At 48.8% G+C, this 48,631-nt stretch carries 31 protein-coding genes; 11 read left to right on the top strand and 20 right to left on the bottom strand.

The window, feature by feature from the left end; translation table 11 throughout:
* Nucleotides 1-732: FecR family protein (locus ACTHMC_RS02090; protein ID WP_440410401.1), on the bottom strand; the 732-nt coding region annotated here is incomplete at its 3' end.
* A gap of 69 nt (nt 733-801) precedes the next feature.
* Nucleotides 802-1,413: an RNA polymerase sigma factor gene (locus ACTHMC_RS02095; RefSeq protein ID WP_440410403.1), complete on the bottom strand. Its 612-nt coding sequence runs from the start codon at nt 1,411-1,413 to the stop codon at nt 802-804.
* Nucleotides 1,414-1,610: 197 nt separating this feature from the next.
* Here ACTHMC_RS02095 and ACTHMC_RS02100 point away from each other — a divergent pair, with 197 nt between their 5' ends.
* The 4 genes from ACTHMC_RS02100 to ACTHMC_RS02115 all read left to right on the top strand — a co-directional run bounded on the left by ACTHMC_RS02100 (nt 1,611) and on the right by ACTHMC_RS02115 (nt 5,030).
* The gene (locus tag ACTHMC_RS02100) at nt 1,611-2,342 is read left to right on the top strand and encodes a DUF72 domain-containing protein (RefSeq protein WP_440410404.1); all 732 of its coding nucleotides are present in this window, start codon (nt 1,611-1,613) and stop codon (nt 2,340-2,342) included.
* A 150-nt stretch (nt 2,343-2,492) separates the two neighbouring features.
* Entirely contained in the window at nt 2,493-2,711 is a 219-nt protein-coding gene (locus tag ACTHMC_RS02105) for a hypothetical protein (RefSeq protein ID WP_440410406.1), read from the top strand.
* A gap of 90 nt (nt 2,712-2,801) precedes the next feature.
* Nucleotides 2,802-4,028 (top strand): PQQ-dependent sugar dehydrogenase, encoded by a 1,227-nt coding sequence (locus tag ACTHMC_RS02110; protein ID WP_440410407.1) that lies wholly within the window; start codon nt 2,802-2,804, stop codon nt 4,026-4,028.
* A 3-nt stretch (nt 4,029-4,031) separates the two neighbouring features.
* Complete coding sequence (locus ACTHMC_RS02115) at nt 4,032-5,030, top strand: hypothetical protein (protein ID WP_440410409.1); 999 nt, start codon at nt 4,032-4,034, stop codon at nt 5,028-5,030.
* Nucleotides 5,031-5,035: 5 nt separating this feature from the next.
* On the opposite strand, the gene uvrA is transcribed toward ACTHMC_RS02115, so the two are convergent.
* On the bottom strand, nt 5,036-7,564 hold the full coding sequence (gene uvrA / locus ACTHMC_RS02120; RefSeq protein ID WP_440410410.1) for an excinuclease ABC subunit UvrA: 2,529 nt from the start codon (nt 7,562-7,564) through the stop codon (nt 5,036-5,038).
* Between the two features lie 113 nt (nt 7,565-7,677).
* Here uvrA and ACTHMC_RS02125 point away from each other — a divergent pair, with 113 nt between their 5' ends.
* Nucleotides 7,678-8,721 carry a LacI family DNA-binding transcriptional regulator gene (locus tag ACTHMC_RS02125; protein ID WP_440410412.1) on the top strand — a complete coding sequence of 348 codons (1,044 nt, stop codon included), beginning with the start codon at nt 7,678-7,680 and terminating at the stop codon, nt 8,719-8,721.
* A 58-nt stretch (nt 8,722-8,779) separates the two neighbouring features.
* Here ACTHMC_RS02125 and ACTHMC_RS02130 read toward each other — a convergent pair whose 3' ends face one another.
* Both ACTHMC_RS02130 and ACTHMC_RS02135 read right to left on the bottom strand, forming a co-directional pair.
* Nucleotides 8,780-10,759 carry a RagB/SusD family nutrient uptake outer membrane protein gene (locus ACTHMC_RS02130; protein ID WP_440410414.1) on the bottom strand — a complete coding sequence of 660 codons (1,980 nt, stop codon included), beginning with the start codon at nt 10,757-10,759 and terminating at the stop codon, nt 8,780-8,782.
* An 11-nt stretch (nt 10,760-10,770) separates the two neighbouring features.
* Entirely contained in the window at nt 10,771-13,872 is a 3,102-nt protein-coding gene (locus ACTHMC_RS02135) for a SusC/RagA family TonB-linked outer membrane protein (RefSeq protein WP_440410415.1), read from the bottom strand.
* Between the two features lie 91 nt (nt 13,873-13,963).
* Here ACTHMC_RS02135 and ACTHMC_RS02140 point away from each other — a divergent pair, with 91 nt between their 5' ends.
* The 3 genes from ACTHMC_RS02140 (at nt 13,964) to ACTHMC_RS02150 (ending at nt 17,070) form a co-directional block, all read left to right on the top strand.
* Complete coding sequence (locus ACTHMC_RS02140; protein WP_440410416.1) at nt 13,964-14,191, top strand: hypothetical protein; 228 nt, start codon at nt 13,964-13,966, stop codon at nt 14,189-14,191.
* Nucleotides 14,192-14,385: 194 nt separating this feature from the next.
* Complete coding sequence (locus ACTHMC_RS02145) at nt 14,386-15,135, top strand: SDR family NAD(P)-dependent oxidoreductase (protein WP_440410417.1); 750 nt, start codon at nt 14,386-14,388, stop codon at nt 15,133-15,135.
* A gap of 18 nt (nt 15,136-15,153) precedes the next feature.
* A complete protein-coding gene (locus tag ACTHMC_RS02150; protein WP_440410419.1) occupies nt 15,154-17,070 on the top strand; it encodes a sialate O-acetylesterase in 1,917 nt (638 codons plus the stop codon).
* On the opposite strand, the gene ACTHMC_RS02155 is transcribed toward ACTHMC_RS02150, so the two are convergent.
* The 3 genes from ACTHMC_RS02155 to ACTHMC_RS02165 all read right to left on the bottom strand — a co-directional run bounded on the left by ACTHMC_RS02155 (nt 17,054) and on the right by ACTHMC_RS02165 (nt 23,810).
* Nucleotides 17,054-19,636, bottom strand: a complete 2,583-nt coding sequence (locus ACTHMC_RS02155; RefSeq protein WP_440410420.1) for a cation-translocating P-type ATPase — start codon at nt 19,634-19,636, stop codon at nt 17,054-17,056. The genes ACTHMC_RS02150 and ACTHMC_RS02155 overlap by 17 nt on opposite strands.
* Nucleotides 19,637-19,850: 214 nt before the next feature.
* Nucleotides 19,851-20,789 (bottom strand): ring-cleaving dioxygenase, encoded by a 939-nt coding sequence (locus ACTHMC_RS02160; protein ID WP_440410421.1) that lies wholly within the window; start codon nt 20,787-20,789, stop codon nt 19,851-19,853.
* Between the two features lie 447 nt (nt 20,790-21,236).
* The gene (locus ACTHMC_RS02165) at nt 21,237-23,810 is read right to left on the bottom strand and encodes a zinc-dependent metalloprotease (RefSeq protein ID WP_440410422.1); all 2,574 of its coding nucleotides are present in this window, start codon (nt 23,808-23,810) and stop codon (nt 21,237-21,239) included.
* Between the two features lie 301 nt (nt 23,811-24,111).
* Between ACTHMC_RS02165 and ACTHMC_RS02170 the strand changes: the two genes are divergently transcribed.
* The 3 genes from ACTHMC_RS02170 (at nt 24,112) to ACTHMC_RS02180 (ending at nt 30,098) form a co-directional block, all read left to right on the top strand.
* On the top strand, nt 24,112-24,489 hold the full coding sequence (locus tag ACTHMC_RS02170; RefSeq protein ID WP_440410423.1) for a hypothetical protein: 378 nt from the start codon (nt 24,112-24,114) through the stop codon (nt 24,487-24,489).
* Nucleotides 24,490-24,583: 94 nt separating this feature from the next.
* Nucleotides 24,584-28,945 (top strand): CusA/CzcA family heavy metal efflux RND transporter, encoded by a 4,362-nt coding sequence (locus ACTHMC_RS02175; protein ID WP_440410424.1) that lies wholly within the window; start codon nt 24,584-24,586, stop codon nt 28,943-28,945.
* 7 nt (nt 28,946-28,952) lie between these two features.
* Nucleotides 28,953-30,098, top strand: a complete 1,146-nt coding sequence (locus ACTHMC_RS02180) for an efflux RND transporter periplasmic adaptor subunit (protein ID WP_440410426.1) — start codon at nt 28,953-28,955, stop codon at nt 30,096-30,098.
* 144 nt (nt 30,099-30,242) lie between these two features.
* Here the strand turns inward: ACTHMC_RS02180 and ACTHMC_RS02185 are convergent, their stop codons facing one another.
* The 12 genes from ACTHMC_RS02185 to ACTHMC_RS02240 all read right to left on the bottom strand — a co-directional run.
* On the bottom strand, nt 30,243-31,730 hold the full coding sequence (locus ACTHMC_RS02185; protein WP_440410428.1) for an alpha-amylase: 1,488 nt from the start codon (nt 31,728-31,730) through the stop codon (nt 30,243-30,245).
* A gap of 5 nt (nt 31,731-31,735) precedes the next feature.
* Entirely contained in the window at nt 31,736-32,080 is a 345-nt protein-coding gene (locus ACTHMC_RS02190) for a hypothetical protein (protein ID WP_440410430.1), read from the bottom strand.
* Nucleotides 32,081-32,267: 187 nt separating this feature from the next.
* Entirely contained in the window at nt 32,268-32,840 is a 573-nt protein-coding gene (locus ACTHMC_RS02195; protein WP_440410432.1) for an RNA polymerase sigma-70 factor, read from the bottom strand.
* A 34-nt stretch (nt 32,841-32,874) separates the two neighbouring features.
* Complete coding sequence (locus ACTHMC_RS02200) at nt 32,875-33,102, bottom strand: hypothetical protein (RefSeq protein ID WP_440410434.1); 228 nt, start codon at nt 33,100-33,102, stop codon at nt 32,875-32,877.
* A 71-nt stretch (nt 33,103-33,173) separates the two neighbouring features.
* Nucleotides 33,174-34,199: a LacI family DNA-binding transcriptional regulator gene (locus ACTHMC_RS02205; protein ID WP_440410436.1), complete on the bottom strand. Its 1,026-nt coding sequence runs from the start codon at nt 34,197-34,199 to the stop codon at nt 33,174-33,176.
* 33 nt (nt 34,200-34,232) lie between these two features.
* Nucleotides 34,233-35,117, bottom strand: coding sequence for an ROK family protein (locus ACTHMC_RS02210; RefSeq protein WP_440410438.1), 885 nt, complete (start codon nt 35,115-35,117; stop codon nt 34,233-34,235).
* Between the two features lie 58 nt (nt 35,118-35,175).
* Complete coding sequence (locus ACTHMC_RS02215) at nt 35,176-37,485, bottom strand: GH92 family glycosyl hydrolase (RefSeq protein WP_440410439.1); 2,310 nt, start codon at nt 37,483-37,485, stop codon at nt 35,176-35,178.
* A gap of 7 nt (nt 37,486-37,492) precedes the next feature.
* Nucleotides 37,493-39,988 carry a glycoside hydrolase family 38 C-terminal domain-containing protein gene (locus tag ACTHMC_RS02220; protein ID WP_440410441.1) on the bottom strand — a complete coding sequence of 832 codons (2,496 nt, stop codon included), beginning with the start codon at nt 39,986-39,988 and terminating at the stop codon, nt 37,493-37,495.
* 76 nt (nt 39,989-40,064) lie between these two features.
* A complete protein-coding gene (locus ACTHMC_RS02225) occupies nt 40,065-41,456 on the bottom strand; it encodes an SGNH/GDSL hydrolase family protein (protein ID WP_440410443.1) in 1,392 nt (463 codons plus the stop codon).
* Between the two features lie 84 nt (nt 41,457-41,540).
* Complete coding sequence (locus ACTHMC_RS02230; RefSeq protein WP_440410444.1) at nt 41,541-44,576, bottom strand: SusC/RagA family TonB-linked outer membrane protein; 3,036 nt, start codon at nt 44,574-44,576, stop codon at nt 41,541-41,543.
* Between the two features lie 23 nt (nt 44,577-44,599).
* A complete protein-coding gene (locus ACTHMC_RS02235; protein ID WP_440410445.1) occupies nt 44,600-46,303 on the bottom strand; it encodes a RagB/SusD family nutrient uptake outer membrane protein in 1,704 nt (567 codons plus the stop codon).
* Between the two features lie 12 nt (nt 46,304-46,315).
* Nucleotides 46,316-48,631, bottom strand: a 2,316-nt coding sequence (locus ACTHMC_RS02240) for a SusC/RagA family TonB-linked outer membrane protein (RefSeq protein WP_440410447.1), incomplete at its 5' end; no start/stop codon positions are given.

Here is a 48,631-nt window from a genome sequence, read left to right on the forward strand (position 1 = left end):
GAGCACTTCAACCGTATTATTTTTATCGATCTCCACCCTGAATGGCAATGCGGCATTCTTTGCCACTTCAAAATAAGCTTCACCAGTAACAGTTACTTTTCTTTCATTACCTGAAAACGCGGTGGGATAAGTGATGGAAGAAGCGGCATTCAGCCATACATTGGTACCATCCGGCAATACCAGCTGGAACTGCCGGCCCCTGGGCGTGGTCATTGTATTAAAGGCAACGGCCCCGGCCGCTCCTTTTGCATCGTACACCAGCTGGCCATCAGTGATGGTGACCGATGTATTTCCCTGGGTGGCAATCACTCCATTATTCAGGCTGTCCAGTACTACCGTTCTTCCATCAGAAAGAGTAAGAACTGCGCCACTGGTTCCTGGTTCGATGCTTGTATTTTCCACGATCTGCGGGGCAGGCTGCTTGCGTGGCATCAGCCACCATCCTGCAATACAGGCGGTCACAACCGCAGCAGCGGCAGCAACCCATTTCAAGTAATGGATACGTGCAGGTTTCCTGTCTTCCGCGAACATGGCGGTGAGCAATCGCTGCGACATATCCTCCGGCATTGCTGCATCTGGCGTATACTGCTGCCAGGCATCCTGCAATAACGCTTTCAATGGCTCGTCGTTGCCGGACATATTGATCCAGGCGGCCAGTTCCTCCTTTTCTTCAGGAGTACAGGCATCGTCGAAAAATCGTTGTACCAGGTATTGTACCCGTTCTGTTGGCATGTTAGTTGGTTTTCCTGTAAAGACGACTAACGGCAAACAAAACAGGCCTGGTTGAAAACAGGATTTTTTTTATTTTATTTTCTGGAGACTGTCCAGCAGGAAGTATAAGCCGCCTATTAACAAGGCGTTAGCCGTGGTATGGAAATGTTGACGGATGATGCGGAGCGCATCGATCATATGGTTCTTGACCGTTGAAGCAGAGATATTCAGTTCCGCTGCGATCTCTTCATACTTCAATCCTTTTTCGCGGCTCAGCGTGAAAACAAGCTTTTGCTGCGGAGTCAGTTTGGCAACTGCCAGTTGCAGCTGCTCCTGCACCTCTTTTGCAGCCAGCAGATCTTCCGTGGTTGAGCGGGAAGCCGGGGCATCGGATGCCAGCTTAGACAGGATCAGCGTTTCTTTGGCCATCCGCCTGAACTGTGTGATACACTGGTTCTGCGCCATCCTGAACAGATAACTGCTGAAATTATCGATCTCAGTCAGCGAAACCCTGTTCCGCCACAGTTTCATGAAAATATCCTGGATCACATCTTCCGTTGCCTCCGGTGACTGGGTGAGGCGCATCAGGAAACTGAACAGCTTATGCCGATTCTGCATGAAAAGCTCTGCAAATGCGGCTTGTCCGCCACCGGCAGCCAGCTGCAACAATTCAGTTTCATTATGTGATTGAAAGGCCGACAATTAATAGCTATCAGATTAAAATAAAAGAGGAAAGGCAGGAATGGTAATAATTGATCTGCGATCAAAAATATCATAAAGGAAAGGGCTTCCAAAATCTTTTTAACCAGCCCTCTGTTTAAAGGCATAATATTTATGCGTACATCAGACCTGAGGACTGGCTTTCCTGCCATGCTTCCCGGCTAAAAAATCATCACCTGATGGCAAAAGGGAATATATATATCGGTACATCGGGCTGGCATTACAAACACTGGAAAGGGACTTTTTATCCTGATAATATAAAGCCTGATGAGCAATTTGCTTTTTACGCTGAGCATTTCAGTACGGTAGAGATCAACAATTCATTTTACAAATTGCCGGAACCGGGAACATTTACAGCCTGGCGCAGATCAGCTCCCCGGAATTTCCTGTTTGCCGTTAAAGCCAGCCGTTATATCACCCATATGGTCAAACTGAAAGCAAACAGGCAGAGCTTTGATAAATTCTTTTCGCGTGTTGTTAAACTGGAAGAAAAACTAGGCCCCATACTCTTTCAATTGCCTCCCCGATGGAAAGTGAATACGGAACGTCTGGCAACTTTCCTCAGCCAGTTGCCAACCGGCCACCGGTATACATTTGAATTCCGGGACCATACCTGGTATACCCGGGAAGTCCTGGACCTTTTAAAAAAATGGAATTGTGCTTTCTGCATCTATCACCTGGAAAGACATCTTTCCCCTCTTGAAGTAACGGCCGATTTTGTATATATCCGTTTGCATGGCCCCGGGAATAAATATCAGGGAAGCTATAGTAGCAGGGCATTGAGCACCTGGGCTGCACGCTGTAAAAAATGGTTGCAGCAAAAGAAAGATGTTTATATATACTTTGATAACGACCAGGCAGGATATGCAACCAAAGACGCCTTATTACTGGCAAAAAAGATCAACGAATAAATCAGCTGGTACGCATTGAGCGTGGAAGAACCTTCACATGCAGAAATACAGGTATATGGCCAGTAACTTCTACATCAACATTGATTTCGCCTGTACCCCCTGCTGGCCTTTGATTGGTGTGTTATCTATCAATCACTAAAACTTACAACTATGGCAGGTAGAGGAGATAACAACAAGCATGGCAGTGCCGGGCGTGGAGCTGCCAATCAAAGTAATCAGGCCTTCACAGGTCAGAAAAAAACGCCAAAGAGTAATCATGGCAGGCAAACAGGAGGCAAGCCTTCAGAGCCACAGCCAAAGCAGCATGATCCATCTGCTCACCGTGATGCTTTCAGAAAAAAAGCTAATGACAGGCAAGAGATCTGGTAATTCCCGATGTTAATCGTTCAATGGTTTGGCGCACTGCGATCTGACAGACACCACACAGTGCCGCCAAACCATCATTTTAAATACCGTCACATGCAATACCTGTACGTCCTTTCACGGTTAATGGCAATAACCGGATCGCTCATTTTCCTTATTACGCTTCATGCAGCTGCGCAGCGCGGTCTTCCTCCGAAAAAGAAAACAAGGTCAACGCTGGTTACAAAATACCCGCAGCACCTTGACTTCCTTCCCGATATGGTAAAGCTTCTGAAAGTGCCCGATGGTTGGGAAGTGAAAGTGGCAGCCTCCGGACTCGGCCGTCCGCGAATGATGTATACAGGTCCGCAAGGGCAGATATACGTTACCAGACGTGACGCTGGCGATGTACTGATGCTGAAAGACGATAATGGGGACCATGTTTTTGACCAGTTGAAAACTGTGCTTTACCCTTTCAAAGGTGTTCACGGCATCACCATCCGGAACGGATGGATTTACCTCGCCAACAATACTGAATTGAGGCGATACAAAATTCAGCCGGATGGTATGTTTGGTGAACAACAGGTTTTGATAAACGATCTTCCCAGTGGCGGCCAGCATCCTAACCGGACCATCGAATTCGGCCCTGACGGCTATCTCTATATTTCTGTAGGTACATTGTGTAACGACTGCAAGGAAGCAGATAAAGAAACCGCCACCATCCTGCAGGTTGATACCGCAACCTGGAAAAGAAAAATATATGCAAGTGGCCTGAGAAACACAATCGGATTTGATTTTCATCCTGTGACCGGCGCCCTGTGGGGTGTCGACAATGGTGGTGACGGAAAAGGGAACAGGTGGCCACCGGAAGAAGTCAACCATATTGTTGAAGGAGGTAATTACGGTTACCCATTCGCGTATGGGAAAAAAGAAGTGGACCAGTCCCGGGAAGACCCTCCCGGAGACACCAAAGAACAATGGGTAAAGAACACGCAGCCTTCCATACTTGAACTGACTGCACATATGGCTCCTATCGGATTTACCTTTCTTGATTCATCCTCCGGCGCTCCCCGGGATTATTATGGCGATGGACTTGTTTGCTGGCATGGCTCCTGGAACCGAAGCAAGCCTGTGGGCTTTAAAGTACAGCGAATAAAATTCAATAATGGCATAGCCACAGGAGCAGATGACTTCCTTACCGGATTTCTGAAACCAGGCTTCCTTTTCTTCAAAAGAAAGGCCAGGTTTGGAAGACCCGCCGGAGTATTGGCCAGTCCTGATGGAGCGATCTATATCTCTGATGATGCCAATGGTGTTATCTATGCTGTAACCAGAAAAAAATAACCGATGAACAATGTTGTAAAATACATTCTTGCTGTTACCATAGTTTCGACGACAGCCTTTCTTTATAGCTGTATTGCTACCCGGCCAACAGAGCGCATAGAATTCAATGCACCGGATGCCTATCCGGAAGGCATTGCCTATGATTCTCTTCGTCAGCAATATTTTGTTTCTTCTGCCCGCACTGGCAATATCGGCAAGGTATCTCCGGCGGGGATGTATTCACTCGTACACTCAGACACAGGATTGAAATCAACCTATGGCATGAAAGTGCATCCAGGTGGAAAAGAATTATACGTATGCGCAGGCGATGCCAATTACAGCAAATACACTTCTCCCGGTACACGCAAAAAAATGGCAAGGCTGATCATCCTCGATATCGCTTCAGGCAAAAAAATAAAGGATATCGATCTTTCACAATTAGTCCCCGGGCCACATTTCCCCAACGATCTCACGTTTGACAACCAGGGAAATTGTTATATCACCGATAGCTACGCGCACGCTGTTTATAAAGTTACACCTGACGGCAATGCGTCTGTATTTGCCCAAAGCCCGCTGTTTGTCACTGAAGGTATCGGCATCAATGGAATTGCCTTTCACTCTTCAGGCTTTCTGATTGTGGACAATTCAAGTACGGGAGGATTGTATAAAGTGGACCTGGCAGCACCTTCACGGGTTTCAAAAATACAGGTCAACCAGTTCTTTGTAGGCGCCGATGGCCTTGTATTTAAAGATACGGCTACGCTTGTGATGGTGGTGAACATGAATAACGATAAGATCTATCAGCTAACCTCCAATGATAACTGGAACAGCGCAGAGATGAAAGCAACCACATTGATCGCAGACCGGTTTACGTATCCTTCCACCGCCACATTGCAACAAAATAATGTGTGGGTGATGAATGCAAAGTTCAATGAACTGACAGACAGCAATGGCGTACCCAGTAAAACTTTCGCCATTCAGAAAGCAGTTTTCAAGCCCATTCCGAAAGCGTTGAGGAAATAAGAGAACTAATGAGCCAGATACCGCTTCAAATATTCCGCCGTCCTGCTCTTCTTATCCGCCGCCACTTTTTCCGGCGCACCCGTCACTACCACTTTCCCGCCTTCCTCTCCCGCACCTGGCCCGATATCGATCACCCAATCACTTCCGGCAATCACACGCATATCATGCTCCACTGCTATTACCGTATTACCCTGGTCCACCAGCTTGTTTAGCTGCGCCATCAGCTTCTCCACATCGGAAGGATGCAATCCTGTAGTAGGCTCATCCAGCACATACAATGTATTTCCATGTTGTGTGCGCTGCAGCTCTGTAGCAAGTTTGATGCGTTGCGCTTCGCCACCCGATAACTCTGTAGCCGGTTGCCCCAGCCTGATATAACCAAGCCCAACCTGCTGCACTACATCCAGCGCCCGTGAGATAGCCGGTTCACTGCCGAAAAACTCAATGGCTTCATCAACCGTCATGTTCAGCACAGCTGCAATATTCCTTTCTTTATACTTTACTTCAAGCGTCTGCGGATTATATCTTGTACCTGCACAGGTAGGACATGGCGCATACACACTTGGAAGGAACATCAGCTCTACCATTACAAAACCTTCGCCCTCGCAATGAGGGCAACGGCCTTTCGCCACATTGAAGGAAAATCGTCCGGCATCATATTTCCGCTTTTTTGCAAGTGGCGTGGCTGCAAAAAGTTTACGAATATGATCAAACAAACCGGTATAAGTTGCCAGGTTTGAACGGGGTGTACGGCCAATGGGTTTCTGATCCACCTGCACCATTCGTTTGATAAACTGCATACCCTCACTGATCCTGCCTTTGGTAGCGATCAGCTGGGAAGGTTCAGCAGGGCCGGCCTCTTCCTCTGCCACAATATTTAATTCCTGACCAAGTTCTGCAGCCACCAGCTCCACCAATGCCTGACTGATCAGGCTGCTCTTACCCGATCCTGATATTCCGGTTACACTGGTGAACACACCAAGCGGCAAGGATACATCCAATCCCTGAAGATTATTTCTGGTGATGCCTTCCAGCTTCAACCAGGCAGCAGCTGTTCTGTTTGTATTACGCTGCTCCTTTCGTTCTTCAAAAATGTATTCCCTTGTTTTCGAGTCTTTCACTTTCTTCAATCCTTCAGGTGGCCCACTGTATAGAATATTTCCACCATGCTGACCTGCCAGCGGCCCTACGTCCACAATCCAGTCTGCATGCCGGATCACATCGATCTCATGTTCCACTACAAAAAGTGAATTTCCACCTGCCTTCAACCTGTCGAGCGCCCGCAGTAAGGCTTCCGTGTCCGCGGGGTGCAGACCGGCGGATGGCTCGTCCAGCACATATACCACGCCAAACAAATTGGAACGCACCTGCGTGGCCAGCCGGAGGCGTTGTAATTCGCCGGGCGACAGTGTGGGCGTACTTCTTTCCAGTGTGAGATAACCTAATCCGAGATCCAGCATCACACTGAGCCGCGCCACCAGGTCCTGCGCTATGCGGGCTGCCACCATCGCTTTTTCAGGATGCTCATCATGGGCTTTCTGCCTGCCGATGGCAGGATCGCTGAAGATTTTATGGAGCCGTGCAAGAGGCAGCCGCGACATTTCCGTTATATCCATCCCTGCAAACTTCACCGACAATGATTCTTTCCGCAGGCGCCTGCCTCTGCAAACCGGGCATTCACTGCTCAGCATGAACTGCATCACCCGCTTCTTCATCTGTGCACTCTGCGTATTGGCGAAAGTCTGCATTACATGCCGCTTCGCGCTGCTGAATGTACCCATATAACTGGGCTCCATCTTGCTTTTCAGGGCACGTTTCATTTCCTGCGCTGTAAACCCGGAATACACGGGCACTACAGGCTGCTCTTCTGTAAACAGGATCCAGTCGCGGTCCTTTTTGGGAAGTTCCCGCCACGGAATATCCACATCATAACCGAGTGTCATCAGGATCTCGCGGAGATTCTGCCCGCCCCAGGCCGTAGGCCAGGCGGCGATAGCGCGCTCACGGATAGTAAGCGAATCATCGGGAACCATTGACCGCTCCGTTACTTCATATACCTGCCCAAGACCATGACAGTTCGGGCAAGCCCCTTCGGGCGTATTGGGAGAAAAAGCTTCCGCATAAATGATAGACTGTCCTTCCGGGTAATCGCCGGCGCGGGAATATAACATCCTCAAGAGATTGCTCAGGGTAGTCACGCTCCCAACAGACGATCTTACGGAAACAGCGCCACGCTGCTGTTGCAGGGCAATGGCAGGCGGCAGCCCCTCGATATCATCCACCGCTGGATTTCCCATCTGGTGAAACAATCGCCTTGCATATGGCGACACTGATTCAAGGTAACGCCGCTGCGCTTCCGCATAGAGGGTGCCAAAGGCCAGGGAGGATTTGCCGGAACCCGACACACCGGTGAATACCACCAGGGCGTCCCTCGGGATCTCCAGGCTTACGTTTTTGAGATTATGCTCGCGGGCGCCGGTTACACGCACAAAACCATTGATGCCGGTCTGGCTGTTCTGTTTGGATCGATCCATAAAAAGTGGTGACCACAAAGATTATGCCTTTACAACAGTTGACCGCATCCGTATGTTATGGATTTTTTTATTCGGAAAAAGCTTATTTCCTTTGACAACAACTAGCTAACACAATGGCAGAAAACCGGGAAGTCACGATATACGATATTGCCAAACACCTTAAGATCTCTGCCGCCACCGTGAGCAGGGGTTTGAAAAACAGCTCTTCTGTCAGTAAGGCTACCCGGAAAAGGATTGCTGAAGTAGCGGAAGAACTGGGTTACCAGTCCAACACCTTTGCCAGCAGCCTCCGCAGCAAGAGCACCCACACCCTCGGCGTGCTGGTGCCACGTCTCAACAGTTATTTCATGTCCTCCGTGCTGGCAGGAATGGAAAATGCAGCCAACAGACATGGCTACAACCTCATCATCGCACAATCCCTGGAAGATGCGGAAAAAGAAAAACAGAACGCCGCCACCATGTTCAACAAACGGGTTGACGGATTGCTGATCTCTCTTTCTTACGACACGCAGGACATCAATCACCTGGAACCATTTTTCAAACGCAATATCCCGGTGGTGTTCTTCGACCGTGTGCATCCGCACCCGAGCAGCACTTCCGTAGTGATCGATAATTTCGGAGCTGCTTACAACGTTACCAAACACCTGATAGATCAGGGCTGCCAACGCATCATGCACCTTGGCGGTAACGTACTGAGGAATGTTTACAAGGAACGTTTCGAAGGTTACCGGCAAGCGCTGAAAGACAACCATATCCCCTTCAACGACAAACTGCATTTCGTAAGCAACCTTACGGAAAAAGATGGCGCAGTTGCAGCCAGTCATATTCTCAGCCTTCCTCCTGCAAAACGCCCCGACGCTGTATTCTCAGCCAACGACACTGCTGCAGTGTACTGCATGATCGCACTGAAATCAGCCGGACTTCGCATACCCGTAGACGTTGGTTTTGCCGGCTTCAACAATGACCCTGTCAGCAAAGTGATAGAGCCCAATCTCACCACGGTGGATTATGCAGGCGACTCCGTCGGCAACACAGCCGTCACCAATCTCATCAATCACCTCAAAGGTGTAAGCAATCTCTACAGCACCAATACCATCACATTAAGAGCCGATATGATCATCAGGGCTTCTTCTTTAAAAATAAATCCTGAGCAATAAAAAATGGCCGCCGGAAACCGACAGCCATTATTGCCATGCTTATGAGAAGAGTTCCCGCTTACTGGTAGTTGGGATTTTGATACTTTGCCTTTTCTTCTGCCGATAATTCCATACCATCCAACTGCACCTGCGGGATCGGGCGGAGATAGTGGGTTGGCAGGATCGTTCTGGTAATAGTCTGTGGCGTATGACTTCCATAGGTAGCCGGGGCGATCTCGTAAGTACCTGCCAGTTCATTCCATTTCTGTGTACGCACCAGGTCGAACCAGCGGTGTCCCTCTCCGAAATACTCACGTGAGCGCTCCGCCAGAATATAATTGATATCGATAGTTGCCGGAGTGGCAGCCATCAGGGCCGCGCTGTTATCGGCAACAAATGCAGCATTGTTCTTATTGGAAAATTTCCACTTGCCTGCCCTGGCACGTATTACGTTGATCAGTTCCCTCGCACTCTTGCCGGCTACGGTGGTTGCGCCTTTTACCGCTGCTTCCGCTGCGATGAAGTAGAGCTCTGAGAATTTTGCGATTTTAAATGGACGGGTGCTGGTAGCATTTGGCTGCCCCAGACCTGTTCCATTGTCCGTGCGGTATACACCGAGCTTCCAGAGGCCGGGAAAAACGATCCGGCTGATGGCGCGTGGCGTTACCACAAAATCAGCACGGCCCGGTAATACCCCCGCCCCAACATTATTGGAGGTTTTACCAGGGAAGGTGGCGCCCGCAGGATATACGATACCCGGGGCTAAGGTCTCATCTTCCAGGAAGCTCAGGATGGGCTGACCAGGGGTAACAGGCAACTCATTCGCATTGTACAGGACCGTATTGGTTGTTCCGCCTTTGGGCCAGTTGCCACGGTAGACCGTAGAGAATGTGCCATCATAGCGGGAGTCAAGCGTCTTGTCAGCAAATGTATTGGTGAGCGCGCCAATAGTGGGGGCCATACGGGTGTAAGGACGTCCCAGGGCCTGCGATGCCTCACGTTGAACAGAGCTCACGGCTGCACCGGTTCCATCTGCATTCGGAGCGCTTCTGATCACGGTATAATTCCAGTTGACCATCCAGGCGGCGGAGTTGCGGCCATTGCCTGCTTCTCCATCAAAACACGCGAGACATGCACCGTTGTAAAACTCGCTTTCCTGCGTATGGTCAGCATACAGGATCATCTCCTTGTTACGGTCGTTGCCGCCCACATGCAGGTCATAAAAGGTGGTTTCCATGCCAAACGGACCGGGATTGTCTATTGCTTCTGCAGCAACATCATACGCTTTCTGGAAATACCAGGCGGCATCATGACCATCAGGATCCGTTCTGTTAGTGGCAGGATAAGTAGGGATATTGCCCGGGTTCTGCAACCACCAGCCATAAGTCAGGTAAGCCTTTGCCAGGTAAAGGCGGGCCGCCGTTTTAGTAACGCCGCCGGTAACCCTGGGTGTGGCAGGCAATTCATTCACAGCCTGGATAAGATCCGGAAACACCGCTTTGGTATACACTTCCGGCACTGTATTACGGACAGATTTTCTCGATGGCGCTGTATTGAATTTCAGTTCGCCCGCGCCCAGGTCTAACGGCACGCCTCCGAAAGTCTGTACCAGCAGGAAATAATCAAAGGCGCGAAAGAATCTCGCTTCAGCGATCAATGCGGTTGAGATGGTCCCCACCGCCCCGGCATTCTCGATAATACCGCTGGCCGTATTGATATTCGCAAAAGCCGTTCCCCATAGAACATCAGAGCGGCTGCTCGACGCCGTTAGATTTCCCACTCCACTGTAATCTACATCCTTGAAGTTGGCATCGGCACTTTGCGCATAAGTATATTCATCGGTCCCTGTTTCAAGGCTGTTATAATAATAAGGTTGCCCGTACAGGAAGCGGAGATGTGCGTATTGAGAGGTGATACCACCCTGCACGCCCTTCTCTGTTTTAAAGAAATCAGGCACATAAAAGCTGCGGGGTTGCTCTTCCAGGATCTTGCTGCATCCTGTTGACACCAGTGTTGCACTGGCTGATATGATGAGTGATCGAATAATCAGATGTTTCATATGCTAAAGATTTAAAAGGTCAGGTTAACGCCTACAATATAGTTGCGGGTGGCAGGCGTGTTGTAACCTACCGTAAGGATGCGCCTCAGGTTCTGACTGAGGTTCACCGATGCATTTTCGTTTCCGAAAGAGTTGGTCTCAGGATCCATACCGGACTCTTTGTGGAATGGCGAGAACATGACGAACGGATTCTGTGCCGTGAAATACATTCTCAGTTTGAAAGGAGAATTTTTCAGCAGGTACTTGTTGAAATCGTAGCCCAGTGTAATGGTGCGGATCTTCAGGAAAGAACCGTCGAAATAACTGAGCGTACTGCCGTATTTTGGATTGTCATTGGCAATGATACCGCCGGGCTTGGGATACTTTGCATCCGTATTCTCCGGGGTCCAGTAATCCACTTTGATATTGTTACGGCGTCCCGTCAGCAGATTCAGGTAACCGTTGGAACCATGAATGGTACTGAAGAGAATGCCGCCGCTTCTGAAGAAACCAACAACACCCAGGTCAAAGCCCTTGTAAGCAACACGTGTATTGAAGCCACCCTGGAAATCAGGGTCCACATCCATGATCTGCCTGTCTGCAGGTCCGATGGCCCTGTCAGGCGCTCCATCCTGTTTGAACCCGCCGGTATATTTCACTTTGATCATGCCCACATTGCCGCCAGGCTCCAGGGTACTGAGGTAAGGATCGCCCTGCTGCCAGAGGCCGACCTTTTCAAAATCAAAAATGGAATTGATATTGTGACCAACAAAGTACCAGTTGATCTCATCACGGCTTTGACCGGAAGCAAGCGAAACAAGTTTATTCCTGTTCAGGTAAAAGTTACCACCTACACTGAGATCCCAACCATTGGCATTATCAAGCACAATACCGTTCAAAGCCAGTTCGAATCCTTTGTTCTCCGTTGATCCTATATTGGCTGTATAACCTGTTACACCTGAGGTTGGAGGAAGATCAAGACCAAGCAACACATCCTCTGTTCTGGTGATATAATATTCGATGGTACCGGAGATCCTGTTCTTGAGAATGGAAAAGTCCACACCAAAATTCCAGGTCTTGGAGAACTCCCAACCCAGATCAGCATTGGGCAACTGGCTCACGAACAAACCCGTTGAATAACTGCTGGGGCCGAAGTTGTAAGGCCTCGTATCCAGCCTTCCGAGCGTTGCATAAGGAGCGATGGCCTGGTTGGATGTTTGCCCGTACCCGGCACGCAGCTTCAGGCTATTGACCAGCGAAACACCCTGCATGAATGATTCATTGGAAACATTCCAGCCCACTGATACCGCAGGATAGGTATGCCACTGATGCCCTTTTGCCAGCCTCGAAGAAGCATCCGAGCGCACGGTTGCAGAAATCATATACCGGTTGTCATAGCCATACATCACGCGGCCCATACCGGACATCAGTCCCCAGAGCTGGTAATCCTGGAGCGCCGGATCGATGGTGAGCTGACCACCTGCATGCCCCAGGTTGTAGAACTGGAAGGCATCCGCAGGGATATCGCGCGCCGCCATGTTAGACCTGTTGTATTTCTGCTGCTCTACTGAGTAGAGGGCCACTGCATTGATGGAGTGTTTGCCGATATTACGATCGTAAGAAAGAATGTTTTCAACTACATAATGGTAGGTGGTTCTGTTGTCAACGGAAGCGGATGAAGCAGTATTCGGATTAAGTGCATCGCCCACACCTGCACCTGTATAGGCGCCATTGTTGGTCTGTACATAATCCAGCCCCAGGTTCACCCTGTACTTCAGCCCGTTGAGGAAAGGGGCCTTCACTTCGGCATAGAGAGAGTTGTAGGAAGCGAGACCGCGTGTTTCATTCAGCCACTGGTCATTGTCCTTCAGTTTTTTCACAACGTCTTTCGTGTAAATGAACTGGTTATCCGCAGACATCCGGATGCCTCTTCTCAAGGTCCCGTCAGTATTGTAGGGAGATGAAATGGGCGTCATGCTCAATGTATTGTACAGGCCCACCTGGTTACCTTCCGTGATATTGTGGTTATTATAGGTGGTGAACCCTACTTTCAGGTATTTGCCGATCTGCTGATCCAGCGAGCCTCTCAGCGAATAGCGTTTATACAGCTGCGTTGGTACCACGCCTTTGTTGTTGTGATAACCCGCACCGAAATTATAAGTGCCGGTCTCACTGCCACCTGAAATGCTTATATTATGGTCTGTGACGATGCCCGTCTGATAGAAGAGGTCCTGCCAGTCTGTATTCACATCATCAGCCTCATCCTGGCCATTCACGTAAAGTCCTGCCGCTTTGCGGAGTGCCACAAACTCAGGCCCGTTCATCATCGGGTATTTTGCAAAGACCTCCTGCGTGCCAACATACCCGTTGTAGCTGACACGTGCAGGTCTTCTTAATCCTTTATCGGTAGAGATCATCAGCACGCCGTTGGCGCCGCGTGAACCATAGATGGCTGTTGACGATGCATCTTTCAGCACATCTATTCCTTTGATATCATTGGGGTTGATATCCGCCAGGGAACCGATGAACGGAATCCCGTCAAGCACAATGAGCGGATTGTTATCAGCGCTGAGAGAGCGGGTACCGCGGATGCGGATCTGCATCACGGCGCCGGGCCTGGTTGAAGTCTGCGCAATGTCCACACCGGCGATGCGCCCCTGCAATGCCTGAGACACGTTTGGAGACGGCACTTCGCGCATTTTATTGCCGTTGATGGATGCCACCGAGCCGGTCACAGCTTCCCTCCGTTGTGTACCGTACCCTACTACTATCACTTCATTCAGATCACCGGTCAGCGGGGTGAGTTGTACATTTATGATATTACCATCACCTACAGTGATTTCCCTTGTTCTGAAGTTAACGCTGGATACAACCAGTACAGCGCCTTTGGCGGCAACAATGGAGAAGCTGCCATCTTCAGCGGTATTGGAGCCGGCAGAACTTCCTCTTACCATTACGGAAGCGCCTGCCACGGGCTCCCCGGTGCTGCTGGTGACCTTGCCCCGTATGGTATTCTGGGCAAACACCGCTGTTCCCGCGAAACAACTGAGCAGCAACAGCAGCATCCTTGCAGTCAGGTTATCCCGCAACGACCTTGGTAGGATAAGTTTTTTTCGGTTTTCTGTTTTTTTCATATGCATCGTTTTGGTTGTGGACAAGTGTGAATGATGTATTTAATTCTTGAAAAACAGCGAATGAAGATTACCAATGTGGCGATACAGAGCAATGAGAAAAGAGGGAAATGCCATTCCGGCAACTGGGAATACGCCGGTACAACAGGCGGAAAATGGCGCGCATGTAAGGAAAGCAGGTTGTTCCATAAAGCAGTTCTTGGTAGAATTTTCAATCGTTTTGCAGATAATCTGGATTATCCGCAAACCGAATTTAGGTAAAAAATTCAAAAAAGCAACCGATTGCATTTTTTTATTGCAAAAACTTGCTTTTTCGCAGTAGTTTATTTCCAGGCATGACAACCCTTCTCTTTAAAATGCCCATAAAACGCCTCATACAGCGTTAAAAAACAAATTACTCCAGTTTGATTTTTTTTACGATCTTCAGCAACCGATTGCATTTATTTGGCTGTTCAGGTGTAAAAAATGCCTCTGAATGACCGGAAATGAAACCGGTAAGAACTCAACCCATCACCCATGACAGCAGAGAGCAAAAGAACAGCGATTGTAACCGGGGGAGGCTCCGGCCTGGGCCTGGCCATTGCCCGGAAATTTGTACAGAACGGCATCCAGACCATCATTGCAGGAAGGAATAAAGAGAAATTACTCACCGCACAACAACAACTCGGACCACTCTGTAAGATCCTGCCCTGCGATCTCTCCAGCCTGGAGTTGATACCCGCATTCGTGGAGCAGGTCATCGAACAATCCGGACATATAGATATCCTGGTGAACAACGCAGGTATCAATATGAAGAAAGATTTCACAGAGGTGACCGACCAGGATTTCCAGCAGGTGATCCTCACCAATCTTATTTCAGTATTTGCACTCAGCCGCGAAGTAGTAAAACATATGTTGCCCCGGCAATCCGGCTGCATCATCAATATCAGTTCCATGGCTGCCCAGTATGGCATTCCGAAAGTGATCGCCTACTCCGCCAGCAAAACCGCCATCGAAGGCATGACCCGCGCCATGGCCGTAGAGCTCTCTCCAAAAGGAATCCGCGTGAACGCAATTGCTCCCGGTTTCATATATTCGGAGATGACAGCCAAAGCGCTGGACAGTGATCCCGACAGGAAAGCAAAAGTTTTCAGTCGCACACCAATGGGCAGTATGGGACATCCCGGAGATATCGGCGAAGCCGCCTACTTCCTGGCAAGCGATGCCGCCAGGTTCATAACCGGGGTAGTACTGCCGGTGGACGGAGGCAACAGCATTGGTTTCTAGCCGAACGACAAAGCCATTATGAAAAAAATACTCTTCCTGCTTTTCGCATTGCAGACAGGCGCCGTTTTACAGGCACAGGTAAAACTGCCAAGGCTGATCCGTGACAGCATGATCCTGCAACGAGATGATACCGTTCAACTCTGGGGATGGGCATCCACCCACGAAAAAGTAACAGCCCGCTTCAATGGAAAACAATACAGGACAAACGCTGACACCAAAGGCAACTGGTCAATCAAATTGCCACCCACTCCCGCCGGAGGCCCCTATACCATTGACATAACAGGAAAAAACAAAATCAGCATCAGGGAAGTGCTTTTCGGTGATGTCTGGTTTTGCAGCGGTCAATCCAATATGGTGCACCAACTGAATATTCATGATGTCACCTATGCAAAAGATATTGCCGGTGCCAGGTTCCCGCAGATCCGGCAGTTCCTGGTACCAGCACAGTATAACCTGGAAGGGCCGCAAAAAGACCTCTCTAACGGCCACTGGCAACCGGCCATCGGCGATGCAGTCCGCCCGTTTTCTGCCGTTGCTTTTTTCTTCGCAAAGAAATTGTATGAGAAATACAAAGTGCCCATCGGCATCATCAATGCCAGTGTAGGCGGCACACCGGTGGAAGCCTGGACCAGCGAAGCCGGACTTTCCGGGTTTCCATCCATGCTAAATACTATACTGAAAAACAAAGACACAGCTTATATCAACTCCATCCTTCGTCAACAGGCAGACAACAGAACAGCACTTCCCGCAGACGCAGGACTGAACACCTCTCCCAAATGGTTTGACCCATCCTGTATTCCCCGCGGCTGGCGCAATATCAATATTCCCGGCTATTGGGAAGACCAGGGCCTCAAAGACCTTAACGGCGTGGTATGGTACCGCCGCGAAATCGAATTGCCCCCATCCATGGCAAACAACCCTGCCCGTGTATTCCTTGGCAGAATTGTAGACGCCGATGAACTGTATATCAACGGCGTTCGCGTAGGAAACACCACTTATATGTATCCGCAACGCCGGTACACTGTCCCCGCAGGAATCCTGAAAGCCGGTAAGAATATTTTTGTGGTCCGGGTGACCAACAATTACGGCAAAGGAGGCTTCGTGCCGGATAAACCTTATTGCATTTTTGCTGGTAAAGACACTATTGACCTGAAAGGCGACTGGCAATACAAAGTAGGTGTAGCATTTAAACCAAATACAGGAAATATCCCGGGCATCAACTTCCAGAAGCAACCCTCCGCATTATTCAATGCCATGGTAGCTCCCATCATTCCTTACAGGATCAAAGGTTTCTGCTGGTACCAGGGAGAAAGCAATGAAGGTCAACCAGACCTGTATGGAAATCTGATGCATGCTCAGGTCAACGACTGGCGTACACAATGGGCACAGGGCCAACTCCCCTTTCTCTTTGTGCAACTGCCCGGCTTCATGGACTACAATTATTTTCCCACCGAAAGCAACTGGGCATTATTGCGTGAAGCACAGCTTCACAGCTTGCGCATACCCAATACCGGTATGGCGGTAGCCATCGATCTTGGCGAGTGGAACGATATCCATCCTGATAATAAAAAAGATGTGGGAGAACGCCTGGCCTTATCAGCCATGAAAGTAGCGTACAAAGAAGACATCATATATTCCGGCCCCATCTACGATTCATATACGATCAAAGGCAACGCCATCACCATTTACTTCAAACACACCGGCAGCGGGCTGGTCACCAATGACGGGGAACCGCTATCAGATTTTGCAATTGCCGGTGCAGACAAAAAGTTCGTATGGGCCCGCACCCGGATCGAAGGGAATACCGTTATTGTATGGAGTGATGAAATAACGGCTCCGGAATATGTCCGTTATGCGTGGTCCGACAATCCCGTCAACCCTAACCTCTTCAACAAAGAAGGATTACCAGCGTCACCATTCAGGACTGACCACTGATACTGCGTTTCCGCCTTACCAGTTTCTCCAGTTCCACGGCAATGAATACAATGGATGACGCCACCATCACAATCAAAAACTCTTTCAGGCTTAATGCCTCCGTATGAAACACGGGTTGTAAGAAAGGAACATATGTAATTACGAACTGAAGCAACAATCCTATCAGCACAGAAGTGATCAGCGGTTTATTGCTGAACAATCCTATTTCAAACAGAGAGCGGTTCTCCGACCTGATTGCCAGCACATGTCCCATCTGGCAAAGACAGAGCACATTGAAAACGATGGTTTGCCAGTGCAGGTCATGCTCTATCGCCCAGGCCTGCAAACCCAGTGCTATAGCGGCCATCAGCATACCCACCCAGATCATATGCAGGCCACGGCCATTTGAAAAAACACTTTCCTGGGGCGGGCGCGGAGGGCGGTTCATGATATCCTTCTCTGCTTTTTCAAACGATAAGGATATCGCGGGCAAGCCGTCAGACACCAGGTTGATCCATAAGATATGAATGGGAAGCAAAGGGATCGGCATGCCCAGGATGGGCCCGAGCAACAAGGTCCATAACTCCCCGGAATTGGTGGTCATCAGGTATTTGATGAACTTGAGAATATTATCGTAGATCCTCCTTCCTTCGCGGATGGCTTTTACAATGGTAGAGAAATTATCATCCAGCAGGATCATATGTGCGGCTTCCTTCGACACATCGGTTCCGGTAATACCCATGGCAATTCCAATATTGGCGCGCTTGAGTGAAGGTGCATCGTTCACACCATCTCCTGTCATCGCAACATAATGCCCTTTCTCCTGTAATGCTTTTACGATCTGTAATTTCTGCTCAGGCGATACACGTGCATACACTTTTATCTTTTCCACTTTTGAAAGAAATTCATCTTCTTTCATTCCTCCCAGTTCCTGCCCGGTAACCACCAGGTCATCTTCCCTGCCCAGTATACCGATCCGCTCCGCGATGGTCTTAGCGGTCAGTTGGTGATCCCCGGTGATCATCACGGGCACGATCCCCGCCGTTTTACACTGCTGCACGGCCTCGAACACTTCTTCCCTCGGTGGATCGATGATGCCTGCCAGCCCCAGGAACTGCAATCCGGATTCATGGGTTTCTGTATCCGGTTTCTCAGGCAATGTATCCCAGTATTGAAAGGCAAAGCCCAGCACACGATGCCCGTTGGCAGCCATGGTATCCACCTGTTGCTGTAAAAGGTCCATGTGGAGGTTCTCACAGCGCTGCAGCAGGATATCCGGCGCACCTTTCGTGAACGAAATTATTTTGCCTTCATGTTCGTGAAAAGTGGTCATCAGTTTACGGTCAGAATCAAAAGCGATCTCTGCCTTACGCGGCCATTCGTCTGCATTGATCTGTTGCTCAATGGCCACCTCCATCAGGGCCACTTCAGTACTGTCTCCTTTTATATTTTTGTCTGCATCGGTATCCGCATCATTATTCAGGGCAAAAGCCTGCAGCAATAATTTCCCATTTGGCTTTTCAATGAAACCCGCAATATCTTTCCGTGCATACAGTTCTCCTTCCACATAGATGTCCTCAACATGCATCTTGTTCTTTGTAAGTGTACCTGTTTTATCGGTACAGATATAAGTAACCGAGCCCAGGGTTTCCACTGCCGGCAGTTTCCTTATCAGGCTGTTGAATTTGATCAGTCTTTTTGCAGCCAGCGCCAGTGAAATAGTGATCACTGCAGGCAACGCTTCGGGGATAGCAGCCACAGCCAGTGAAATACTGGTCAGCACCATTTTCACCAGGTCTTCTCCGCGCAGCCAGCCTGTAACAAAGAATGCCACGCAGAGGAACAGCACCAGCAGGGATAACTTTTTTCCGAAAGAGGCCATCCGCTGTTGCAGGGGTGTCATGGACTCCTCTTCCTGCAGCATTTTTGCAATACGGCCCAGCTCGGTTTGCATTCCGGTGGCTACAACTACTGCTGTACCCCGGCCATAAGCAACGAATGTTCCTTTGAAAGCAAGATTGGTCCTGTCGCCCACCGGAATATCATCTCCCGGTAAAGCATCCACGCTTTTGTCCACCGCCTGGGATTCTCCCGTGAGGGCAGCTTCTTCAATCTTAAGATTTACGGATTCGATCATCCGGACGTCGGCAGGCACTGCATTACCGGCTTCCAGCATGATCACATCACCGGGCACCAGTTCTGTGGCGGGTAATATGGAATTGCTTCCGTTCCGCAATACTTTGGCCTGGGTCACCGACATTTGCTTCAGTGCCTCCATGGCCTTCTCCGCGCGGTACTCCTGGAAGAACCCGATAATGGCATTCAGCACAACAATGATGATAATTACGATGGTGTCAGACAGCTCACCAATAACACCGGATATGACCGCCGCAGCCAGCAATATCAGGATCATCACATCCTTGAACTGCGCCAGCAGCATTTTTGCAATACTTTTCTTTTTGCCCTCCTGCAGTTCATTCGGGCCGAATTCCTGCAATTTTGCCTCAGCATCCGCTGTACTCAATCCTGTGTTCTTCGTCTGCAATTTTTCAAGTGTCTCTTCTATGCTTAGTTGGTGCCACTTCATTTTACATCCGGTTATTGGTACTCTGTAAAGTTAACAAAGATGGGGCTGACCGGTAAATCCGGAAAAGAGAGGAGGTTCTTACCCCATTCGGGGAGTGATGGGAGAGCTGGATCGCACCAGACAATGTATGGGCAATAAGTAGCATGTGCCCGGTAATCAGCGAAAGCAAAATGGGGCTACCTTTTTGGCAGCCCCATGCTTTTTCACGCTCAATTTATTGTGCCAGTACCGGCAGATGATTTTCTATTTCCTTCCTGTGTTGCTCATATTGTTTAGGCAATTTCAGATTCGATCCCAGTTCATCCAGTGGCTCATCCACCGTAAATCCGGGATTATCGGTTGCAATTTCAAACAGTACGCCACCGGGTTCCCTGAAGTATAATGAGAAGAAATAATCACGGTCGATCTTGGGAGTGATCTGCAATCCTTTGCTCACTACCTTATCCCTGAACTTCATCAGGATGCTGTCATCAGCCACCCTGAATGCCACATGGTGGTTGGTTCCGGCTGCATTGTACCCGGGTTGTCCGTCAGGCAGCTCCAGCAGATCGATAACTCCTGCACTCTCTACCGCATCCGTAACATAACGATACCGGTTACCCTCCTGCGCCTGCAAACGATATCCGAAAATATCAGTGAGCACAGCGGCTGTAGCATCGATCTTTCTCAAGGAAAGCGTTGTACTGTGAAATCCTTTAGTGGCAATGTCAGCTTTTACATCGGCTGTTTCCCAGGCTTGCCTGTTATCGGCAGTCTTTGGTTCCAGCAATGTCAGGTTAAGACCATCAGGATCCGAAAAAGAGATAAACGGCTCTCCGAATCTTTCACCTTCATCCGTAATGGTTATGTTAAAGCCCGCCAGGCGTTCTTTCCAGGCCTTCAGACTATTCGAAGGAACTGCATAACTGATCTCAGTGGCCATGCCTGCTCCTGCGCGACCCTGGCTCATGCTTTCCCAGGGGAAGAATGTAAGGATAGTGCCGGGAGTGCCGTTTTCATTCCCATAATAAAAGTGATAAGTACCGGGATCATCAAAGTTCACTGTCTTTTTCACCAGTCTCAATCCAAGCACTTTCGTGTAGAAATCCAGGTTACGCTGGGCATTGGCGGCGATGGCGGTTATATGGTGGAGGCCAAGAATTTGTTCAGTCATTGTGATATGTTTTATTGGTGATCATTTAATTTGATATCACAAAATTCAGATCCGGCGGCATTTTCACCAATGACATACATTAAGAATTTCTCTTAATCTACATTAAGTGGTAAAAAGGAAAAGGCCGGATAGAAATCCAGCCAGTTATTTTCTTCCATTAATCCTATGAAAAACTATAATAGAGTATTCTAACAGTATGCCAATCCTGAAACCCTTGCCAGGACTGGATTCCACAAAACTCAACTTCTCCCAACCGTCCCAATTCCGGAATATTTTTCCATTTTCAGGAATCCGTTCCCGAAGTGAGTTCCATTTTATCGGGGAGCAGTCGCTCGCCGGAGGCTGGCAAATAGAAGTCACTCGCGGGGGACGCGAGCGACTGGGCCCTGCAAAATAAAAGGGGGCTAACCTTGGTCGCCCCCTTTTAAACACTCGTGTAAAGAGAAACTATTTCTTATCCAGTGCATCGCTCAACCTTCCGGCAACATCCTGCAGGTGCAGGCGTGTAGCCTGGTTAGGAGCAGTTGCAATGGCAGCTTTGATTTCAGCTTGCAGGCTGCGTGCATGACCTTTCAGCAGGGAGTAGGCGTCAGAGATCTTGGCGCCACCACCGGCAGGCATCATGCCTGGCATTCCCTGTGCAGGAGCAGCAGGAGCAGGAGCAACAATGCCGATCAGTGCATCAACATATCCTTTTTGCAGCATACGGCGCTGAGGATCGATGGCTTTATGCGAAGCCAGTTCACTCCAGATACCTTTCTTCAGATCACTGAGCATTTCAGTGGAAGTGTAGGCAGCAGCACCTTTGGTTGCTTCAAACATATCGAGCTTTCCGAGCGTGGCAGGGTTCATCAGACGCTGCGCAACACCTACCTGGATAGATGCCAGCTGGGTACCGGGGTTCACACCCGTAACACCCAGCAGTTTATAATCCAGCAACCAGGAAGGAGTGGTGAACAGTTGATCCTGCAGGAAGCTCATCGCTTCTTTCTGACGGGCTTTGGTTGTGAACTCATACACATCACCACCTTGCTCGATGGTTTTAGGTGTTGTTTCAATACCACCGATGTTTTTCACAACGTGGCCCATATACCTTTGGTATTGTCCAACTACTTCTTTATAAAGAGTGGACAGGTTGGAATAATCTTCATTGGCTTCTTTGGTCCACTCAGGAATTCCTGCCAGTACGCGTTTCAGGTTCTTGATGCCATAAGTGCTTGCCTTCATGGCATTGTCTCCCAGGTCTTCGCTCTGGCAACGTGGATCATCACGGTCCATTTCTGTACCAAACCAGAGACGCTTGTTGGCAGTCAGTCTTTCAATGATCCATTTGTTAGACCATGTTGCTTCATCAGCAGCGGTCTTGAACTCAGGTTTCCATTTGTAACCCCACTCGATAGCCCAGATATCATACTCACCAATGCGTGGGAAGATGCCTTTTTCAGAGATATTATCTTCAGGTTGTGCAATGTAGTTGAAACGTGCATAGTCCATGATAGATGGAGTATGTCCATTAGCTTCAACCCATGCCTTGTTACGCAGGTTCTCTACAGGAACTGTAGAAGAAGAACCGAAGTTGTGGCGCAGACCTAATGTATGGCCAACCTCATGAGAAGAAACGAAACGGATCAGTTGCCCCATCAGTTCGTCATCGAATTGCATTTTGCGTGCTTTAGGATCGATGGGTGCTGCCTGGATCATGTACCAGTTGCGCACCAGGCTCATTACGTTATGATACCAGTTTACGTGCGTTTCCATGATCTCACCGCTGCGGGGATCGTGTACGTGAGGGCCGCTCGCATTTGGAATATCAGAAGGTTTGTAAACGATCACGTTGTGACGTGCATCTTCTACGCTCCAGGTTGAGTCGTTCTTGGGAGCTTCCAGTGCGTAGATGGCATTTTTGAAACCAGCTTTCTCGAAAGCAACCTGCCAGTCATTCACACCCTGGATCAGGTAAGAAACCCATTTTTTGGGAGTAGCAGGATCGATATAATAAACGATCGGATGCTGAGGCTCTACCAGCTCTCCCCTTTTGTATTTTTCAACGTCTTCGGGTTTTGGCTCAAGCTTCCAGCGTGTGATCATGGTTACTCTTTTCACACCTTGAGGGTTTGCATCGAAATCGGTATAACCGGTAGCGAAGTAACCAACACGGGGATCGAAATGACGTGCTTTCATGGGAACCTTGGGAAGCAGTACCAGTGAGCTGTTGAGCTCAAAAGTAGCAGGGCCTGAAGCACCACCGCCTGGTGCCATGCCAGGCATCATGCCACCACCGCTGGTCTTCACGTAAGTTTTTACGGTCTTGATCTCAACGTTGGATGGGAAAGATTTCACTTCAGCAATATAAGAAGCGCCCGGGTTCATGGAAGAGAGGCCCAGCGCACGCTTTGCAGAAGCTTCAAAGAAAAGGATATCATTGTCGCCAGCCAGGTACTCGGTCACATCGATAACCACTGTACCTTTTTCTTTATTGATGGCTTTGATATCGAATGCTGCAGAAATTGGTTGCAGGTTGGAGTTGATCACAGACCTGTACATACCGTTCTCTGTAGTATCAGCGCTATACTCGGTATAGGAGATAGACTTCAGGAAAAGACGATCATCTGGTCCTTTTTCAAACCTGATCACGCTTTCATTGATCTGGTCGCCACCATAACCCATCATCTGGGCACGGCCACCAGCGGCTGATTTGGAGATACGGCTCACCACCAGTACATCACGGGTGATCAGTGAATCGGGGATCTCGAAGTAATAACGGTCATCCTGTTTGTGAACAGTGAACATGCCTGGTCTGGTTACAGCCTTGGATGTGATCACTTCACTGTAGGGTTTGGGGCCTGCTTTAGGAGCGCCACCACGGTTCATCATGCCGGGCATATTGGTCATGCCGCCGGTCATTGGCTTTTTTGTGGTGTCAGCAGGTTGCGGAGCCGGGGAGGGTGCCTTTTTCCGCTGGGCGATGCTTGCCGACGCGAGAAGAAGTCCGGCACTCATCAGAAAAATTGTTTTACGCATTCTGAGTTCTTGTTTTAATAGCCATGAAAATATGAGAATATGTGTCAAGTCGGTTTTTTACTATGCAAACCCTCTCATTTATTGGATAAGCCTGACTAACGAGCGTTCAAAATGATGAACGGTTTCAATAAAAAACTCTTGCTGACACTACACTTAGAAGACCTTTTGCAAGGTTTATTGTAATCAGGTTGAAAATTTCTTGTACTTACTTATCAAGACCCACATCCATCCCCCATATTACCTTTTCCGCACAATACAGATTGGTTTTGCAGATGTGGCAGCACCCTTTTACCTTTGCCCCGTGAAAAGGTGTGTTCTTCACATATTACTCCTGGTGCTGATTGGGCAGTTCACCAATATGGTGCAGCTGGTCAAGTTGCCCAAACTGTTCGAGCACCTGCAGGAACACAAGGCGCTCAACCCGGAAGTAGGTATGCTACAATATCTCGCCATGCACTACTGGGGCGAAGATTTCAATGATGATGACGATGAGAAAGACATGCAACTGCCTTTCAAAAAATACGACATCAACCTCTTCTCTTTCCTTTTCATCTCCACCAATAAGATTGCAGTAGTAACGCCGCATAACTGGGCCGTTGAAAAAGATTTCAATATTGAAAAGCCCGAATTCTATTTCAATCCTGCCGGACAATCCCTCTTCCGTCCTCCGAGAGCATAATGTTCCCTCCCGTCTTTACAGCTATAACGCTGTCTGAAACCCACTGCCATCAAGGCATATGGCTAATCATTCGTGCATCATAGACTCTTACATTATGCTTAACAGGATAATAAAATTTTCTGTCAGGAACAAACTGGCAATTGCAGTATTCATATTGGTATGGGTTGTGTATGGATCCTACCAGCTCACCCAATTACCTATCGACGCAGTACCGGATATCACCAATAACCAGGTGCAGGTGATCACCACTGCTCCCGCACTGGGCGCAGAAGATGTTGAAAGGCTGATCACTTTCCCCATAGAGCTCGCCGTAAGCAATGTACCCGGTGTTAAAGAAAGCCGGAGCTTATCGAGATTCGGCCTGTCGCTGATCTCTATCGTTTTTGACGATGAGGTGGATATCTACTGGGCCCGGCAACAGGTCACAGAAAGACTTTCGCAGGTAGAAATCAATGAAAACGCCAACACACCTTCCCTGGCCCCTGTTACAACCGGCCTTGGAGAGATCTATCAATACGTACTGAGGGTTGAGAAAGGATATGAATCCACTTACTCTTTGTCGGACCTCCGCACCATCCAGGACTGGTCAGTCAAACGCCAGCTGCTGGGAACTCCCGGCGTGGCAGATGTTTCCACTTTCGGAGGTATTCTGAAACAATATGAAGTGGCCGTTAACCCTGCCAGGCTGAAAGCCATGAACATCAGCATCTCCGATGTATTTGCAGCCCTGAAAAGAAATAACCAGAATACCGGCGGCGCTTATATCGAAAAAGGTCCCGCTGTTCTCTTCATAAGAAGTGTAGGCCTCACCAGGTCAGTGGCCGATATCAACAAGATTGTGGTGAAGGTCAACAATGGCGCTCCAGTCCTCATCAGTCATGTAGCTGAGGTAAGACCAGGATCGGCAGTACGTTATGGCGCGCTCACCATGGCAGGACAGGGAGAAGTGTGCGGAGGCATCGTGATGATGATCAAAGGAGGCAATTCCTCCCAGGTGATCGAAACCGTGAAGGAGCGCATCACAGAGATCCAGAAAACACTGCCAGAAGGACTGGTGATCGAGCCCTTCCTCGACAGAACAAAAATGGTGAACAACGCTATTGGCACCGTTGAGCACAACCTGCTGGAAGGCGCACTGATAGTTGTATTGGTGCTGGTACTTTTCCTCGGCAACCTGCGTGCCGGACTGATCGTGGCATCGGTGATCCCATTGTCGATGCTCTTTGCCGTTGCCATGATGAACACATTCGGTGTCAGTGGCAACCTGATGAGCCTGGGCGCGCTCGACTTCGGCCTGATCGTAGATGGAGCTGTGATCATTGTGGAAGCCATCCTCCACTATATTCACTCTTCCAAAAAATTTGCGCACACCAGAAACATCTCTCAAACGGAATTGAATGATGCTGTTTCTTCCTCCGCTTCGCGAATGATGAATGCGGCAGTGTTCGGGCAGATCATCATCCTGATCGTTTACCTGCCGATCCTTTCACTCACAGGGATCGAAGGAAAGATGTTCAAGCCGATGGCGCAAACCGTTGCCTTCGCCATCCTGGGCGCCTTCATCTTATCGCTTACTTATGTACCGATGATCAGTTCTTTGCTGATCAGCAAAAAGATTCCGCATAAACTGAACCTGTCTGAAAGGATCATGGATAAGGCTGCTGTATTCTATCAAAGTATTCTCAGGCGCGTACTGCATGTAAGAAGACTGGTAGTAGCCGCCACCTTCCTGCTTTTCGCCCTGGCTGTATTCATGTTCACCCGCATGGGAGGCGAATTCATTCCGCAACTGGAAGAAGGTGATTTTGCAGTGGAAACCAGATTGCTGGTGGGCACCAACCTCTCCACCACCGTTGAAGCCATCAACCGCATATCGGATACACTCAAAGCAAGATACCCCGAAGTAGAGAAGATCGTTTCCCGCATCGGCAGTGCAGAGATCCCAACTGATCCCATGCCCATCGAAGGTGGTGATATGATCATTGTATTGAAAGACAAAAAGAAATGGACCAGTGCCAAAGGCTTTGCCGAACTCGCCGATAAAATGTCTGCCACAGCACAGGAAGTAGTGCCCGGGGTTACTACCGGATTTCAGTACCCGGTACAGATGCGCTTCAATGAACTGATGACAGGAGCCAAGCAGGACGTGGTTTGCAAGATCTTCGGAGAGGACCTGGAAAAACTGGCCACCTATGCCGGCGAACTGGGTAGTATCGCAAAAACTGTGGATGGCACGGCAGACTGGTATATTGAAACCGTTACCGGCATGCCGCAGATAGTGATAGATTTCAACAGGGATGAGATCTCCAAATACGGACTCGATATCGGGAACATCAATACCACCATCAACTCGGCATTTGCAGGCGCCGCTGCCGGAAAAATCTATGAAGGTGAGAAAAGCTTCGACCTCACTGTCCGTGTGGGTGATGAAGGAAGAAGGAATATCGAGCATGTGAGAAACCTTCAGGTAACTACCGCAACCGGCTTGCAGATCCCCCTGCACCAGGTTGCCAGCATCCAGGAAATAGAAGGCCCCAATCAGATCCAACGAGAGAACACCAGACGCCGCATTATTGTTGGATTCAACGTGCGCGGCAGGGACGTACAATCCATTGTGGAGGAGTTGCAAACCAAAGTGGGCAAAGGCCTGAAAATGGAACCGGGTTATACCGTCAGTTATGGCGGTGCTTTTGAAAACCTGCAACAGGCCAGGAAACGATTGAGTGTTGCGGTGCCCGTAGCGCTGCTGCTGATCTTCGCCATGTTGTATTTTGCATTTTCATCCTTCAAGGAAAGTATCCTCATCTATACTGCTATTCCTCTTTCAGCCATCGGCGGCGTGTTTGCCCTCGCCATGCGGGATATGCCTTTCAGCATCTCGGCAGGTGTAGGGTTCATTGCCTTATTTGGTGTGGCCGTTTTGAATGGGATCGTACTGATCTCTGAATTCAACCGCATCAAAAAAGAAGGACAGATCACTGATACACTTCAATTGATTCTCACAGGTACAAAGAACAGACTCAGACCTGTATTGATGACAGCCGCTGTGGCGTCCCTCGGATTCTTACCGATGGCCATGAGTAATGGCGCAGGTGCCGAGGTGCAGCGGCCACTGGCAACCGTAGTGATAGGGGGATTGATCTCCGCCACCTTCCTTACGCTTTTCGTATTGCCTGCATTGTACCTTTTATTCAATCGCTCAACTGTAAAACGAATGAAGAAACCTGTAGCGGCAGTACTGCTCTGCCTGGGTCTTGCTACTGCTGCAACAGCACAGCAAAGCACTTACAAACCGGTGAGCCTGCAGCAATCCCTGCAGCTGGCAACCCGCAACAACCTGCAGCTGCAAGGCAGCAGGTTGCAACAGCAGGCCGCTGAAAAACTCACCAGATCAGGGTTTGACCCCGCCAAGACACAATTTTCAGGAGACTATGGACGCGTGAACAGCGCATATAACGATACCCGTTTCGGCATCAACCAGACCATCAGTTTCCCGGCTGTATATAAGAATCAATCTAAAATCCTGAAGACGGATTTTCAGATCGCGCAACAGGATACGAGGCTCACTGAACTTGAACTGCAGGCGCAGGTACGTGGAATTTTCTTTGAATATATTTCCATGATGAAGCGGCAAACCCTGCTTCAGTATGCCGATAGTATTTACAGTTTGTTTGAATCAAAATCAAACAAGCGCTTTGAAAGTGGCGCTGCCAATATCCTGGAAAAAACAGCAGCGGAAACACAAAGGCAACAGATCAGCATGCAGCTGCGCCTGCTGCAGACGGATATGGCAATAGCGCTGCGCCGTTTCAATTTCCTGTTGCAGGACTCCACTGCATATATTCCCGAATCAACTGACTCAAAGTTCCAGGAACCTTTACTGGCAGATGATGCAACTGTCAGCGAACTTCCCGCTTTTGTAAAGGCTAACCTCATAGCAGGTAATGAATACAACCGTTATCAGTTGGAGCGCTCAAAGCAATTACCCGATATCACCCTTGGTTATAATAACCAGAGCTTACAGGGTATGCAGAATATCGGTGGCAGGGAAGTATTCTACAACAGCAGCCATCGTTTCAGTTATGTAAGCGCCGGTATCAGCCTGCCACTGTTTTATGGCGCGCAGGCCGCCAGGGCCAGGGCCGCAAAACTGGCCTGGGAGTCCGGAGCAAGACAGGCATTACAGGTGGAAGAGCAGCTCAAGACAGAACTCCGCATTGCAAAACAGGAGGTATCAAAATTCGGAGAAACCCTGAAGTATTACGAAACCAGCGGACTGAAGAATGCGGCATTAATGATCAGCACAGCAGATCAGCAGTTCCAGGCCGGAGACATCGATTATCTGCAATGGGTGATCCTTGTGAACCAGGCAATAGGTATTCAAAACGAATACATCAATCATCTCAACGGATACAACCAGGCTGCTATTCAATTACACAAACTGAACAACAAATAAGCTTACAATGAAACAATTCATATACAGCTGCATCGCTGTGCTGTTACTGACAGCCTGCGGCGGAAACAACAGCAAGGAAAGCCAAATTACTGCGGCTGCGGATTCCACAGCTGCAGAGGAACAAACAGTGTTGCTCACTGCCCAGCAAAAAAGCAGTACAGGCATTGAAGTAGGCCTGCCGCAATTTGAAAATATCAGCAGTACCATTGCCTTGCAGGGTATCGTGGATGTGCCGCCTCAGAATACGGTAAAGCTCAGTTTCCCGCTGGGAGGTTATATCAGGTCTACCAGCATGCTTCCAGGCAAGGCCGTAAAAAAAGGACAGGTGCTCGCTTATATTGAAGACATGCAGTTCATTCAGCTGCAACAGGATTACCTCACCGCTAAAACGAATTTTGAATTATTTGAGAAGGAGTTTGAAAGACAGCGCACACTGAATTCCACAAAAGCCAGCAGCGACAAGGTTTTTCAACAGGCAAAAACAGATATGGACCGAGAGCATATCCTCATCAATTCCCTGGCGGAAAAACTGAAATTACTGGGCATCGATCCTGGCAATCTCAATCCCGGAAATATCCGTAAAGAAGTAGCGGTGATCTCTCCTGTCAATGGCTTCGTTTCAAAGATCAATATCAGCATCGGGAAATATACGGCTCCTACTGATGTGCTTTTTGAGCTCATCGACCCATCCGATCTTCACCTGGCGCTGAGGGTATTTGAAAAGGATCTTCCCAAAATTTCCGTTGGCGCTAAAGTATCCGCTTACAGCAATAACAACCCTGAAAAGAAATATACGGCCAGCGTGATCCTGGTTAACAGAACCTTTGATGAGAACAGGACCACGGAAATACATTGCCATTTCGATAAATATTCTGCGGATCTCGTTCCCGGCATGTTCATGAACGGAGACCTGTCCGTTGAAAATGTGAAAAGCCTTGTTGTGCCGGAAGACGCAGTGGTGCGCTGGGCCAACAAGCATTATGTGTTTGTTGAATCGGCCAGTGACCAGTTCACCATGACGGAAGTAAAACCCGGCATCACAGCTGGCAACAAGCAACAGATAGAGAGTAAGAATATTACCCCGGATACCAAACTGGTATTGAAAAACGCTTTTGCACTGCTCATGAAATTGAAGAATGCAGAGAAAGAATAAAACTGACCGGTGCAGCAATGGCTTATGAGAAAAACCAAAGGCGTCTCCGGGGTAACCGGAGGCGCCTTCTTCATTATTGCTTCCATTTTAATGCGCCAGCAGCAAATGGTTTCCTGCTAAAAGAAAGAAAGGATGATCAAATGATCACCCCTTCTGTACCCAAACAGCGAAATTGTGTTCACAGGAGAATTCAGCCCAGCCATCGTCTCCGATCTGTATAGTATTTTTAGAATTACCCAGGTAGTCCTGGAATTTTTTTCCGGAATGCTGCTTTCCGATTTCCATTTTTATGGAAGCCTTATCAATACTTGCAATTATTACTGCGCATCCCGAACCCGGGTGATCAGCATCGCCATCCAGCGTCCAGCCAATGCAGGTTGGGCTATCGAAGAAATCCCTTTGCTGCCCATAAGCATATTTGCTTCTCAGCTTTATCAGTTGCTCCAGGTGCGGAACAGGCTCCAGAACTATTTCCCTTTTTTTGCCATTGTCGTCACTGGTTGTATAACGGGCGCCATAGAGATCCGGATAAAATACACAGGGGTATCCTTTATTGCGAAGAAGAATGAGACTGTAGGCAAGAGGCTTGAACCAGGGTTCGATCCAGGATTCGAGCAACTGCCCGGGTTGGGTATCATGATTGCCCACAAGGGTTACTGAAAGCTCAGGCCGGGACGCAGTAAGGGTATTATCTAAAATGGTCCGCAGATCGTAGTCTTTCTTACCACGCCCTGCATTGAAAAAATTATGGTGCAGCGGCGCATCAAACAAAGACATCCTGCCCTCCGTCAGCTCAATGAAATGCAGCATGTCCTGCAATTTTTCAGGCGCCCAGTATTCTCCGACAGCAAAAAGATTCCTGCCGCTGGCACTGCGGAGATGATCCATCCATTCACAAATAAAATCCGGATTAACATGCTTCACGGCATCCATTCTGATTCCATCAAACTTTGTCTGTTGCCAGTACCATTCCGCCCAGCGTTTCAATTCTTCCCGTACAAAGGGATTCCTGTATTCGATATCCGCTCCCAGCAGAAAATCATAATTACCATGTCCTGTATCCGCCACCTGCTCCCACCCTTCTCCATATTGATTGAGAATACTGAAGATGGCTTTTTCATTCCTGTCCTTTGCATAGTCCACACCGCTGAAACATTGATAATCCCATTGAAAAAGAGAATATTTTCCATTCCTTCCGGGAAAACTAAATCTTGTTTCCGCTTCAATGCTCTCTTCTCCGGATATGAATTCATTCCTGTTATCAGGATTTACTTTTCTGACCTTTATTTTTTCCGTGCTGTCTGCACCACAAAGATGATTGAGTATAATGTCTGCATACGCCTGTATTCCTGCGGCGTGCAGTGCATCGATGGCCTGCCTGTATTCAGAGAGCAGGCCATATTTGGTGCGTACTGAACCTTTCTGATCAAACTCACCAAGATCATAGAGATCGTACACATCATATCCCCCACTCTCAGCCCCCTTGCTTCCTTTGAATGCGGGCGGCATCCATACAGCCGTAACGCCAATCTCATGTAAACGGCTCACCTTCTTCGCCAGTTTCTGCCACAAAGAACCATCAGCCGGGTAATACCAATGAAAGAATTGAAACAGCGTACCATTATTTTGCATACCGGTTATTTAGCCTTTTTTATATTGTCGGGATAGATAAAGTAATTCCGGTTGCCGGGTTGCAACCGTTCAGAAGGAGGTATGATTCTGAGCTGGTTTTGCATCCATGCATGTAATGCCTCCTGCACGGAATTGCGGAGCAAGGCCACACGCTGATTGCAGCTTACAGTTTCCGGAAGCAATCTGCCCTCCGATTCCATGAAGATATGATGATCATACAACCACCTGTCAAGCCGGGAATTCATTATCCTGACATGATACTCTGTTAATCCTCCGGTGTACATGACCCGCACGATACTCGAATAGGTTTTTTCCTGGAATTCAAAATCCAGCGTGAAAATAACTCGCATAAGAATGGTATTAGTTCAGAATGTTTTCCTTCCTACGGGAGGGTTGTATGGAGCAGGCACAAAGAGAACTCAAGGCTATCAAAAGCCCTTCAGCGAGAAATACCAATATTGGTTATTGAAAAAAGAAGAGATGTATAAACACAGCGATGGAGGGGATCCACCGCCAGTACCTTAAAGATACGATATTTTATGCGTTGTATGTATAATCCCGTAAATTATTCCTCAGTATCCGTAACGCCTTTCCGATATGCTTCTCTACTGTACTAACGGATATATTCATTCCTAGCGAGATGTCTTTATTGGACAGATTCTGTTCCCTGCTCAGCAAAAATGCCTCCCGGCACTTATCCGGCAGTGAGCTCAGCACCCTGCCGATACGCGTATTCAGTTCTTTTGCGTCGCAGTATTCAGCCGAATCGTTTTTGCATTGCTCCTTAAAAAAAATCTTCTTCCTGCAGTTCGTACGCGTCAGCTCGTCGCGCAGCACATTCAGTACCTTGTAGCGGAGCGATTGAAAAAGATACCCTTCCAGGGAAACTGTTATATCGAGCGTATGTCTTTTCTGGTAGAGGCTTACAAAAATATCCTGGATGATGTCCTCCGCTTTTTCGCGGCTCTGCAGGCGACGGTAGGCAGCGTCTATGAGGTCGCTCCAATAGCGACTGTAAAGCGCTTCGAACGCTTTGATATCATCTTGTTTCACCAGCTGAAACAGCTGGGAATCATTGAGGTTAGCATAGTGCTGGGGCAAGCAAGACATGCAAATCGTATTATAGATATGAACTAAATTAGTATCAAACAACCACCAGGACAAGTTTATTTTTTCCGGAATATAAGCGCCGGGCGATGGATTGAAACTGCTGATGCTTCATGGCCAGCAGTTCCGTTCCGGTCATTTGCTGCAAAAGGCCGGGATTGCTTTCGCAGTTCCGGTACCATTCTTCAAAAACCAGGCATTCCTCTCCTGTGAGCCAATCTGGCTGTAACCCGTCAGTTACCTGGCTTAGCTTATTCGCTTCCATATAGCTCATTATGTTTAATGTCACATCAATCGGGGTCCACCGCCATCAATCGGAAAAAAATATTTTTCTCTTCAGGTGGATGACCTGATCACCAGGTGCGCAGGCTGTAATACCTGCAGCCCATTTCCCCCTGCCGCTTTCCCCGGTTGCTGCTCAAACTGCCTGATCAGCAACTGCATAGCAGTTTGCGCAATCAGGTCAACCGGCTGCTTCACAATGGTGATGCCCGGTGTATACAAACGGAAGATATCGTGGTCGTCAAAACAGATCACCGCCAGGTCCGAGGGTATCCGGAGACCCAGGTCCTTGATGGCTTCCAGCCCATACACCCCTACATAGTTGGTAGCAAAGAATACTGCATCGATCCCGGGCCTGGTACTGATGAAATTCCGGATCTGCTGCACGGACTCGCCGGGTTTGCAATAATAAGAAAGCGGCAGCACCAGTTCCTCATCCACTGCCAGCCCGGCATTCCGGAGACTATCATCATAAGCCTGACGACGCTGATGCATCTGCACCTGGTCAAGCTGGATAGTAACATAGGCAATCCTGCGGTAGCCTTTTTCAAGCAGGTGCTGCATGGCCATCAAAGAGCCATTGTAATTGTCCACCACCACATGGGGAACTAACAGTCCGGGAAAGTAACGGTCCATCAACACCAGCGGTTTCTGCTGGGCAGACAGACGCTCTATCTCTGCCCTCATGCCCGGTGTTGGTATGATCAGAAATCCATCCACCTGCCGCTGGCTCAGCATACGGATCCTTTCACGCGCCTTATCCTCATTGTTCTCCGTGCTGCAATACAGCACTTTATAGCCAATGCTGTCTGCCTCTTCTTCAATGATCTTGGCCAACGCTGCAAAGAAAACATTGGAAATATCTTCCACAATCAGTCCCAACACGCGGGTCTTTCCCGTGCGCAGGGCCACCGCCGTTTGATTGGGTTCATAACCCATATCCGTAGCAATACCACGCACCCTGTCTGCCAGTTGCTCACTGATCCTGCTCTCCCGGGTCTTGCCGTTGAGTACGGCAGATACAGTGGAGAGCGCCACACCGGCCCTCAGGGCAATATCTTTAATGGTAACATTTTTCATAATGGCAGTAACGCAATTGTGTATCGTATCAGATCAGTTGTTCGCATGCTGCAGGGAAAACCGGTTAACGCCTTCAAGCCCCGCCGTAGCAGCACCTATAAGCGCAGCATCCTCTCCCAGCAAAGCCTGACGCACCTCTGTATGATTATCTGCCGACAGTAAGCACGCTTTCAGAGACTGTTCGAATAATGAAAATGCCTGTGCAATATTCCCACCAATGACCACCAGCCCTTTGGCCTGCTGCTGCAACAGAAATGTTCCGAGGTGTATGCCAAACTCATGGAAGACCTGTTTGATTTTCCCGTCATCGCCGGTAGCCAGTATGTGTTTTACATTGGGCATAGCTACATTGGTGAGCTGCCGGTAACGCTGCACAAACCAGCGGGAAGAAAGATAATCTTCTGCGATGCCGTCTTTGAAAGGAGTGTTCCACCAGGCGGCATCTGCAACTATATTGTTGATGCAGGTAGCTGAACCCAATCCGGTGCCCAGCGTGATACCGGTCACGTTTGACCAACCTTTGGCTGCACCGGCAAATATCTCACCTTGTAAAAAACAGGCTGCGTCATTGGTAAGCCTGATATTGTTGATATCGAAGCCAAGCTTTTGCGCCAGCAATGTTTTGATATTGAGACCGTACAATGATTCATATTTATGCTGCCCCTGAATGAGGCAGATGCCGGCTTCATAATCGAATGGGCCAGGCATGGCAATGCCGAGGCGGGCAGGTACTGATTGTCCGAATGAAGTCAGGATCACGTTGCTCCATGCATCAATGATCTCATTGGCGGTGCCCGCTGCAGGCACGGAATCCCTTTGCCAGCTTTCAGGAACGATAGTGCCGGTTGACGTATCTACCAGGGCCGCTGTGATATGCGATCCTCCGATGTCCACACCGGCCATGAATGAATGGTTCATACTCCTATTGTCACGCTTAATGCCCCGAGCCGCTATCCGGCTTTCCGCTTACGTGTAACTAATTACCCCAGGCCGGATTGGGAGAAGGGCCCATTTCAAGTTGAAGAATTCCGCCTGCGGCTATTTCTTTATGATCGATATATGATTTCGCATATTCCTTACCGTTATACATGGCACGCTGAATATAGATATTCTCCGGTGAATTGTTTTTGGCGATGATAGTAAAAGTCTTACCCGTTGCGTATTTGGGATCCAGCCGGAAAATGATCTTATTGAATACCGGGCTGGTGATCTCATACCTGGTTTCCCCCGGGCAAACCGGATGAAGACCACTGGCTGCCAGCACATACCAGGCAGACATCTGCCCAACATCTTCATTACCCACCAGCCCTTCTACAGAATTATTGTAGGCCTTCCCGCAAATGAAACGGGTCCATTTTTGCGTAAGCCAGGGCTGACCTAACCTGTTGAAAAGAAACGGTACATGATGCACAGGCTCATTGGCGTGATTGTAATAGTCATTCCACATCATATTATCCGGCGTTTTCTCAAAGAAATGGCTGAGATCGGCCAGCACTTTTTCCTTTCCACCCATGAGTTGCACCATTCCCGGAATATCATGGGGAATAAACCAACCCTGCTGATATGGATTGGCTTCCATACAGCCATACCATTCTTTCAGGCGCCCCTGTTCCGGCCAGGGCTCCCAGCTTCCGTCATCCATTCGCGGGCGGAACCATTGTTTGGTACTGTCCCAGATATTTTTATACGACTGGCTGCGTTGCAGGTATTTTTTTTCTGCTTCCTTATTGCCCAACCAGCCTGCCAGCTTCGCCGTGGCCCATTCCGTATAAGCATATTCAAGTGTGTAAGCAATGGAAAGCCCTCCAGAGGTATATCCCTTTTCACCATTCCCGAATTTCTCACTGGAGTTGATGGCATAGCTCAGTGCCTTGGGTACATTGAAATTGCGGATACCTTTCGCATAAGCGTCTGCTACTACGGAGATAGCCGGATTACCCAGCATGCAACCACTGTAGGCATTTAAGAATTCCCAACGCTCAAAATATTTGTTATTGGTCTGATCTCCCAGTTCTACCAGTGAATTCACCAGGTCATTCACCACCACCGGATTGATAATGGTTTGCAAGGGCATCTGGCTTCTGAACACATCCCAACCACTGAATACGGTTCGTTTAGTGAACTGACTGGTCACATGGGTTTTCAGATCACCACCGGGATACTGTCCATCTACATCCGCCATGGCCCGGGGATCGATCATGGTATGATAAAGTGCTGTATAAAACACAGTTTTCTTATTGAGGTCTCCCCCTTCAATGCTGAGTTTGCTGAGCGCGTTGTTCCAAAGTTTTCGGGCATTCTTACGAACAGTATCAAAATTCCAGTCTTTGATCTCTGCCTGCAGGTTTCTCTTTGCGCCATCCATACTGACCAGGGAAATGCCTGATTTCATCAGCACCTGCTCTCCTTCACCGGTTGCGAACTCGGTGAAGAAACCGAGATGTTTCCCTTGCATTTCTTTTATACCTGTCAGAATTTTTGATTCAGCAATTCTCTGCTGATATACTTCGCTTTCAATGTTCTCGCGTTTTCTTTTCCAGTCGTCAGGAATATCAGCGCTCCATACACCATAATTTTTAAGAGGCTTGCTGAACTGCGCATAAAAATAAATAGTGTAGTTGGCCTTGCCATCACCATTACCCCATCCTCCGCCATCAGGTGTACAGCGCATCCATCCCTGAATAGTATGATCATCCACCACTTTCACATACTGCATCACTGAAGTACCGCCCACCCTGCGCGCCAGGTCTATCTGGATACGCGACTGCTCATGTTTGGGAAAGGTAAATCTGATGATGCCGCTGTGCGGGGCAGCTGTCAGTTCCGTTTTAATATGGTGTTCCGTAAGCTGCACGCTGTAATATCCTGCAGTTGCTGTTTCGCTGCTCTTATCATACACAGAGCGATAGCCCCCTTTCTCCGGAGCATCTTCTTTCCCGGCTGCTGTTTCCAGTTTACCGGTTGAAGGCATCACCAGAAAATTACCCAGATCGCCAAACCAGCCCACACCACTCATTTGCGTAAAGGCAAAGCCTTCAATGGTGCTGTGCTCATAACTGTAGCCCGAGCCATTATCGCCACCGGTGATGGTATTAGGACTCAGCTGCACCATACCGAAAGGCGTTGCCGCTCCCGGAAAAGTTTTGCCGAGGCCATGATACACCCCGGCCTTACCGGTACTGGTGCTGGCGCCAATGAAAGGGTTTACATAATCCGCAGGCTGCTTCTGTGCTGTTGCCATCAATACCGTAAAAATATTTGCTGTGAGCAATGCATACTTCTTCATACCGGTTTTATTTTACCAGGTTCTGCAACCTGACAGTGCGAAAGCCAAAGCGAGGCGCAGTAACTGAAAACAACACGCCGCCCTGAGCTGTATTTTGTGTTTGAATTGATTTGACTGCAGTGCCGTTGAGGTTTTCCAGAATGACCCTTGCCGGCTGTACTGGTAAATATACTTCAACTGCCGAATCTGCTGCAGCTGCATTGTAGAGCCGCAACAGCATGTCCTTTCCTTCGATGGTGATGCTGCTGAGTTCCCATCCCTGCTTGCTGAGCCGGATCAATGACGTTGCTGAACTGGCCACGCCGGCAACCACCTGCAGCGGCTCCGCCAGTCTGGCCCTTTCCGCTTCCAAACCCGCTCCATCCCACGATTTTTTATGTGGCAGCAATGAATAGTCCAGTTTGGTTGGCCCTTCCACAGTATAGTTCATGCCCCATAATCCTTTTCCTGAATACTGAACCACCAGCTCCAGGGGCCGGTCCTTTCCATGCACGTATGCCGTGGTATGATCAGTGAAAAGCGCCATCCCGAAATCCTCATCTGCCACATCCACCCAGTTCAACAGCACATTATTCCTGATGCTGTCCCATGTAGTGAACAGTGTATTTTCCAACTTACTTTGAGTAACATCAAATGGGGCGTTCTTATGCAATACCTGCTGTTCCAGGTTCAAAGGCAGCGAGAGCAACAATTTTTTTCTGTCGTCATAAAACGCTTTCCGGTACTCTTCCGCCCTGTATGCTCCATCCTGTTTGTAGTTATCACCTACTGCAATATTTTTTTGCCAGTTGATCAGCAAGGAGCAATCGATGCGTGGCTCGCCCTGAACAAGAGTGATGGTCTGCTCCAGGGGATGACCAGCCAGCCTGCCACTGATGGCAACTTTAACACGCAGCGGCCCGCTCTCGATAATATTTACGGTAGCAGGCTGCAGCGCAGTGCTGAGTTGCCCGCCATCGTTATAGAAATTTCCATGAAGTGTATTGAAAGCAATATTACCCCGAGCGATCCATTCTTTGTTACCCCATTGTTTACTGATCAGGCTTTTGATAGCGCCTCCGCTTGCAGGGTCAATCACCATGCGATATAAATCCGTTTCCAGAACAACAACACCATTGCGCTGAACTGCAGTTGCACCAGGTGTTTTGGGCGGCTTACCTGTTGTAAGCTGCAGCAACTGCATTCCGGTTGCAGCCACATGGGCCTTCAACAGTAATTCCTTTTTGCCGGTACTGTTATTTGTTGTCCATTGTACAGGCAATATTTGCTTTCCAGATCTGACGGCATTAAAAGAAGAATTTTCCGTCGCCGGGATAGAAACCAGCTCATGCCGGTCAAGTGCCGTGGTATTGAAAATGGTAAAAGCGTCTTCGCGCTTCTCAGATGCAAGTGATTTCCTGGCAAGCTTACTGATGCTGTCGCAGATCCGTTCTGTTTCCGCCGTCCAGTTGCGGACCTTATCCGCCCAGGTATCACCACGCTTCCCATTGTAAGGTACAATCCAGCAATCATGATGCTGTGCCAGTAACAGGCTTTCCCAGGCTCGGTCAAAAGCCGCTGTGGGCCATTGAAACCCATGTCTCACGGTTGCTATGGCAGCCAGCTTCTCAGTGGCAACCATCTTATCTTCAGCCTTCCTGATCTGCTGTGCAATGCGCTGTAATACCTGCGATCCCCAGACCAGGCTAACCAGGATATCTTCCTGGCTCAACCGCCAGTCTGTGGCCAGTGTATGATCCGCTATTTTTTCAAAATAATTCCGCCAGGTAGTGTATTGAATTTTTGAAGTGTCTGTTCTGTTACCTAACCAGGGACCATTGTGCCAGCCTGCATCCTGCAGGCACATGCCAACGGGATGCTTCACACCATAGTCAAGGGCGGATTGCAAATAATCACGGCCATTATTCCAGGCGGCTGTTTGCCAGGTGGAAGTCTTCCACAAGGCTTCGGTGGCATAGCGCGGCACCGTGAGGATACTGCTGCCATCAGGCCCGATCCAGTTGACCAGCTCGCCGCCAAATGCCCTTGTATAGCCGCCCCAGCAGGTATTCGGATTTTTCAGCGAGGCCGCACTGAAACCAAATGAGCGCAGCACCTGAGGCAATGAACTGGTGAAGCAGGGTTCCTCCGTAGAATAAGTAGTGAAACGGATTCCGGGAAAATGCTCCCACAATTTTTTCATCCCGTAACTGAACTGCCTGATCATGCTCTCGCCGGAGCCAGTGAAGAGATAGCTCTGCCCAAACGCGGGATTCACATATTCAACTCGGCGCGTGTCCATCAACGCCTGCATGGATGCATAGGCAGCAGCATCTTCAAGCTTCACAGCATCCCAGGTAACAGGTTCAATCTCCAGGTTGATCTTCCAATCCGGATGACGGTTCAGCTGATCCAAGATGAAACTGGTATACCCCTTCGGATAATGCCCCCAGATGCCACCATGGTAGCCGTCTATGAACCACGACTGCTGTGCAAACAGCGAAAAGCTACTTCCCAGCGTCATGCATGAAAGAAGTAGCCTGGATAGTATAGTTCGCTTAACCATTGTGGTTATTGATTATAGTGGTACGGATTTCAACTTAGTTGATCTGCCTGATCACACAATGCCTGTTCTTTGGCTGATTGATCTGGTAGATGGTGCCGGTGAGTACATCCAGCTGGCGCTGCCATGCTTCTCGGATGGCAGGCACACGGGAACGGGAATAGCTGTCGAGGTTACCCCTGATCCATCCGTTTTCTTTACCCAGCTCCTGCAATAATTCCATGGAAGCCACATCATCTTTATATAGCCGGCCATGCTCTTTCAGAATATTGAACTCTACCCAGGCATGCTGACGGAACCTGCGTTCCAGCTCCCAGCGCTCTTCATTCAGCAACATCACAGCAGTAGCCTGCTGGTATTGGGGTGTACGGCTGATCTCTGCCAGGTTCACACCAGCCGCCCACTGCGCACCGGTGAAAGTCCCCACAGTATCTTTATCGATCAGCAACAGGTATTGCCTGTCTTCTTTCAATCCCTTTACAGTAAACATTTCGCGGTTGAACTCTTTGGTGAACGGAACCAGGTTCACCACATCAGACTGCCTGGTGGTAGCGCCCCAGCCGCGTGGCACGGTATCGAGCGGATAAGGCAATGCCTTTGCCAGGTAATCAAACTGAATAGCTGTATCATTCACTACCAGCTTTGTAACGGTACTGTTGCCCGCCCGTTGCAGTTTTTTCAGTTGTGCATCCACCACTACATCGGCTACTTCTTTATTGGCAAAGCCCTGGTTCTTTAAAAAAATATATGCCATCACCATATGTCCATCCTGTCCGGGATGTACACGGTCGCCGCCACAGATAGTAAAAGCAGTATCTTTTTTCTGGAATGTTTCGTTGATAGCCGTCATCGGGCGGTTGAAATCAAGGAACTCCCAGTTGTTCTTTTTTGCAGCTGCTTCCTGGAACTCTGCCACACGCAGCATGGCCTTGCTCTTGCCAGGATAGTAGTTGCCCTTACCTTTTGTGGTTTCATCATAAGGTGATGAGCTCATCAGTATTTTACGAACCGCCGGCAATGCCTTCAGTTTCTTTTCAATCTGCTGATAATTTTCAAAAGAGGTCTGTACGGCTTTGGCAGCCATTTCTTCAGCGTCCGGTTTCAGGTACTCGAAATACCGGGTATCGTTCATCCCGAAGGTGAGCGCTATCACAGTTGGTTTCTTTGTTACCACATCTCCGTCGAAACGTCCGAGGATATTTGCAGCCACATCTCCGCCAATCCCCGCATTGAGCACATCAATGCGCTGGTTTGGGAACCGCGTCATATAATACAACCATATATAGGAATGATAATGCCCGCCATCAGTAATACTGTTACCAACAAACACTACGCGATCTCCCTTTTTGAAAGGAGCAACCTGTGCATGGGCGCTGAGTGTTCCCAGCGTTGCCAGTGCTACGAAAGTTTTTTTCAGGATGTTCTTCATATGCATATTGATATGTACCACAAAACAAAGGCTACCGCTATACGGCAGCCTTTGTTTTAATGTATTGTACTTATTTTAATCTTCTTATAACCCAATCTGTAAACCCAGATTTACCACGCGCTGATTCAGATAGGAATCTCCGATGGATCCACTGGCCACTTCCGGGTCCTGTTGGTATTTTTTATAGTTGGTCCAGGTGAACAGATTGTAACCACTGAGATAAATCCTTGCATTATTCAGTTTCAGTGGCAGCCATTTATCCGGCAGCTGGTAAGCCAGCTCCACCGTTTTCAACCTGATATAATGTGCATCTATGAGCCAGAAATCAGACAGGTAATTGCTGCCACTGTTCACACTTCCTGCATCTGTGGTGAGGCGGGGGAACAGTGGATTGCTGGTATTGTCAGGTGTCCACCGCTGCAAGTGGATGGGCTGAAACTGGCTTTTAAAAGGTTCTATACCACTGCCCACAATGCTGAAGCTGTAATCATATGCACCCTGGAAAAGCATATTCATGCTGAATCCCTTGTAACGTACACCAATGGTAAGGCCTACGTTGGTTGTATGCAGGTTCGGTTTGCCAATGGCTGTCATATCATTCTGATCGATCAGCTTATCGCCGTTGAGGTCAGCGTATTTGAGATCACCGGGCTTAACGGTGCCGGTGATGGGCCTGGCGCTTTTATCGATATCGGCCTGGTTTTCGTAGAATCCAATCCATTTGTATCCGAAAGGCTGGTTGATAGGGTGTCCGGTAGCGGCCAGCCATGGATAACGGGTGGAAGCTTCATCCTTGTACAGCACCTTATTTTTTGCATAAGAGAAAGTGGGCGTGATATTGAATTGCACATTACCGATCTTGTCCTGGTAAGTAGCAATGAATTCCCATCCCCTGTTCTGCACACGGCCAATGTTCACTGGTGCGGTACCAATGCCCAGTACATTAGGGATAGAACCGCGGTACACCAGCTGATCAATACGCAAATCACGGAAATGCTCGATGGTAAACGAGAGCCTGTCGTTCCACATATTCACGTCCAGGGCATAGTTCTGCGATTTCTTTTTCTCCCAGGTCACATTGCTGTTACCCAGGCTGCCCTCACGGATACCGTTGCTTATACCTGGTGTTTCTCCAAAGGAATAGTTACCCTGCGGGATATACACCTGCTCATAGATATACCTGTTGCCGTCAACGGCATCTGAGCCTACCATACCATAACCCGCACGCAGTTTGAATAATTTGACAGCAGGAAAGATCCGCTCAAAGAAAGGCTCTGCGGCCATATTCCAGCCTGCTGATACCGCAGGGAAAAGCCCATAGCGGTTGCTGCTTTCAAACCGGTCGGAGCCGTTGTATCCCAGGTTTACGTCCAGCAGGTATTTCCGCTGGAAGTTGTACCCGGCAGAAAGGCTGTATCCCCTGAAGTTTTCTGCCACCCTTTCCTTGAAAGTGTAACTGTTCTGATTGAAGAGTACCATGCCGCGTAGCTGGTGATCACCAAATACACGATCATAATTCAGGATGCCCTGAATGTTTACGCGCTTATCGGAAATATCACTGCCCGCACTCACAGCATAGGTAGGCATACTGTAACGGCCGCGTGGATCGATATTGTAGGAGCCGGTGAGCGCATCGTAATGATAACTGGGCGGGAGATCGCGCAGCAGTTTACGCCAGGTATCCCAGGTGCTTGCATAAGCAATGCGACCGGTGAGGGAGAGACCGCGGGTAATTTCGTCAAGCTTCTGCGTGCCCCCCAGTAAAATATTCAGATCATTCTGTTTGGTTCTTGTGTATCCTGAGAGTGCCAGTCTGCTGTTGAGAGTGGGAAGGTTCTCCTTTGTATTGTATGCATACGCATAACTGCCGTTGGGATTGAGGAAGGGCGCCGCATACGGAGTGATCTTGTCGAAATTATAGATCTCCTCCATGATATTGCTGGTATTGGGCGTATTGATCATACCAAAACGGCCCGTTACATCCAGCCGGATGCTCAGGTTACGCGTGGCCTGGATATCCAGGTTGGTCCTGAAGTTGAAACGGCGGAAGAAGTAGTTGTTATTCAGGTTCTCTCCACCTGCTTTGGAAAAATCCCTGATGGAGCCGTTCTGTGTAAGGGCGCCAAATGAAGTAAAGTATTTCACGGTGTTGGAGCCCCCGGAAATGTCCACATTGGTATTGGCCTGCAACGAGTAGTCCCGGAAGATGGCATTGTACCAGTTCACATCAGGATGACCATATGGATCCCCGCCACTTTTGAAGAGCTCTATATCCTGTTGCGTAAAACGCAGCGGCAGCCCGTCATTGGCGCGTGCTTCATTTACCAGCATGGCTGTTTGATAAGCATTCAGGAACTTCGGTTTAACAGTAGGGATCTGTGCGCCTGCTTCTGACCGGACATTGATGCGTGGCTTTCCCGTTTGTCCGCGCCTGGTAGTTACTACCAGTACGCCGTTGGCTCCTTTGATACCGTAGATAGCAGTAGTGCTGGCATCTTTCAGAATGGAAATAGTTTCTATTTCATTCACGTTGATCTGCGCCAGCTGCACATACGTGTATTCTATATCATCAACAATGATGAGGGGTTTATTGCCTTCTGAATTGAGGGAACTTACACCACGGATGAAATAATCGGCGGCATCCCTTCCCGGCTGACCCGATCTTTGTTGTGAAAAGAAACCGGGCAGCCTTCCAGACAGTGCATTCTGCACATTGGCCGTTGGCACCAGCCTGATCTCTTCCGCTTTGATGGTACTCACTGACCCCGTATTGGTGATCCGTTGCTTTTTACCGAAACCAACCACAATCACATCTTCCATGGAATTCCGGCTGGCCTGTAATGTGATTTCTATATTATTCACGCCGCGCACACTGACTTCCTGCTGCACATACCCCACATTGGTTACAATCAGGGTATTTGACTTTCCGCGAAGCGTGATAGTGAACCTGCCATCTGTGCCGGCCGATACACCATTGCTGCCTCCGCCCTTTTCAGTGATACTGGCATTGGCTACAGGTCCGTTATCGTCCTTCACCACACCTGTGACGGTCCGCTGAGCCAGTGCCAGCACAGGCATCAGTAAAATGCCCAAAATAAACCCTATGGAGATCTTGTTCATAAACGTTAGTTGCAATGGTTAGTTTATTCCCAGCCGGGATTTTGTTTCATATTGGGGTTCCTGGCCACTTCTTCATACCTGATGGGGGCCAGATACATGGCCGGTGCCCGGAACTTTGCAGTCAGTACAGGAATAAGCGTATATGTTCTGTCGCCACCACTGCTGAGGTCAATACGCATGCCATGAAGCGGGCCATTCATCACCTGTTCTGCCATCTTCCAGCGACGGATGTCCCAGAAACGGTGCTCTTCAAAAGCCAGTTCCACGCGGCGTTCATTACGGATCAGTTCACGCATCTGCTCTTTGGTGAGATTAGCTGGCAATTGGAAAGGATTGAGGCCCGCACGGCTACGGACAGACTCTATGGCATTATACACGTCCGCATCAGGACCTGCAAATTCATTCTGCGCTTCGGCAAAATTCAACAGCACTTCTGCATAGCGGAAGAGCACCACGTTGTGGCGGATATCCGAGTAGTTGGTCTGGCTTTCGTATTCCCCCATGAACTTGCGCATATAATAACCGGTACGCGTTTGCTGCACATTGGTATTGGGTTTATCCAAACCACCTTCATAAGTCTGCACATTCCTGCTGAGCCATTGGGACCCGTTGAAGAAGATAGTATAAGTGAGGCGTGGATCACGGTTGGCATAGGGGAAGGCCGGATCGTATCCAGACAAAGGATCGGTGACAGGCAAACCATTTGCCATGGGGAAAGCATCCACCAGTTCCTGTGTTGGACTGGTACGTCCCAGTGATACCGCTGATGAATAACCGATGGGAGCATTATTGGTTTCCACATTCTTATTGGGGCCACTCACCTTCGCAAAGATCACTTCATTGTTCCTGGCTGTGATAAACAGCTTTTTAAAATCGGACTCCAGGCCAAATTTATTGTAAGCGATAAGTGCCTTACTGGCCTCAGCGGCGAGTCGCCATCTGTCTGCACTATAGCTGGTATAGCCCGTAAGTTTATTGGATGCTTCTATATTGCCTCCATTGAAAAGAGGACTGGCTGCATACAGCAGCACCCGTGCTTTCAAGGCCATTGCCGCTCCCTTTGTAACATAACCCCATTTTGAATCTTCAATGGGATCAGCCCATGCGCTGTCCGCCACCTTATCACATTCTGCGGCTATATAGTTCACCACTTCTTCAAAACTGTTCCGGGGGAGTGAAATATCGTCACTCACCTGGTATACTTTATCTCCCATGATTGGCACACCGCCATATCTTTTCAGAAGGTCAAAATATGCGATCGCACGAAGAAACCTCGCTTCTGCCCGCCAGGCCTTTTTGGCAGAACTGCCATCAGCCATTTTCATATTGAGCGGAACCCGGTCAAAATTATTCAGGAAGATGCTTCCCTTCCTGATCTGGCTGTAATTATTGTTCCATTGATCTTCGGGGTAATTGATGGAAGAGAAACTGCCGGTTGCAAGCTTCTGCACATCAGTGGCGCCTGTTGCGGAAGAGATGGCATCATCGGAGCCAGCATCCAGCAGGTCATTACCCACACGATTGTATCCATCCGGCATGTATTTATAGGTCTCCACAAGGAAACCTCTGGCCTTAACACCCAGGGAGTCTTCCACATCCCATACATATTCTCCGGTGAATTGTTCCAGTGGTACATCTTCCCAGGTCTTCCTGCAACCTGTGGCGGCCACCAGCAGCAGACAGGCCGCCAGTGCAGGGATGGAATATTTTCTATATTGGCAAACCATATGTTGTATTACTTATAATTTGATATTGATACCTGTGTTGATCACTCTTTGCATAGGGTATTCCTTTCCGCTCACTTCAGGATCGCCACGCTCAAATTCAGCCCATGTAACCAGGTTCTGGGCATTCACGAAGATGCGTACACCACCCAGCTTGAGCCTTCTGGTCCATTCAAACGGTAATGTATAACCGATTTCGATATTCTTAAGGCGGATATAATCGCCCGAATGCCGCCAGAAAGAAGAATTGCCGATATGGTTATTGGCATTCAAGCCGTAGGTAAGGCGGGGATAGGTGGCAGTAGCCGCTGTTTCAGGGGTCCAGCGTCCCAGGTGATGATTGAAGAGCGTACCATTCCGGTTCATGGCGCCAAATTCAAATTCGGTTTCCCAGGAGTTGAGGTACATCATCCTGTTCTGCACACCCTGGAAGAGCACACTGAAATTGAAACCCTTGTACTGGAAGCCGGCAGTGAGGCCATAGAAAATCACTGGCTTGTTTCCATCGAGATTGGTTTCATCAAACTGGTCTATCACATTATCGCCATTGAGATCACGGTATTTGATATCTCCGGGCTGAAGCGTATAACCGGCCACAGTGGCGGACTGCTCCGCTTCCTGCTGTGTCTGGATAAATCCATCTGCAATATATCCGTAGTTGGCGCCCGGCATATTTCCCGTGCGTTCATTCCAGGCATACCTGCGTCCTATCTCATCCATGAAAAGTATCCTGGAAGATGCAAGGCTTCCATTGGCCGTGATGAAATAGTTGAAGCTGCGGATATTATCCTGCCAGGTAAGGGAAAGCTCAGTGCCGGAAAACCTGTTACGCCCGATATTTTCCAGGGGATAACTGTTCCCGATCAAGGCAATGCTTCTGCCACGGACCTGCATGAGATCAAAGTACTCATCCCTGTAGTAATCGGCAGTGAACTGAAGCCTGTTGTTGAGTACAGCAATGTCGATCCCGGCATTGAATTTATGCGCCTTCTCCGGTTCTGCATCCGGGTTCACCAATGGACGTTCATTTACGCCATTGAGCGCAGTATGTGTAGTGCCATAACCATAAGGCAGAAACTGATCCTGGTAAGCAGGTCTCCAGGTGAAGTAACCAACATTGGCATTGCCCGTGGTACCATAATTTACGCGCCACTTGAAAGTATTGAGCCAGGGAAAATTGTCTTTGATAAAACTCTCCTTTGCCATATTCCATCCCAGTCCGGCGGCATAAAAAAAGAAGAAACGGTTGCCGGGTTTGAAACGGTCATAACCACTATAGGTAAGCGCAGCTTCCGCCATATACTTCTCATTGAAGTTATAAGCAGCCTTCGCTGCAATATTGGTGAATTTGGAAGGCAGGTCAAAGTTGTAAGTGGTCTGCATCTGATCCACCAGCGTTACCGCCTCTATATTATGAGCACCCAGCTGCTTTGAATACCCCAGCTGCGCCTGGTAGAACCAGGATTGACCGCTGCTGGTGATATCAAACCGGTTGTCCTGGTTGGAAATCTCTCCATAGCGGGTATAGCTGGTATCATTACCACTTATGTTCATCTGGTAAACAGGCGACTTCTTGCTCCGGTTGATAATGCTGGATGTGAGAACGGACACATTGGCCTTTCCTTTTACCCAAAGGCCAGGCAACCAGTTGTCCAGTTTGTAAGTAAGATCTACAGTAGACAGTAATTCTTTATCGTTGTTCACCAGGTAACCTGAATTGGCCAGTTGCGCATACAGGTTGGTCTGATACCTGGTGGTGCCACCATATGTTCCATTGGGATTGAGAACCGGGTAAGCATTGTTTGGTAACAAGAGCATATTCTGATAAAGATTCTGGTACCCTGCTCCAGGCTGATTGCCATCCTGTATACGACCGAAAATCTGCAATGAGATATTGAGGTTCTTTGTGAGATCCACATCTACTTTGGTATTGATCAGGTAGCGCTTTAACTGCAGGAGTGTACTGTAGGAATTGTTTCCTCCTTCTTTAAACATCCCCTGCTGATCAGTGTAGTTGAGCCCTACCAGGTAGCGGGCTACAGAAGAACCGCCGGAAATATTGAGTGAATAACGGCTCAGCATGCTATGCTTATTGAGCATTTCATCCTGCCAGTTCACATTCGGGTAGCGGTATGGATCATTGCCTGTACGATAGGCTTCTATATCCTGTTTGGTATACACCGGGGCCTGTCCGCTGTTGACAAGGGCTTCATTCAACAGGTAAGCATACTGCCAGCTCGGTAATGGATCAAGCAAACCAATGGGAGTCTGTACTCCTGTCTGCGCGGTGAATGAAATATGAGGAGCGCCCTGCAATGGCTTTTTAGTGGT

It is taken from the genome of Pseudobacter sp. (assembly GCF_051955275.1).
In the GTDB taxonomy this organism is placed as follows: domain Bacteria; phylum Bacteroidota; class Bacteroidia; order Chitinophagales; family Chitinophagaceae; genus Pseudobacter.

Coding starts and splice junctions, on each gene's coding strand:
- ACTHMC_RS02100 (WP_440410404.1), top strand. CDS start 1,611: ATGGCAAAAGGGAATATATATATCGGTACATCGGGCTGGCATTACAAA.
- ACTHMC_RS02105 (WP_440410406.1), top strand. CDS start 2,493: ATGGCAGGTAGAGGAGATAACAACAAGCATGGCAGTGCCGGGCGTGGA.
- ACTHMC_RS02110 (WP_440410407.1), top strand. CDS start 2,802: ATGCAATACCTGTACGTCCTTTCACGGTTAATGGCAATAACCGGATCG.
- ACTHMC_RS02115 (WP_440410409.1), top strand. CDS start 4,032: ATGAACAATGTTGTAAAATACATTCTTGCTGTTACCATAGTTTCGACG.
- uvrA (WP_440410410.1), bottom strand. CDS start 7,564: ATGGATCGATCCAAACAGAACAGCCAGACCGGCATCAATGGTTTTGTG.
- ACTHMC_RS02125 (WP_440410412.1), top strand. CDS start 7,678: ATGGCAGAAAACCGGGAAGTCACGATATACGATATTGCCAAACACCTT.
- ACTHMC_RS02130 (WP_440410414.1), bottom strand. CDS start 10,759: ATGAAACATCTGATTATTCGATCACTCATCATATCAGCCAGTGCAACA.
- ACTHMC_RS02135 (WP_440410415.1), bottom strand. CDS start 13,872: ATGAAAAAAACAGAAAACCGAAAAAAACTTATCCTACCAAGGTCGTTG.
- ACTHMC_RS02140 (WP_440410416.1), top strand. CDS start 13,964: ATGAGAAAAGAGGGAAATGCCATTCCGGCAACTGGGAATACGCCGGTA.
- ACTHMC_RS02145 (WP_440410417.1), top strand. CDS start 14,386: ATGACAGCAGAGAGCAAAAGAACAGCGATTGTAACCGGGGGAGGCTCC.
- ACTHMC_RS02150 (WP_440410419.1), top strand. CDS start 15,154: ATGAAAAAAATACTCTTCCTGCTTTTCGCATTGCAGACAGGCGCCGTT.
- ACTHMC_RS02155 (WP_440410420.1), bottom strand. CDS start 19,636: ATGAAGTGGCACCAACTAAGCATAGAAGAGACACTTGAAAAATTGCAG.
- ACTHMC_RS02160 (WP_440410421.1), bottom strand. CDS start 20,789: ATGACTGAACAAATTCTTGGCCTCCACCATATAACCGCCATCGCCGCC.
- ACTHMC_RS02165 (WP_440410422.1), bottom strand. CDS start 23,810: ATGCGTAAAACAATTTTTCTGATGAGTGCCGGACTTCTTCTCGCGTCG.
- ACTHMC_RS02175 (WP_440410424.1), top strand. CDS start 24,584: ATGCTTAACAGGATAATAAAATTTTCTGTCAGGAACAAACTGGCAATT.
- ACTHMC_RS02180 (WP_440410426.1), top strand. CDS start 28,953: ATGAAACAATTCATATACAGCTGCATCGCTGTGCTGTTACTGACAGCC.
- ACTHMC_RS02185 (WP_440410428.1), bottom strand. CDS start 31,730: ATGCAAAATAATGGTACGCTGTTTCAATTCTTTCATTGGTATTACCCG.
- ACTHMC_RS02190 (WP_440410430.1), bottom strand. CDS start 32,080: ATGCGAGTTATTTTCACGCTGGATTTTGAATTCCAGGAAAAAACCTAT.
- ACTHMC_RS02195 (WP_440410432.1), bottom strand. CDS start 32,840: ATGTCTTGCTTGCCCCAGCACTATGCTAACCTCAATGATTCCCAGCTG.
- ACTHMC_RS02200 (WP_440410434.1), bottom strand. CDS start 33,102: ATGGAAGCGAATAAGCTAAGCCAGGTAACTGACGGGTTACAGCCAGAT.
- ACTHMC_RS02205 (WP_440410436.1), bottom strand. CDS start 34,199: ATGAAAAATGTTACCATTAAAGATATTGCCCTGAGGGCCGGTGTGGCG.
- ACTHMC_RS02210 (WP_440410438.1), bottom strand. CDS start 35,117: ATGAACCATTCATTCATGGCCGGTGTGGACATCGGAGGATCGCATATC.
- ACTHMC_RS02215 (WP_440410439.1), bottom strand. CDS start 37,485: ATGAAGAAGTATGCATTGCTCACAGCAAATATTTTTACGGTATTGATG.
- ACTHMC_RS02220 (WP_440410441.1), bottom strand. CDS start 39,988: ATGACGCTGGGAAGTAGCTTTTCGCTGTTTGCACAGCAGTCGTGGTTC.
- ACTHMC_RS02225 (WP_440410443.1), bottom strand. CDS start 41,456: ATGAAGAACATCCTGAAAAAAACTTTCGTAGCACTGGCAACGCTGGGA.
- ACTHMC_RS02230 (WP_440410444.1), bottom strand. CDS start 44,576: ATGAACAAGATCTCCATAGGGTTTATTTTGGGCATTTTACTGATGCCT.
- ACTHMC_RS02235 (WP_440410445.1), bottom strand. CDS start 46,303: ATGGTTTGCCAATATAGAAAATATTCCATCCCTGCACTGGCGGCCTGT.